General features: G+C 39.2%; 51 protein-coding genes. 24 read left to right on the forward strand and 27 right to left on the reverse strand.

The genetic code is table 11. The annotated features are described in order from the left end of the window. Positions 1–408 precede the first annotated feature (408 nt). From ACK1I8_RS04015 to ACK1I8_RS04025, 3 genes are all read right to left on the reverse strand, one after another. Entirely contained in the window at positions 409–1,275 is an 867-nt protein-coding gene (locus ACK1I8_RS04015) for a DUF5694 domain-containing protein (RefSeq protein ID WP_412468055.1), read from the reverse strand. 206 nt (positions 1,276–1,481) lie between these two features. Continuing rightward, positions 1,482–2,171, reverse strand: a complete 690-nt coding sequence (locus ACK1I8_RS04020; protein ID WP_412468056.1) for a LytR/AlgR family response regulator transcription factor — start codon at positions 2,169–2,171, stop codon at positions 1,482–1,484. Further along, positions 2,168–3,238 carry a sensor histidine kinase gene (locus ACK1I8_RS04025; RefSeq protein WP_412468057.1) on the reverse strand — a complete coding sequence of 357 codons (1,071 nt, stop codon included), beginning with the start codon at positions 3,236–3,238 and terminating at the stop codon, positions 2,168–2,170. The genes ACK1I8_RS04020 and ACK1I8_RS04025 overlap by 4 nt, the downstream gene beginning before the upstream one ends. Positions 3,239–3,392: 154 nt before the next feature. On the opposite strand from ACK1I8_RS04025, the gene ACK1I8_RS04030 reads away from it, so the two are divergent. The 9 genes from ACK1I8_RS04030 to ACK1I8_RS04070 all read left to right on the forward strand — a co-directional run bounded on the left by ACK1I8_RS04030 (position 3,393) and on the right by ACK1I8_RS04070 (position 11,908). After that, positions 3,393–5,084: a S41 family peptidase gene (locus tag ACK1I8_RS04030; protein WP_412468058.1), complete on the forward strand. Its 1,692-nt coding sequence runs from the start codon at positions 3,393–3,395 to the stop codon at positions 5,082–5,084. Positions 5,085–5,317: 233 nt separating this feature from the next. Further along, a complete protein-coding gene (locus ACK1I8_RS04035) occupies positions 5,318–5,995 on the forward strand; it encodes a response regulator transcription factor (protein ID WP_412468059.1) in 678 nt (225 codons plus the stop codon). Next, positions 5,992–7,245, forward strand: a complete 1,254-nt coding sequence (locus ACK1I8_RS04040; protein WP_412468060.1) for a sensor histidine kinase — start codon at positions 5,992–5,994, stop codon at positions 7,243–7,245. The genes ACK1I8_RS04035 and ACK1I8_RS04040 overlap by 4 nt, the downstream gene beginning before the upstream one ends. A 5-nt stretch (positions 7,246–7,250) precedes the next feature. Continuing rightward, positions 7,251–7,913: a cytochrome b/b6 domain-containing protein gene (locus tag ACK1I8_RS04045; RefSeq protein ID WP_412468061.1), complete on the forward strand. Its 663-nt coding sequence runs from the start codon at positions 7,251–7,253 to the stop codon at positions 7,911–7,913. A gap of 38 nt (positions 7,914–7,951) precedes the next feature. Beyond that, positions 7,952–8,644, forward strand: a complete 693-nt coding sequence (locus tag ACK1I8_RS04050) for a VIT1/CCC1 transporter family protein (RefSeq protein ID WP_412468062.1) — start codon at positions 7,952–7,954, stop codon at positions 8,642–8,644. A 289-nt stretch (positions 8,645–8,933) separates the two neighbouring features. Beyond that, complete coding sequence (locus tag ACK1I8_RS04055; protein WP_412468063.1) at positions 8,934–9,362, forward strand: thioredoxin family protein; 429 nt, start codon at positions 8,934–8,936, stop codon at positions 9,360–9,362. 10 nt (positions 9,363–9,372) lie between these two features. Beyond that, positions 9,373–10,308: an FAD:protein FMN transferase gene (locus ACK1I8_RS04060; protein ID WP_412468064.1), complete on the forward strand. Its 936-nt coding sequence runs from the start codon at positions 9,373–9,375 to the stop codon at positions 10,306–10,308. 144 nt (positions 10,309–10,452) lie between these two features. Next, positions 10,453–10,683 carry a DUF4266 domain-containing protein gene (locus tag ACK1I8_RS04065; RefSeq protein WP_412468065.1) on the forward strand — a complete coding sequence of 77 codons (231 nt, stop codon included), beginning with the start codon at positions 10,453–10,455 and terminating at the stop codon, positions 10,681–10,683. Positions 10,684–10,696: 13 nt separating this feature from the next. Next, positions 10,697–11,908 (forward strand): DUF3570 domain-containing protein, encoded by a 1,212-nt coding sequence (locus tag ACK1I8_RS04070; protein WP_412468066.1) that lies wholly within the window; start codon positions 10,697–10,699, stop codon positions 11,906–11,908. Positions 11,909–12,497: 589 nt separating this feature from the next. Here ACK1I8_RS04070 and ACK1I8_RS04075 read toward each other — a convergent pair. The 3 genes from ACK1I8_RS04075 to ACK1I8_RS04085 are packed head-to-tail and all read right to left on the reverse strand — an operon-like array spanning position 12,498 to position 15,181. Further along, on the reverse strand, positions 12,498–13,697 hold the full coding sequence (locus tag ACK1I8_RS04075; protein WP_412468067.1) for a winged helix-turn-helix domain-containing protein: 1,200 nt from the start codon (positions 13,695–13,697) through the stop codon (positions 12,498–12,500). 42 nt (positions 13,698–13,739) lie between these two features. Continuing rightward, the gene (locus ACK1I8_RS04080; RefSeq protein WP_412468068.1) at positions 13,740–14,642 is read right to left on the reverse strand and encodes a DMT family transporter; all 903 of its coding nucleotides are present in this window, start codon (positions 14,640–14,642) and stop codon (positions 13,740–13,742) included. Beyond that, on the reverse strand, positions 14,642–15,181 hold the full coding sequence (locus ACK1I8_RS04085; protein ID WP_412468069.1) for a GNAT family N-acetyltransferase: 540 nt from the start codon (positions 15,179–15,181) through the stop codon (positions 14,642–14,644). Before ACK1I8_RS04085 ends, ACK1I8_RS04080 begins: the two co-directional genes overlap by 1 nt. Positions 15,182–15,253: 72 nt before the next feature. On the opposite strand from ACK1I8_RS04085, the gene ACK1I8_RS04090 reads away from it, so the two are divergent. From ACK1I8_RS04090 to ACK1I8_RS04125, 8 genes are all read left to right on the forward strand, one after another. Beyond that, positions 15,254–16,120 (forward strand): LysR family transcriptional regulator, encoded by an 867-nt coding sequence (locus ACK1I8_RS04090; protein WP_412468070.1) that lies wholly within the window; start codon positions 15,254–15,256, stop codon positions 16,118–16,120. 131 nt (positions 16,121–16,251) lie between these two features. Beyond that, entirely contained in the window at positions 16,252–16,632 is a 381-nt protein-coding gene (locus ACK1I8_RS04095) for a transmembrane 220 family protein (RefSeq protein WP_412468071.1), read from the forward strand. A 36-nt stretch (positions 16,633–16,668) separates the two neighbouring features. After that, a complete protein-coding gene (locus tag ACK1I8_RS04100; RefSeq protein WP_412468072.1) occupies positions 16,669–17,511 on the forward strand; it encodes an EboA domain-containing protein in 843 nt (280 codons plus the stop codon). 24 nt (positions 17,512–17,535) lie between these two features. Continuing rightward, positions 17,536–18,516, forward strand: a complete 981-nt coding sequence (locus ACK1I8_RS04105; RefSeq protein WP_412468073.1) for a TatD family hydrolase — start codon at positions 17,536–17,538, stop codon at positions 18,514–18,516. A gap of 4 nt (positions 18,517–18,520) precedes the next feature. Further along, positions 18,521–19,405: a UbiA-like protein EboC gene (gene eboC / locus ACK1I8_RS04110; protein WP_412468074.1), complete on the forward strand. Its 885-nt coding sequence runs from the start codon at positions 18,521–18,523 to the stop codon at positions 19,403–19,405. 27 nt (positions 19,406–19,432) lie between these two features. Then, entirely contained in the window at positions 19,433–20,596 is a 1,164-nt protein-coding gene (locus tag ACK1I8_RS04115; protein WP_412468075.1) for a 3-dehydroquinate synthase, read from the forward strand. 3 nt (positions 20,597–20,599) lie between these two features. Next, positions 20,600–21,766, forward strand: a complete 1,167-nt coding sequence (eboE, locus tag ACK1I8_RS04120; protein ID WP_412468076.1) for a metabolite traffic protein EboE — start codon at positions 20,600–20,602, stop codon at positions 21,764–21,766. 12 nt (positions 21,767–21,778) lie between these two features. Then, positions 21,779–23,128 (forward strand): alkaline phosphatase family protein, encoded by a 1,350-nt coding sequence (locus ACK1I8_RS04125; protein ID WP_412468077.1) that lies wholly within the window; start codon positions 21,779–21,781, stop codon positions 23,126–23,128. A gap of 643 nt (positions 23,129–23,771) precedes the next feature. On the opposite strand, the gene ACK1I8_RS04130 is transcribed toward ACK1I8_RS04125, so the two are convergent. Next, entirely contained in the window at positions 23,772–24,068 is a 297-nt protein-coding gene (locus ACK1I8_RS04130) for a helix-turn-helix domain-containing protein (protein ID WP_412468078.1), read from the reverse strand. A 1,358-nt stretch (positions 24,069–25,426) separates the two neighbouring features. Between ACK1I8_RS04130 and ACK1I8_RS04135 the strand changes: the two genes are divergently transcribed. Genes ACK1I8_RS04135 through ACK1I8_RS04145 form a run of 3 tightly spaced genes read left to right on the forward strand, consistent with a single transcriptional unit; the run spans position 25,427 to position 31,241 of the window. Next, positions 25,427–26,680 carry a TlpA family protein disulfide reductase gene (locus ACK1I8_RS04135; protein WP_412468079.1) on the forward strand — a complete coding sequence of 418 codons (1,254 nt, stop codon included), beginning with the start codon at positions 25,427–25,429 and terminating at the stop codon, positions 26,678–26,680. A 1-nt stretch (position 26,681) separates the two neighbouring features. Further along, positions 26,682–29,870 carry a SusC/RagA family TonB-linked outer membrane protein gene (locus ACK1I8_RS04140; RefSeq protein WP_412468080.1) on the forward strand — a complete coding sequence of 1,063 codons (3,189 nt, stop codon included), beginning with the start codon at positions 26,682–26,684 and terminating at the stop codon, positions 29,868–29,870. A 15-nt stretch (positions 29,871–29,885) separates the two neighbouring features. Then, complete coding sequence (locus ACK1I8_RS04145) at positions 29,886–31,241, forward strand: RagB/SusD family nutrient uptake outer membrane protein (RefSeq protein ID WP_412468081.1); 1,356 nt, start codon at positions 29,886–29,888, stop codon at positions 31,239–31,241. Between the two features lie 37 nt (positions 31,242–31,278). Here ACK1I8_RS04145 and ACK1I8_RS04150 read toward each other — a convergent pair whose 3' ends face one another. The 3 genes from ACK1I8_RS04150 to ACK1I8_RS04160 form a co-directional block, all read right to left on the reverse strand. Continuing rightward, complete coding sequence (locus ACK1I8_RS04150; protein WP_412468082.1) at positions 31,279–31,599, reverse strand: hypothetical protein; 321 nt, start codon at positions 31,597–31,599, stop codon at positions 31,279–31,281. A 130-nt stretch (positions 31,600–31,729) separates the two neighbouring features. After that, positions 31,730–32,155 carry a MauE/DoxX family redox-associated membrane protein gene (locus tag ACK1I8_RS04155; RefSeq protein WP_412468083.1) on the reverse strand — a complete coding sequence of 142 codons (426 nt, stop codon included), beginning with the start codon at positions 32,153–32,155 and terminating at the stop codon, positions 31,730–31,732. A gap of 144 nt (positions 32,156–32,299) precedes the next feature. Then, positions 32,300–32,890 (reverse strand): hypothetical protein, encoded by a 591-nt coding sequence (locus ACK1I8_RS04160; protein ID WP_412468084.1) that lies wholly within the window; start codon positions 32,888–32,890, stop codon positions 32,300–32,302. A gap of 320 nt (positions 32,891–33,210) precedes the next feature. Between ACK1I8_RS04160 and ACK1I8_RS04165 the strand changes: the two genes are divergently transcribed. Continuing rightward, positions 33,211–33,441 (forward strand): hypothetical protein, encoded by a 231-nt coding sequence (locus ACK1I8_RS04165; RefSeq protein WP_412468085.1) that lies wholly within the window; start codon positions 33,211–33,213, stop codon positions 33,439–33,441. Here ACK1I8_RS04165 and ACK1I8_RS04170 read toward each other — a convergent pair. The 4 genes from ACK1I8_RS04170 to ACK1I8_RS04185 all read right to left on the reverse strand — a co-directional run bounded on the left by ACK1I8_RS04170 (position 33,438) and on the right by ACK1I8_RS04185 (position 36,891). Then, positions 33,438–34,604: a hypothetical protein gene (locus tag ACK1I8_RS04170; RefSeq protein ID WP_412468086.1), complete on the reverse strand. Its 1,167-nt coding sequence runs from the start codon at positions 34,602–34,604 to the stop codon at positions 33,438–33,440. The genes ACK1I8_RS04165 and ACK1I8_RS04170 overlap by 4 nt on opposite strands. Before the next feature lie 207 nt (positions 34,605–34,811). Beyond that, positions 34,812–35,084, reverse strand: coding sequence for a hypothetical protein (locus ACK1I8_RS04175; protein WP_412468087.1), 273 nt, complete (start codon positions 35,082–35,084; stop codon positions 34,812–34,814). 150 nt (positions 35,085–35,234) lie between these two features. Next, complete coding sequence (locus ACK1I8_RS04180; protein ID WP_412468088.1) at positions 35,235–36,434, reverse strand: pyridoxal phosphate-dependent aminotransferase; 1,200 nt, start codon at positions 36,432–36,434, stop codon at positions 35,235–35,237. A 64-nt stretch (positions 36,435–36,498) separates the two neighbouring features. Continuing rightward, positions 36,499–36,891 carry a DUF1573 domain-containing protein gene (locus ACK1I8_RS04185; protein ID WP_293788359.1) on the reverse strand — a complete coding sequence of 131 codons (393 nt, stop codon included), beginning with the start codon at positions 36,889–36,891 and terminating at the stop codon, positions 36,499–36,501. Between the two features lie 171 nt (positions 36,892–37,062). Between ACK1I8_RS04185 and ACK1I8_RS04190 the strand changes: the two genes are divergently transcribed. Continuing rightward, positions 37,063–39,483 carry a thiamine pyrophosphate-dependent enzyme gene (locus ACK1I8_RS04190; protein WP_412468089.1) on the forward strand — a complete coding sequence of 807 codons (2,421 nt, stop codon included), beginning with the start codon at positions 37,063–37,065 and terminating at the stop codon, positions 39,481–39,483. A gap of 302 nt (positions 39,484–39,785) precedes the next feature. Continuing rightward, entirely contained in the window at positions 39,786–42,041 is a 2,256-nt protein-coding gene (locus ACK1I8_RS04195) for a tetratricopeptide repeat protein (protein ID WP_412468090.1), read from the forward strand. Position 42,042: 1 nt separating this feature from the next. On the opposite strand, the gene ACK1I8_RS04200 is transcribed toward ACK1I8_RS04195, so the two are convergent. The 10 genes from ACK1I8_RS04200 to ACK1I8_RS04245 all read right to left on the reverse strand — a co-directional run bounded on the left by ACK1I8_RS04200 (position 42,043) and on the right by ACK1I8_RS04245 (position 51,363). Beyond that, positions 42,043–42,798: a LytR/AlgR family response regulator transcription factor gene (locus tag ACK1I8_RS04200; protein ID WP_412468091.1), complete on the reverse strand. Its 756-nt coding sequence runs from the start codon at positions 42,796–42,798 to the stop codon at positions 42,043–42,045. A gap of 117 nt (positions 42,799–42,915) precedes the next feature. Next, entirely contained in the window at positions 42,916–43,521 is a 606-nt protein-coding gene (locus tag ACK1I8_RS04205) for a DUF1684 domain-containing protein (RefSeq protein WP_412468092.1), read from the reverse strand. Between the two features lie 9 nt (positions 43,522–43,530). Then, positions 43,531–44,628 carry a chorismate synthase gene (aroC, locus tag ACK1I8_RS04210; RefSeq protein WP_412468093.1) on the reverse strand — a complete coding sequence of 366 codons (1,098 nt, stop codon included), beginning with the start codon at positions 44,626–44,628 and terminating at the stop codon, positions 43,531–43,533. A 64-nt stretch (positions 44,629–44,692) separates the two neighbouring features. Next, the gene (gene aroA / locus ACK1I8_RS04215) at positions 44,693–45,985 is read right to left on the reverse strand and encodes a 3-phosphoshikimate 1-carboxyvinyltransferase (protein WP_412468094.1); all 1,293 of its coding nucleotides are present in this window, start codon (positions 45,983–45,985) and stop codon (positions 44,693–44,695) included. Positions 45,986–46,122: 137 nt separating this feature from the next. Beyond that, complete coding sequence (locus ACK1I8_RS04220; protein WP_293788366.1) at positions 46,123–47,262, reverse strand: chorismate mutase; 1,140 nt, start codon at positions 47,260–47,262, stop codon at positions 46,123–46,125. A 127-nt stretch (positions 47,263–47,389) separates the two neighbouring features. Further along, positions 47,390–48,223, reverse strand: coding sequence for a prephenate dehydratase (locus tag ACK1I8_RS04225; RefSeq protein ID WP_412468095.1), 834 nt, complete (start codon positions 48,221–48,223; stop codon positions 47,390–47,392). A gap of 569 nt (positions 48,224–48,792) precedes the next feature. Then, positions 48,793–48,984, reverse strand: a complete 192-nt coding sequence (locus tag ACK1I8_RS04230; protein ID WP_412468096.1) for a hypothetical protein — start codon at positions 48,982–48,984, stop codon at positions 48,793–48,795. Positions 48,985–49,185: 201 nt separating this feature from the next. Then, the gene (locus ACK1I8_RS04235) at positions 49,186–50,100 is read right to left on the reverse strand and encodes a sterol desaturase family protein (RefSeq protein WP_412468097.1); all 915 of its coding nucleotides are present in this window, start codon (positions 50,098–50,100) and stop codon (positions 49,186–49,188) included. A gap of 1 nt (position 50,101) precedes the next feature. Continuing rightward, positions 50,102–51,157, reverse strand: a complete 1,056-nt coding sequence (aroB, locus tag ACK1I8_RS04240) for a 3-dehydroquinate synthase (protein ID WP_412468098.1) — start codon at positions 51,155–51,157, stop codon at positions 50,102–50,104. Beyond that, positions 51,157–51,363, reverse strand: coding sequence for an RNA-binding S4 domain-containing protein (locus ACK1I8_RS04245; RefSeq protein ID WP_412468099.1), 207 nt, complete (start codon positions 51,361–51,363; stop codon positions 51,157–51,159). The genes aroB and ACK1I8_RS04245 overlap by 1 nt, the downstream gene beginning before the upstream one ends. Positions 51,364–51,457: 94 nt before the next feature. Here ACK1I8_RS04245 and ACK1I8_RS04250 point away from each other — a divergent pair, with 94 nt between their 5' ends. Then, the gene (locus ACK1I8_RS04250) at positions 51,458–52,642 is read left to right on the forward strand and encodes a proline dehydrogenase family protein (protein ID WP_412468100.1); all 1,185 of its coding nucleotides are present in this window, start codon (positions 51,458–51,460) and stop codon (positions 52,640–52,642) included. A gap of 403 nt (positions 52,643–53,045) precedes the next feature. On the opposite strand, the gene ACK1I8_RS04255 is transcribed toward ACK1I8_RS04250, so the two are convergent. The 3 genes from ACK1I8_RS04255 to ACK1I8_RS04265 form a co-directional block, all read right to left on the reverse strand. Beyond that, the gene (locus tag ACK1I8_RS04255) at positions 53,046–53,366 is read right to left on the reverse strand and encodes an Mpo1-like protein (RefSeq protein ID WP_412468101.1); all 321 of its coding nucleotides are present in this window, start codon (positions 53,364–53,366) and stop codon (positions 53,046–53,048) included. 8 nt (positions 53,367–53,374) lie between these two features. Beyond that, positions 53,375–54,010, reverse strand: a complete 636-nt coding sequence (locus ACK1I8_RS04260; RefSeq protein ID WP_412468102.1) for an HAD family hydrolase — start codon at positions 54,008–54,010, stop codon at positions 53,375–53,377. 297 nt (positions 54,011–54,307) lie between these two features. Further along, positions 54,308–57,016 (reverse strand): PQQ-dependent sugar dehydrogenase, encoded by a 2,709-nt coding sequence (locus tag ACK1I8_RS04265; protein WP_412468103.1) that lies wholly within the window; start codon positions 57,014–57,016, stop codon positions 54,308–54,310. Positions 57,017–57,671: the final 655 nt, after the last annotated feature.

Here is a 57,671-nt window from a genome sequence, read left to right on the forward strand (position 1 = left end):
ATACAGTATTGTGGAGAGGATAACAAGCATTTTAGCAATAACTTTACCCGAAAGTAGACGAATGGAATTGAAGGATACATTTTTTTAAAATTTTCGAAAACCAAATGCTTCGGATTTCGTTTCTTCGGCATGGAAACTTTTAAGAGGCTACTTTCAATTATTTTACATGTATTTTTTATTTGTCTGGTCGTCAGCGCCATTCTTGGCATGACCTTAGCAAAGCTGGCTTAATTTTTCAGCTGATTTTCACAAACCATTACGTTTGTTATTTTTTATGGAGAGTTTAGATTCATTTGGGAAGTTGCCCGCCATATTTTTTGCCATTATGTTGTTGCTTGGCTTCAGTATCGGTACAGCCTTTTGTTTGCCTGTATAAACCCTGGCTTTTCAGAAGTTAATTCATTAGCCTTATTTCAGGCTGTCGAATTCGACGAACTCATATTCCGGCGAACTCTCCAGTAATTGTCGGAGGATAGCGCCATGACCGTTCCCGAATATGATCAGAATCCGGTCTTTCGGACTTTCGGTGATCTCCTGAAGGTTTCTAAAAATCCGCAGGTTCCGGCTGTACCAGTTTATGGCAAGGGCATCAGCACCTCTTTTATGATCCAGCTTGAAATCGCCAACCAGGTAGGCACCATGCCCGAGCTGGTGATAGCGCTTCGAGTTTGTATATTTAAAGTAGGCTAACAGGGATGTTTTAGCGCGTAAACTGTCTTCAGCTTTATACCAACGCTCATACATTTTGGAGTAAGGGTCTTCACTTTTATAATCGTAATCTTTAAACAAAGCTTTAAAATACTCCGGATCGATTTTGCTCAATGCAGAAACCATTGAATGATCATCAATCGAATAAATGGTATCGAGCTTCAGTTCAGTTGCAATCCGCATACCAAGCTGATAGCGTTCATCACGTTCCGTGTTGTAGGCTCCTTTTTTGTATGCTTTTAATTTCTGTGTCGCTTTCCATTCAGGCAAAGCCTCAATGGCAATTTTTGTAGGTCTGAATTTTTTGATATAGTTTACCAGTTCAGTAAGTTCTTTTTGCCTGGATGGTGAAAGGACATCCACTTTATCATCGTTTGCGGTTATATGTGCATCTAATCCGGGATAATGGAAATGAAAAGACCCCACAAATAACACTTTTGTGCTTTCCTGAGGGAAATATGATTTTGTTGAAGATAAAGTTTTATTTTTCTGTGCAAAAACGGTTGGAATACAAATCAGCGATAGAATGGCCAGGGCTGCCAACTGGCCGAAAATTGTTCTTTTCATATTATTGTAATGGATTTGTATATAAGACAGGTATAAGTTGTGAATGTTGCACACATAAACATGCTTAAGGGGAACTTAGGGAAATTGATGATTACTATCCGGTTTTATGCGGAATCTTCGTTTTACCTTTCTGAAAAGGGCTAAGGTGTTTCTGCTATTGATAGGGGAGATAGAGATTAATTTCTCACCTCAATAGTTAATGTAAATCAATTGATTCTTTTTAAAAAAGTTTCGCGGTAGGTGAGCCCGATGGTAAGTGCTACGCCATTTACCACGACCACGTTACCTTCAATGTATTGAATCCGATCAATATTGATGATGGTTGACCGGTGTATTCTGGCGAATTTGGAGGGTGGTAACAGGGATTCTATTTTTGCCATCGTCAGGTAAGTAACATAGGTCTTTTCCATGAGGTGTACTTTTAAATAATCGCCCATGCCCTCAATGTAAAGGACAACCGAAAAATCCACTTTTACTAAACGGCGGTCTACCTTTAAAAAAATGCTGGCGGTTTCTTTAGGGAATTCTTCAATAGGTTTTATACCAGTTGGTTTTATAATTTTATCTACCGCTTTCAGGAAACGATCAAATGTAACCGGTTTTACCAGGTAATCGGTCGCATCTATCTCGAAAGCATCGACGGCAAATGTGGTATGTGCCGAAATAAATATGATTTTAGGATGTCTCTTCAATGATTTTACAAAGTTGATTCCATTGATTCCCGGCATTTCGATATCAAGGAACATTACATCTATCAGCTGATTGTGTAGAGTTGTAAAAGCATCAGCAGCAGATTCATAACTGCCTGCAAGATGTAATTCAGGCAGCTCGTTGATATAGGAAGCAATCAGTTGCCTGGCCAAAGGTTCGTCGTCAACTATTATACAGTTTATCATGCCAAATTTATCGCTAAAGTTACCGTAAAGCTATTATCCTCTTCAAAAATGGTCAGTTCGTGCCGGTTAGGGTAAAGCAGGTTTAGCCGTTTTCTTACATTCTCCATTCCTATGCCTCCTGATTCATTAACCGTATTAATTAAAGGAGGCAGCACATTTGAGGTTTGGAAGATGAGTTCCTGCTCATCAACAGACAATACGATTTTAATCCATTTATCTGGTATATTTTGATGCAGTACATGTTTAAATGTATTTTCAATTAGCGGCATGAACAGCAGTGGCTCGATCATCACGTGCGAAAAATTCCCCTGGGTGGAAAATTCAATCAAATCTGATGGGGTGTGCCTAAAACTTTCTAACTGAATATAACTGTTGATGAAATCTACCTCTTTTTCTAAAGTAACTTTGTCCTGGTTGCTTTCATAAAGTACATACCTCATAATGGAGGAAAGGTTTTTAATCATCGTTGGCGTTTCAGGCGATTTTTGAACACTTAACGCATACATATTGTTAAGCGTATTGAAGAAAAAATGAGGCTGGATCTGTAATTTTAACTGGTTAAGTTCTAATTTGAGTTTTTCTGTTTCTACATGGATTAAATTTTCCTGGTTTTTGAAGAGCAGTTTAACTACATAAAGTGAGGTTGCCGCCAATAGTACCAGACAGGTGTAACCCAATGATTGGTTGAAGTAGCCTCTGGTAAAGTCTTCCGGATGTGCTGATATCAGATTGCTCCTGTATTTTTCAGGGATGAAAGGAAGATGGATAAGGATGATACAGCTTAGCCTGGAGTTCAGTTCATATAGCAGCAGATATACAGGAAATAGTGTGGAGGCCAGAATATATTTTCCTTTACCGATAGTGTAGGGAAGATAGGCTCTATAAAAGAGAACGATAACGGGCAATTCTAAGATATTGAGCAATACCAGGCTTAAGGTAAATGATAGGTGATTGAAAATTTGAAGACCAACCGCAAAAGGACTGACGATGCCAATAAATACAAGATAGATTATTTCCGCAAGCAGGCCTTTTTGCTTATAGGTTAGTGTTGAGAATGAAAATCGCATGGCTGAATGTAAGCAGATTAATCATTAGGAACTCAGGTTTTTAGATGAAACCTACTTTTTTCTCGGTGAAATTACCTGATTAAAGTTCATCGGGAAAAAAGCTGAGCTCAACTAACTTATTTTTCCCGTCAAATATGGTCTGCCATCTTTGGGCATGAAAAAATATTATATCCTATTGATATTGGCAACTTTTGCCATAAAATCAACGCTTGCTCAAAATAGATATAAAACGGCTCAACTGGCTGCATTGGCGAAAACCTGGGGACACCTCAAATATTATCATCCGGAGATTGCCGTTGGTAGGCACAACTGGGATAGTGTTCTGATCAGCGCTATTCAAAATATTTTGGTTTCGAAAAAAAGTGGTCAGGTAAAGGCGGAGCTAGGCCAGTTGTTTAAGATCGCCGGACAAAATACTGCTCCTGAACGCATCGCCCAAAACATGCTTCCTATATCGCTTAAAAATTATGATCATTCCTGGATCAGGCAGAGTAGAATCCTGTCTCCCCAACAAAAGCAGTTATTGATTTTTAATACAAAACATCCTTATGGAGGGCCAAATTTTTATGCCCGGGCCAATCCGGATAATGATAGTACGGTATTTACACCAAACGAAAAACCGTATAAGGAAATGTTATATCCGGATGCGAACTATCGTTTGCTTTCGTTGTTCAGGTTTTGGAATGTAATTAATTATTACTACCCTTACAAATATGCCATTGGAAAGTCATGGGGTTCTGTGTTAGAAGAGATGATCCCCGTAATGATAAATGCCACCGATACACTTTCTTATCACAAAGCACTGGCAAAAATGTCAGCCTCCATCAACTATTCACACGGAGGTTTATGGCCTTCCGTTTTTACATCATTTACCGGAAAATATTCTCCGCCATTTAATTTTACGCTGATAGATGGAAAGGCGGTAGTTACCAAAATCGTAGATAGCTTATTATGTAAAGGTTCAGGTATCCGGGTTGGCAGTGTAATTTCTTCCATTGATCAGACATCTGTTAAAAGCAGGATCAAAGCGAATTTAGATTTTGTACCAGCATCAAACTATGGGGGCAAACTTAAAACGATGTTATCCTTTATTTTGAACAGCCATGTTCCACAAGCCCTGTATGCGTTTCAAAATCCAGATGGAATAAAGGTGGTGGCAACCATTAAACAGGTGGAAAGAAACTTTCTTAAGGAGTATACGGATTTTATGAAAATGACAAGTTTGGTAACTGCTAAAGTGATGGAAGGAAATATTGGCTACATTTACTTTAGTAATATTAATGGAAAAAATTTAGACAGCGCAATGAATGCTTTACGCAATACGAGGTCGATTATTTTTGATATGCGCAATTATCCGACAAACGGGTATGGTACTTATTACTTACCCGATTATTTTTTAAGTCAACCGCAAATCTATGCCCGAAATACCTATCCGGATTTTACTTTTCCGGGTATATTTAAATATAAAGTTGCCAACGATGATACTGATGTATCAAGGGTGGGGAAAAATAATCCAAAACCTTATCAGGGTAAAATTATTTTATTGGTAGACTACAGAACCCAGAGTGCTGCTGAATGGGCTTGTATGACATTGATGACCGCACCTGATGTAACCGTTATCGGAAACCAAACGGCTGGAGCAGATGGAAATGTTACCCGCACCATACTGCCCGGAAATTATAAGATCAACTTCTCTGGATTGGGGATTTATTTTCCAAATGGAGCAGAGACACAAAGAAAGGGGATCCCGATCGATATTGAGGTGCATGATACGCTGAAAGATGTTATACATGACGATGATCCCGTGCTTAAACGCGCAATAGAATTTGTAAAGCAGCAGAAATGACAATTGGCAACTTTTTAGAACTAAATACGGACCATCTATGCATACAGACTTTTTAAAATCGCCCCATTTTTGTTTAGGCTATTGAAAGTAATGCTACGTTATCAAGCTTAACTATGTTCAGTACTTGATATATTTTGTTTTAAGATGCGTAATGCACAAGATTATTTAAGTCAACTGTTTTTTTATGCAAAACTTCAACATGTCTTCAGTATCTTATACCATATTTGCTTATCATGAAGATTCTAATTATTGAAGACGAGCCGGTTTTGCAACAAAGTATTGCGCAATACCTGATGTCGGAAGGCAATCAATGCAGTATGGCTTCAACTTATGCACAGGCACTTGAACGCTTGGGAGCATACGATTATGATTGCATCCTGCTTGATCTGGGGCTTCCCGACGCGGAGGGACTTCAATTATTAAACTATTTAAAAAGACTGAACAGAACAGAAGGGGTAATCATCATCTCAGCAAGAAATTCGATTGATCAAAAAATAGAAGGATTGCGTTTAGGTGCAGATGATTACCTGACCAAGCCTTTTCATCTTTCCGAACTCAATGCCCGGATACTTGCTGTTGTGCGGCGTAAAAGTGCAAACGGAGAACGCCATATCGAGTTCAAAGAAATCCGCATTGATTTAGATGCGAAAGAGGTTCTGGTGAAAGGTAAGTTGGTTTACCTGACCAAAAAAGAGTTTGATCTCCTGCTTTATTTTGTTGCCAATAAAGGAAAAGTAATTTCTAAATCTGCAGCGGTAGAGCATATCTGGGGCGATGATTCGGATATGGCCGATAGTTTTGATTTCATTTATACCCATATCAAAAACATCAGAAAAAAATTAACTGATGCCGGTAGTGGCGATTATTTTCAATCCGTATATGGAGTTGGATATAAATTTATGGAAATATGAAGTTGTTTACCAGGTATAATATCATATTGATGATTATTAGTCTTTTAGGGCTGCTGCTGATCGGTTCTCTTTTTTATCGGTTGCTGGGCTATTATCTCGATCAGCAGATCGATCATGATCTGGTAGAAGAGATTATGGAAGTAAAAGAATATGCTTCAGAAGGAAATTTTTACCAGCCGCATGAATTTGAAGACCTGATTGTTCAATACAAAAAAATAAAAAAAGCCAATCCTTCCAGCAGCTATGCCGATACCATTTTTTATAACCCGGTAAAGCACCGTACCGAAACGGCAAGATACCTGAAAACAGAACTTGAACTTTTAGGGCAACCCTATCAGATTCTGGTGATCGCCTCAAAAGCTGAGCGCCAGGAACAGATACAGAACATCTGCCTGATTATTCTCATCCCGGTTATGCTGCTTTTTGCCTTGGTGCTGCTGGTGAACCGGATTTTGCTTAAGAAAATCTGGACGCCTTTCGAACAGCTGCTAAAAAATATTACGGCATTTAATATTAATCATGAAGTGCCCTACCAACCGGTAGAAATGCCTGTTTCCGAATTCAGGCAACTGAATAAAGTGTTGGTGGAGCTTTCTGGTAAAGTAAAATCCGACTATAACGAGATCAGGCTGTTTACTGAAAATGCATCACATGAGATGATGACGCCCCTTGCGGTGATCAATTCAAAACTTGATAATATGCTCCAGTCAAATGTTTTGGGGAAAGAGGACGGAGAAACGCTTGTTGAATTGTACAAGGCAACCTCTCGTTTAACAAAGCTTAATCAATCTTTGCTGCTTTTGGTAAAAATTGACAATAATTTGCTGCAGGATAAAGAAAAAATAAACCTGAAGTTGCTTATTGAAGAGAAATATCTTTATTTTCAGGAACTTATCAATGCCCGGAATATACATGTTGAATTTGTGTTGACCGATGTAAGCATTTATGCGAACCATCAGCTTCTGGAGATATTAATCAACAATTTATTTAGTAATGTGATCCGGCATAATTATGATGGCGGAAAGATTGAAATCCGTTTGGATTCGGAGAAAATGATATTTGCCAATACCGGCCATCATCCGGCGCTGGATGCGGAAAAAATATTTGATCGTTTTTATAAAGACAATGCTTCTGAAGGTACGGGCTTAGGGCTTGCCATACTAAAGCAGATCTGTAACCGCCAGCATTACCTGTTAAATTATACTTATCATCACGACTTGCACACTTTCATTATAACATTTAAACATTAGTTAACATGGCTGTTATCGAACCTCTTAAACAGGAAATCGGAGAGATTAATACCGGAAAGAAATACCCCGCTACCCTGCGCTTCTGGCATTGGGTAAATTTTATAGTCCTTTTCGGCTCCCTGTTCACGGTATTTATCAACGCCACGCTTTTTGATCATGCGCAACGTAATTTTGTTAAGGCAGCACTGATAAATGCCGGCGTACCTGTAAGTGATAAGCAGGCAGGAGCGGTAACCCATGGGTTTGAGGATCAGGTCTGGGGCATCCACATTTACTTTGGCTACGCCCTTGCTGTGCTTTTTTTATTCAGGTTGATTGCTGAATTTTTTCTGCCTGCTGCCCAGAGGATTGCTCCAAAAATTAAAAAAGCTTACCTCGCTTATTTTATCTTAAAAAAAGAGCGTGAGGCAGCAAAACACGAATGCCTGGTAAAAGGGCTTTATTTGGTTTTTTATATTTTGTTGTTGATCATGGTGGTTACAGGCTTATTACTGGCCTTCGAAGATTATACCGGCATTCCCGGAAATATTAATCACAGCATAAAGGAATTCCATGGCTTTTGCATGTACCTGATCCTTGGCTTTATCTTTCTTCATTTGGCTGGCCTTTTTCTGGCCGAACGAAAGAATGGTAAAGGGATTGTTTCAGATATGATTAACGGGGGTTGAGCAACATCGCACGATGACAGACATTATTTCTTGAAAAAATGAGAAAGTTCCATAAAGAAGAGCATCTGAAAAGTTCCGCATTTATTTCCGACATCGTTATCGGGATGAGTGACGGGCTTACTGTACCCTTTGCACTTGCCGCAGGTTTAAGTGCCGCAGTAAGCAGCAATTCGATCATTATTACTGCCGGTATTGCCGAGATTATTGCAGGTTGTATTGCCATGGGACTGGGCGGGTATCTGGCAGGGAAAACAGAGCAGGAGCATTATGAAAGCGAATGGAGAAGGGAATGTCTGGAGGTGGAAAATGTACCTGAACTGGAAAAAGAGGAGGTAAAGTCGATTTTTGCGGAGTATGGGCTTGATAGCGAGACGCAAGGTCTTATTGTTGATCAGTTAAGCCAAAATAAAAAACATTGGGTGGATTTTATGATGAAATTTGAACTCGGGCTGGAAAAGCCAGATGTGAACAGGGCCCGTAACAGTGCAATAACTATAGGCTTTTCTTATTGTGTTGGCGGCATGATACCCCTTTCGGCATATTTTTTTACTTCAATGCCAAAAAATGGACTGATACTATCTGCTGTGCTGACCACCATCTGTTTATTCATATTTGGCTACTTCAAAAGTAAGCTAACCGGTCAGCCACCTCTAAAAGGAGCTGTAAAGGTTACGGCTATTGGACTTATTGCCGCTGGTGCGGCATTTCTCATTGCAAGATGCATCACTTAAGAGGTCTTCTAAAAAGGTGTTTTTAAGGTGTCATGATTAACATTTGTTTAACAAATTTTCTTTTAAAACTTCAGAATGTCTTCAGACTTGGTGAATAGTTTTGTTAAAAGATCAACCTTCTGATTTTGTTATGGTGCAGAATGGAAAGTTGGTAGTATATTTAAATCAGAAATTTTTACAGGCACAATTTTTAAAAGATTTTCGAGCTATATTGATCAGTTATAAAAGATTATTTATAACCGGATGTTTGGATCATCTTCCCGTATTGCTGACTTAACTTAAAAGAATAATGAAACTACTTTTGGTTGCCCTATTGGGGTTTTTTACTCTTCCTTCGGTATGGATGGAAAACTTTACAGAAGCACAAAAACAGGCTAAAGCTACACATAAGCAGCTGCTGATCAATTTTTCAGGCTCAGACTGGTGCGGTCCGTGTATTCGGCTGCGCAAAGAAATCCTCGAGTCAGAAAGCTTTGAACAATATGCCGCGAAGAACCTGATTTTGGTAAGGGCAGATTTTCCCCGGCAGAAGAAAAACCAGCTAACAAAAGAGCAGGTTAAGCTTAACGAAGCATTAGCAGAAGTTTATAATAAGGATGGTAAGTTTCCGTACACACTTCTCGTTAATGAAGATGGAAAGGTGCTTAAAACCTGGGATGGATTTCCTAACGAAAGTCCTGAGGCTTTTGTATCCGAATTGGATAAGCTGAAAAAATAATTTAAATGAGATGGCTAAACCTGTTTATGTAAACCGGATACTGAAACTCATGGGAAACCGCTTTGAGTTTACGGTGATTGCTACGCATGAACAGGAAGGGAATGCGGCAATAGATGCAGCCATAAAAGAAGTAAAGCGGATAGAACAGCTGCTTACTACATTCAGCGACCTCAGTCAAACGAGTCTGATCAATGCAAATGCGGGTTTAAGCCCGGTAAAGGTTGATGAAGAAGTAATCAATCTGATCGAACGCTCCATTAGGATATCGGAAATTACCGACGGCGCTTTTGACATTACCTATGGTTCTATAGATAAAAGATTGTGGAATTTTGATCAGGGAATGACCAGCCTTCCTGATGAGGAAACTGCGCTTAAATCTGTTGGACTGATTGATTATCGAAATGTAATCATTGACAAAAAACAGTCAACTGTTCTGCTCAAAAATAAAGGTATGAGGATCGGCTTTGGTGGGATTGGAAAAGGCTATGCAGCCGATAGGGCTAAATTAATGCTGCAACAATGGGGCATTAAAAGTGGAATTGTGAATGCAGCCGGCGATTTGATTACATGGGGTACGCAAATAGGTGGCCAATCATGGACAGTTGGTATTGCCGATCCGGAACAAACAAACAGGCCGTTTTCTGCACTAAATATCAGCAATATGGCCATTGCCACTTCGGGTAACTATGAAAAATATGTTACCATAAACGGGAAACGTTATTCGCACACAATCGACCCCAAAACCGGACTTCCGGTAAGCGGCGTAAAGAGTGTGAGCATCATCTGTCCGAGTGCTGAATTGGCCGACGCCCTGGCTACTCCCGTTGTGATAATGGGGGTAAAAGTTGGACTCGAACTGATCAACCAGATTAAACAAGTAGCCTGTATCGTCATTGATGACTATGATAGGGTATTTACCACAAACAATATTAATGTGATATCATGATGAAACCATCATGATTTTACCAAAACTGCAGGGGAATGAATATTTAAAATCATGATCGTTTCATCACCTTTAAACCGAGCTTGCGAGTTCATTGATCCCATAAAAAAAACATAAATTATCGTCAATAAAACAAATAGTATATAGATGAAAATTTCCAGCACAATTTTCCTTTCAATGGTAACTGCAATTTCACTAAGCTGCATGCTTAGTGCCTGCAGTAGTGTGAAGCCTTATCAAAAAAATAAGATTAACGATGGCGATATGACCCTTTCGGCCCGAAAAGTCCAGAAGTTTGAACAGAGTTTCCAGCTTTACCGGGAAGGTGCTTCGGGTGCTAACGGTGGTAAAAGTGGCGGTGGCTGCGGCTGTAATTAATTAATGATCGGAAATGAGAAAAATATATCTCCACGTGCTTTTTATGTATTTTGGTATATTAAGCACTTATGCACAAACCAGACCGGAACCAGCAAAAATAGATAGCAGCAACTACCAGTCGAGAAAGCTTAAAATTGATGAAATTAATCTGGTGTCGGCTTATTATCATCAAAATGGTAATAATTCTGCAGTAACCGGTGGTATCGGTACCGAGAAACTGAGTGATTTTGCGAATACCATTGATCTTCAAATGTCTAAGTTTAATAAAAGAGGCAAAAAAAATACTTTTCTTTTTGAGCTTGGTATTGATCATTATACTTCTGCTTCTTCGGATAAAATTGATCCAAATACTATTTCTTCCGCTTCTTCGGCAGATACCCGTATTTATCCATCATTGAACTGGACACATTCCAATGAAGAGACCGGTAATTCGTTTGGTTTTACCGGATCTTATTCTACAGAGTTTGATTATCAGTCGATGGGGGCAGCCTTTAATTTAACCCGCCTGTCAAAAGATAAAAATACCCAGTTTGATTTTAAGCTTCAGGCATTTTTAGATCAGTGGACGGTGATTCTGCCCATAGAATTGCGGACAGAAAATACAGGCAAGGGACACGAACAATATGATACTGCACCCAGAAATTCATTTAGTGCATCTTTCTCGCTATCTCAGGTTATCAGCCAAAAGTTCCAGGCATCCCTGATTTTGGAGCCGTCTTATCAGAAGGGTTTGCTGGCAACCAAATACCAGCGTGATTACTTTACGGATGGTTCACTGCGTGCAGAAACCTTGCCCGATAAGCGTTATAAACTTCCCATTGGTTTACGGATGAACTATTTTCTGGATGATCATTTTATAATCCGCACTTTCTACCGCTATTACATGGACAACTGGGGCATCAGGGCCCACACAGCCGAACTTGAGATACCGGTTAAGATCAATTCTTTCTTTTCCATCAGTCCTTTCTATCGCTATAACAACCAGTTGGGTACCAGATATTTTGCAACTTACGGCCAACATGCTCCTTCAGCACAGTATTTTACCAGTGATTATGACCTTTCTACACTAACTAGCAACTTTTACGGTGCAGGTATCCGTTTTGCTCCACCCAAAGGTGTTTTCGGATGGCAAAGACTCAATATGTTAGAATTGAGGTACGGTCATTATTCCCGGTCAACAAGTCTGGTTTCCAATATTGTCTCGCTAAACCTTAAATTTAAGTAGGATACTATCCGCAGTAAGAAGCTATCCAGGTATTTAATTCTGCTAATTGGTTAAAAGGGTTTGGTATTATACAAACTCTTTTTACTAAAGTTGACGTGAATCATTTATCTAAAAGATCGTTTGTGGTACCAAAACTGTGTTTTTATATTAATTGAGCATTCTTTTTGTCCTGACCGGACGGGCTTTTTTCTTTTTGACGTCAAAAAGAAACAAAACCGAGGCATTGCCGAGCTCATTAATGCAAATGCAAACAATGGATACCCATTAATAAAACGCCGGCCGAGAATTTATTCATTTGTTGTTATATTTTTCAGCTGCATTCATGAGGGCTACGCCGTTTTCTATTAAAGGCAGGAAGCAGGCTTTGCCTGTGCTTCCCGAAAAATTTGTTAGGCCGGTGACGCCGAGAACGAAGATGTTCTGCTTTGGCTTAGCCAAACGTTCATGCCCGTCGGCAAAATTAAGACCTATAACTCACGTTAAAGTTAACCTACATTCTTTTTTCTAAAAATAAAAACATTGTTGGCTAGCTCTTAACAAACGGTCGTTAACATTGCAAGAGTATATAACAGATGTGGATCTTTCAAACTTAATATCCATCCGAAAATGCTTTACTGATGAATTTAAGCAGGTCGTTACGGTTTGTTTTTTTAAAGATCACATCGTTACATTTATTGAACAAAATAAATTCCTTTAAATTATCGACGAGTTTACCGATCGTTATTTCATCAATTTCAATAGGCTCAAAATGGAGGTTGTGAACGACTAGTTTTTTCTTTTTCCGGTCGGCTTTAGCGTCCATCCTTGCAATAAATCGTTCTCCGGATAGGATAGGGAGGGAGAAATATCCAAATTTTCGTTTTGGAGCTGGTACAAAACACTCAATCTGATAATCAAAGTCGAAAAAATCTTTTAAACGGAAACGGAAGACATTCAAGATATCAAAAGGAGAAAGAATGAAGACTTCATCCGCTATGCTTATGTTGATATCGGTTCCGGAAAGCATATATAATGGTCCTTTCACACCGTCTACCATTACCGTTTTAACTTCTCCCGCCTGAAGCATTTTTTCCAGTTCTTTTTTTACCAGGTTACCTTTTACGCGACGGGAACGCCAGGCCATTTCTTTTACAGATGAAATCCCCAATGCGCCAAGGGTGCGCTTGACTACGTAACGTGCATAAGCTTCATCTGTAGGCATGGTTTGGTCGGTATCATGCGGTACCACATCCAAAGGGAGTTGGTAAACTTTTTGAAATGCGCTATTTCGGCTGATCATCAGTTTGCCTTCCAGGTAGAGTTTTTCTAACGCAACCTTTGCTGGCCGCCAATCCCACCATCCCGAACCGGCTTCTATTCGGTCATTCTCAAAATCGCCTACCATTACCGCTCCGTCACGCTCCACCTGATCTAAAATCTGCTTCATTAAATCCGATTCTCTTTTTGTTAAGGGGCTGCCTTGCGTTGCAAATGCCCTCTTTACCGGCAGTGAAAAGCGAAAATCGTGCATAGGCAGAAATCCTGCATCGGAGGTAAAATATTCGAAAACCTCACCGTCATCACAAAGGGCGAAAAGCCATTCCGTTTGGTAATCGGGAACGCGTGCAAACAGGGCATGGTGGTGGGCGCGTTCTACTACATAATTCGTATCTAACTGTACATAGCCCAAATGGTCAATTACCCGGTAAGCAGCTTCCATTCCGGTTCCAAACTGGGCTTTTTTGGAGAGTCCTGCCGCGTGTAAAATAATCTTTCGTGCCTGCGATCTGTTGAGTTCAATAGCTTCCATTTTACTAAGATATTGATCATTTACCAGGCATCAAATATTGGCCTAAGCCTTTTTCTGTTTGGATAAGCTTGTTATTGCCAGTTGGGCAGGCATTCTCCATTTAAGCTCCGAGATCAGTGTGGCTGTAAAAATCAGTCCGCCGCCTATCAATAAACGGGAGGTAATGGCTTCACCCAACATAAAATGCGCTGCAAAGGCACCAAAAACCGGTTCGAACAGATAAATGATCGATACCCTTTCAGCGCTAATGTATTTTTGAGCGATGTTTGATATGGTGTACATATATGCGGTAGAAAATAATGCACAGAAAATGATACCGAACCAAAAAGTTTGTGTGTCAGGAATCCAGACCGTGTCTTTTTGAAAGGAGGCCAGTAAAAAGGTCAATATTGCGCAGGTGGCAAACATGGGGACGATGGTGGGTACGATATCGCCTTCTTTCGATTTCTTTTCAACATGAATCAAATATACGGCGAAACAGAAAGCGCCGATAATCGTATACAAATCGCCAGTACCAATACTTAATCTGTTGGTAACCGATATGACGAAAAGGCCAATAAGCGCTGCGCAGGCGGCAATCCATATTTTCAATGGTGCAGCTTTTCGATAAATGATGAGTTTCATTACCGGAATAATCACCACGGTTATCCCGGCTACAAATGAGCATTGCGATGCTGAAGTATGGGTAATGCCAAGGGTTTGCAGGTAAATGCCCAATACCAGTGATACGGCCAGGCCAGTACCGGTTTTTATTGTGGTTACATTAAGTTCCTTTACATGTTTCCAAAAAATTACCGATAAAACCACCGTAGCTAAAAGGAAACGGTAGCATAAAAATAAAAGTGGCTGCCCATGGCCAATGGCCATTTTGGTAACGGGAAAAGAAATTCCCCAGAAAGCGGTACCCAAAATTAGCAAAATCAGAAAAAGGGTTCTTTTTTCCATTATGATGTCTTTAATTCGTTCGAATGAGCCAGCTCTTTTTTCATTAACAGATCAGTTTGTTCATCTTTGCCGAGCCAGAATGCATGTTTACCGAAAGCTTTAAAACCGTTTTTCTCATAAAACCTTAAAGCCCTGTGGTTTTCTTCCCATACCCCAAGCCACATGTATCTTACACCTTGTTCGCAGGCAATATCAATGGCTTTTTGATAAAGGACTTGCGCTACTTTTTTACCATGGAATGCCTTTAATACATAAATCCGTTCAATTTCGACTGCGTTGTCTATGTTTTCGTTTTGTGCTTCGCCAAGATTGATTTTCAGATAGGCCACAACATTACCATCTACCCGTGCAAAATAAAACTGCGAATCCTTATGATTCAACTCTGTTTTCAATTTCTCCTCCGAGAAACTTTTTTCCAGATAATCTTTCATATCGTCTTCCGTATTTACATTGGCAAAAGCTTCATAAAATGTGCTTCTCCCAATTTCCCGGAGTTTTTGGATGTCGTTTATCGTCACCTTATCAATACTGATCTTCATGGCACGAATCTAATCAGTTATTAAATGATTTAAAATGTTATTATTTCATTTATTAATGCATATTTTGCATCAATGGATCTCCAACGAATCAAATATTTTTTAGCGCTGGCAGAGCAGCTTCACTATTGGAAAACCGCCGAGAAGGTCAACATTACACAATCGGCACTTAGCCGCCAGATCCAATCACTCGAGAGTGAATTGGGCCTACAGCTTTTTGAGCGTAATAAGCGTAATGTGAAACTTACCCCGGCCGGTAAATTCCTGAAAAAAAAGTGGGAAATCGAATTAAATGAACTGGAATATATCCATCAGTTTGCTAAACAGCTACACCTGGGCGAGCGTGGAACCATTACCATCGCGCATCCTGATTCCATATCTGCTTCTCTCATGCCCGATGTGCTGGCTAAGATTACGCAGGCATTTCCCCAGCTTCAAATCAAATTGGTGCAGGTGTTATATGAAAATCAACTGGATTTTCTCAAAAACTACAAAATTGATCTGGCCATTACAAGAGATATCAACAGCGAAACGGGAATCAGGGCAAAACAAATATATTCCGATCATCTTGCATTGGTGGTTCCAATAGAACATCCTTTTAAAGTGTTCGAAGACCTATCTGCCGAAAGCCTGAAAAAGCAGAAATTTATATTGCCGACCAGGGATGAGGGAAGTAGTTATGGCGAGATCATCCAGGCTTTATTCAAATTTTACGATTTTGCTCCGGATGTGTTTTTACATTCTGAATTTGGTTCCACAATAATCGCGTTGGTGAGGAAGGGCTTGGGCATCGCCATTTTACCCGACTCGTATATGCACCATCAAAGTCCGGGCTTGCGTTTTATTCCGCTACCGTTTAAAACAGACCTATGGATCAACTGGCGGGCTGAAGACCACAATCCTGTGCTGGCCAATATTTTAAACCTTTTAGTTGAGGATTAGGGGTTAATCAAAAAAATATTTTACCGCAGTATATAATTTACATTTTATAAGCAAAAAAAGCATTCAGTTTAAATAACTTTGCTTTTGAATGAAAAGTCGGGAATCGATTTATTTTAAATCAAATAACTAAAATGCTTTTAATTATTCTTAACATTATTTTTTGTATCTCCTTTTTGGGCTTTGCCTATGTAAACCTTAATGATAACGACGCTTTTTTATGGGTGTCTATTTATTTAAGCGCTGCAATATGCTGCGGATTGGCTGCAGCCGGTAAATTTTACCCTTTTGCTTATCTGTTTTTAACTGCTTTTTATTTGATTTACGCGGTCATCCTGTTTTTTGCAAAAGACGGCGTACGCGATTGGATCACTAAATACAGACGTGAGAGCCTGGTGCAGAGTATGCAGGCTACCAAACCTTATATCGAGCAAACACGAGAATTTTTTGGTCTGTTGATTATTGCCGGTGCACTGTTGATTAACTATTTTGTTTCTGCGGGGCTAACTGCATAATAGCCATTTTGACATTTATTTAGGAGAGGTGAGCATATGAAAGCCGTAAACGAAATCATAGGAGCTGTTGTTAAAAATAACATCAGTGTAGAAGCCGAAAACTGGCTGGACGATTTTACACAAGCTACAGATCAATTGGCACTATTAGCCCGGGTATTCGTCATGCTGCCCCGTAAAACAGGTAAATTACCCGTTGCAGTTTCTGATGACCAACAAGAGGCGCTGAATACAGCGGGGTTCGGCTATATTCGTAACTGGACTGTTGATCGGTTGAGTCGCGTATGGTTGTTGGCAGGTTTGAATGTGAATGATAAAGAACTTTTATTTGCAGCCATTAACCGGTTGTTTTTGTCGGCAGAGGTGAACGAAGCCGTAGCTTTATATTCGGCTTTACCCTTTTTGCCTTATCCTGAAATTTGGGTAAAGCGCTGTGCCGAAGGAATTAGGAGCAATATTGGTTCCGTGCTGGAAGCCATTATGGAAAACAATCCGTATCCGGCAGCAAACCTGGACGAAGCGGCATGGAACCAGCTGGTGCTAAAGGCTTTTTTTACCGAAAAAAATATTAATCTGATAGTGGGTTTAGATCAACGTGCCAATCTAAAACTTGCTTTAACACTGGTGGATTATGCTCAGGAACGTTGGGCTGCAGGCAGGGAAGTACATCCACAGTTGTGGCGCCTGGTGGGTAAATTTATCAATCCAGAAATTTTTGAAACCCTTAAAACCGGTTTGCAGCATTACAATCAGATGGAACAACGCGCCATTGCGCTGGCCATTTCGGAGTGTGATTACCAGCCGGCGAAAGATTATATCGATACTTTTCCGGAACTTAAATTGGCCTTGGCCGATGGAAGCTTAAACTGGAATTCATTTTAACCTATAAAAATCTAAGATAAAGAGATGTGTTGTAGCAGTTCAATAGAAAGAGATAAAGCCCTGATGGGTGAGCCTGAAGCTTTCGATATCAGTGCAGTAAAAGGAATGAAGTTCTTCGACCCGCATGTGCACATGACTTCCAGAACAACAGACGATTACCAGGCCATGGCTGATGCAGGCGTTGTTGCTTTGATAGAGCCTGCATTCTGGTTAGGCCAGCCTCGTACCGGACTGGATAGTTTCAGGGACTACTATAGTAGCCTGATCGGTTGGGAGCGCTTCCGTTCTTCTCAGTTTGGCATTAAACATTATTGCACCATAGGTCTTAACTCCAGAGAGGCCAATAATGAAAGCCTGGCCGAAGAGGTAATGGAAATCCTGCCTTTGTTTATTTATAAGGAAGGTGTAGTGGGTATTGGTGAGATTGGTTTCGATGATCAGACTGCTGCGGAAGAAAAATATTACCGGTTACAGCTGGAGCTTGCTAAAGAAGCAGGGTTGCCTGTACAGGTGCATACGCCACACCGCGATAAGAAAAAAGGTACCCAGCGCAGCATGGATATCGCTTTGGAACATGGCCTTGATCCCTATAGTGTGATCATCGATCATAATAATGAAGAAACGGTAAAAGAGGTTTTAGATAGAGGTTTTTGGGCCGCTTTTACCATTTACCCATTTACCAAAATGGGCAACGAGCGTATGGTAGAAATTGTAAAGCAATATGGTGCAGCGCGTATTATGGTAAATTCCGCTGCCGATTGGGGTATCAGCGATCCATTGGCGGTACCAAAAACCGCCGCACTGATGAAAATGCGTGGTTTAAGCAATCAGGATATTGAACTGGTTACCTATAATAATGCAATTACGGCGTTTGCACAGAGCGGACAGCTTGATGAAGCCGATTTTAATACACCGATAGACCTTACTGAGAAATTTGAAGGAAATACCATCTTAAGGGGCGGACAGCAGCCCAGAACAGACAAATCTTCTATCATTATTAGTTAAAGTATTGAAAAAAATAATTGTCTATCTGCGCATGATGCGCCCAGCCAATATCGTTACTTCAGTAGCTGATATTCTGGCAGGAATTGCCATTTCCGGGATTTTAAGCAGTGGCTTTTCTATTCCATGGTCGTCCATTGTATTATTGGCTACTTCAACAGCCTGTTTATATGGTGGCGGAATTGTTTTTAACGATGTTTTTGACGCTGATCTTGATAAAATCGAACGTCCGGAACGTGCTATTCCAAGTGGCATGATCAGTTTACGGCATGCAACCATATTAGGAAGTCTATTACTTTTTACGGGAATTGCTTTAGCTGCTTTAAATAGTCTTACTTCAGGATTATTGGCACTTTTGGTGGCTGTTTTTGCTTTGCTTTATAATAAAATTGGCAAACATCATGCTTTTTTCGGCCCATTGAATATGGGTTTATGCCGTGGCTTTAACCTGTTGTTGGGCTTAAGTATCGTACCGGAAATGCTTTGTAGTCATTATTATCTGGCCATTATCCCGGTAATCTATATTTTTTCCATTACCATGACCAGCCGTGGCGAAGTTCATGGAGGCCATGTTAAAAACCTCTATTTAGCTGCCTTATTGTATGCCATAGTGATTTGTGCAATCGGCTACTTTGCTTTTATAAATGATAGGTTGGCATGGTCACTGCTATTGTTGGTTCCTTTCGCCTTTATGATTTTCAGGCCACTTTTAAAAGCTATAAAAGAACCTATCGGTAAAAATATTGGTGGTGCAGTAAAAGCAGGGGTCATTTCGCTTATCTTAATGGATGCCGCCTGGGCCGTAACGTTCGATGCCTTGTTTTTAGCCTTTATCATTGCAGCCTTATTGCCTTTATCCATGTGGCTCTCTAAATTATTTGCCGTTACTTAACCATCAAACACAACTTTATCAATTGTTATGGAACATTTACATCAATCTTTTACTGTACAATATCAATATAACGTTTTCTTTACTTCTTCGCTTTTTTCACCTGAAAACGAATTGTTGAACAGTTTTTTGGTTAACTTAAATCCGGCTGTTGCAATTAAGAAAATTTTATTTGTAATTGATAAGGGCGTAGCAGATGCACACCAGGAGCTTGTTGCTCAAATTAAAGCCTATTTTTTGCAGCATAATAAAACACAACTGGTTCATGATATTCTTGTCATCCCTGGCGGAGAACTGGTGAAAAATAATACAGCATATTTCGATCAGGTATTGGAAGCCATTAATATTAATGGTATAGACAGGCATTCTTTTGTTGCAGCAATTGGTGGCGGGGCAATACTGGATATGGTGGGTTATGCGGCTACCGTTGCACACCGCGGGATTAAACACATCAGGATTCCGAGTACCGTGCTTTCACAGAACGACTCGGGCGTTGGAGTTAAAAACGGGATCAATTATTTTAATAAGAAAAATTTCCTGGGCACTTTTTCGCCACCTGTTGCCGTTTTTAACGATGAAATATTGTTAAGCACATTATCCGATCGCGATTGGCGTTCTGGAATTGCCGAAGCGATTAAAGTGGCACTGATTAAAGATGCTGAATTTTTTGAATGGCTGGAAGATAACGCAGTTGCACTCGCACATCGCGATACCACGGCCATGAACTACCAGATCTGGAAATGTGCCAAGCTCCATATGGAGCATATCCGCAGTGCCGATCCTTTTGAACAAGGTTCTGCCCGGCCCTTGGATTTTGGCCATTGGAGCGCGCATAAATTAGAATATCTCACCAATTTCGAAGTGAAACATGGGGAGGCTGTAGCTATGGGCATTGCTTTGGATACCCTATATTCCCATTTATCAGGCAGGATCAGCGCAGAAGATGCTCAAAGGGTCATCAACCTGATCCAACAACTTGGTTTTGAATTAACGCATCCGTTATTGCAGGTTACCGAAGGCAATAGTCCGATTCTGGATGGCCTGGAAGAATTCCGCGAACATCTTGGAGGTCAACTCACCATCACTTTGCTTAACGCTTTAGGTATTGGAGAGGAAGTTCATGAAATTGATGCCGAAATTTTAAAACAGGCTGCAGAAATTTTAAATAAACAGGCCGCTATTATTCAACATTAAGCTATGAAATTAAATTCTGGGCATTTAACTTTCTGTACCAATATTTATGCCGGGGAAAACTGGATGGCACATTTTGACGTGTTAAAATCTAGTTTCCCGATACTGAAGGCACAACTATCGCCAGATGCACCAATGGGCATCGGCTTGCGCCTTTCCAATCTGGCCAGTATAGAACTATTGCAGGAAAATCATCTTGAAATATTTATACAATGGCTGGCAAAGGAAGGCGGCTATGTTTTTACCATGAACGGATTTCCGTACGGCGGTTTCCACCACACCAGGGTGAAAGACCAGGTACATGCACCCGATTGGACCACGGTAGAGCGGGTTGAATATACACTTCGTTTGGCTGAAATCCTTTCGCAATTGCTTCCTGATGATACGGATGGCGGCATTTCGACCTCACCATTGAGTTATAAACCCTGGTTTAATGATGCCGAAGCCAAAGAAAGTGCCACAGCCAGCGCAACGGCCAATATTATAAAAGTGGCGGAAGGTTTACATCAGCTCTACAGCCAAAGCGGAAAGGTGATCCATCTGGATATTGAGCCTGAACCAGACGGATTTCTCGAATCTGGTCCTGAATTTATCGATTGGTATGAAAATGTACTCTTACCTGCCGCAAACGATGAAAAGCTGATCAAAAACCACGTTTGTTTATGTTATGATGTTTGCCATTTTGCCATCGGTTATGAGCCACATACCGCCATTATCAATGAATTGCAGCAAAAAGGCATCAAAATCGGGAAAATCCAGATCAGTGCAGCACTAAAGGCGGAATTGCCGGTATCTGTTGCAGAAAGAAGTGAGGTGCTGGGTCAGCTTGGCCGCTTTGATGAACCTGTTTATCTTCACCAGGTAATTGCCAGAAAAAATGATGGCAGTTTAATCCGTTACCCTGACCTTAAAGAAGCATTGGCAGAAGGCGAAAATCCTTCTGTAGCGGAATGGCGGGCGCATTTTCATGTGCCTATTTTTGTAGAGGACATGGGTTTGATCAAATCTACGCAGTCAGATATTACAGCAGTATTGAATCTGCAAAAACATAATCCCTTTACCAATCATTTAGAAGTAGAAACCTATACATGGGAAGTTTTACCCACGGCATTAAAAGTACCCCTTAATGATTCTATCATCAGGGAACTGGCCTGGGTTAAAAATTTATTATAAGTTAAGAAGCATATGCATAAAACCGTTGTTATCGATATCGTAGCCCTATCCACTTCTGTAATAGGAAAACATACGCCTTTTCTTCAGAAGTATATCGCCGAACAGCATCTTACCACTATTGAACCTTTGTTACCTGCAGTTACCACAGCTGTGCAATCAAGTTATCTGACGGGTAAATTCCCTTCAGAAAATGGTATCGTAGGTAACGGCTGGTACGACCATGAAGATGCGGAAATTAAATTCTGGAAACAGTCGAACAAACTGGTCAATGCCCAAAAAATATGGGATCAGGCTAAAAAAGAAGATCCTGATTTTACCTGTGCCAACATGTTTTGGTGGTACAATATGTATTCGACAGCCGATTTTTCGGTAACACCACGCCCTAATTACCTTGCCGATGGACGTAAATTGCCTGATTGTTATTCACAACCGGCCGAATTGCGCGACCATTTACAGGCTAAACTGGGGCAGTTTCCCTTGTTTCAGTTCTGGGGACCCGGTGCCAATATCAAATCGACAAGATGGATTGCAGATGCCTCGATGGAAACCGAGAAGCTGCATCATCCAACCCTTACCTTAATTTATCTGCCTCATTTAGATTATTGTTTACAAAAATTTGGTCCGGAGCTGGATAAAATCAGTGCCGAACTGAAAGAAATTGACCAGGTGGTGGAAGAACTCGTGCATTTTTATGAAAGCAGGGGGGCGCGCATCATTTTACTTTCTGAATATGGTATTGCACCTGTAAATCAGCCAATTCATCTGAATCGTTTGTTCAGAGAGAACGGCCTGATCCAGATCCGCGAAGAAAGGGGTCTGGAGTTGCTTGACGCAGGTGCTTCGAAAGCCTTTGTCGTAGCCGATCATCAGGTTGCTCATGTTTATATTAATGATAAAAGCGTAACTGAACAAGTTAAAGCATTATTGAAAAATGTAGCTGGTATCGACTTGATACTTAATAAAACAGAGCAGGAACAATACCATATTAACCATAAACGCTCTGGAGATCTGGTATTGGTTGCAAAAGAAAACAGCTGGTTTACCTATTATTTCTGGTTAGATGATGCTAAGGCACCAGATTATGCCAGGGTAGTGGATATCCATAAAAAACCTGGATACGATCCGGTAGAGATGTTTATGACCTCTAAGTTGAGGGCTGGTTATAAACTTTTAAGAAAAAAGGCCGGCTTCCGTTATGTGATGGATGTCATTCCGCTTGATGCTACTTTAGTTAAGGGATCGCATGGTAGCATCAATGTAGCTGATCAGTATAAACCCGTTCTGATTACTTCAAAAGCGGTTGATAAAACCTTAGAGGCACCAGATGTTTATCACGTAATTTGGGATAGTTTAACGGTTTAAATATGATATTTTCTGCTGATCTGATTGCAAACGGATCAGTATGTTGTACGGTATAAACCCCTAAACTGCGAATAAAATAATAAAGCATTTTCACTGAACCTGTTCAGAATAATTTTTTTGTTTTGACTAGCAAAGTTCTTCAATAGTATCGTTGACAGAATCCGCCAGTGAGGGCGTCATCCGATAGTTATCGGATCCCGCGCATGCGGGAACCACGAAGTGCTCAGCGAAACTAATCTTAAAGCGCTTTGATTACTATTATTCATAAGTGTTTGTTTTTTAGTCAATGGCATTCATGAACACTTTGTGGTTCCCATCCGATAGCAATCGGATCAAGTTGGGAATGACGATCGCCCGGAGGACGATTAGAAAAAATTGTAACGCATATTAAATTTTATCCAATAAATAATTACTCAGACTTACCTTATATACCCAAAACTTAATCACCAAGTGATCGCATTAGAAAAGATTTTTTCAATTTCAGGTTTAAAAATTACTTTCTAGTTAAATTTCGGCTGAAAATTTTGGAGCCTAATCTGATATATGATTTTAAATTATTTCTCAAAATCAGGATACATTTTTCAATGTATCAATAGCTGCTACTGCCCATTTTTAATAGCGTAATTTGTAAATGAGTCATTTACTATTCCAATCCGGCACTAAAATCTACTCCGAAATCGAAATCAAGCAGTGCTGTCGGGTGGATTTTTAAACCGATGGCCAGTCTCATAATGGTAATAAAATTTGGACTGGTTTCTCCATTCTCATATTTGATGATATCGCCGGTGTTAACCCCACTTCTTTTGTAAAATTCGCGATAAGAAAGTTCCTGTTTTTCTTTTAAGGATTTTAAATGCTCACCAAAGCTTTTCAGAATTTTTTTTTCTTTCTCACTGATCATTTCATTGCAAATAAAAATATGATTGGCAATGTCTTTCATATTTTATTTAAAAATGTCATGTAATTACTTGACATTTGTCTTTTTTTTATTTAGGTTTACGTTACAGAAAAAAATAGACTACTAAAAGATAAAATTAAGAGTCTTGCAACCTCAAATCTCACGCCGTTGGAGCAAGACAGCAGATTTTATCCCATTTCTTATAGCGGAATTGCTATCTTTAGCTTTCTAAAATAAGAGTGGGCTTCTGCTGTAATTCCATTTCAACGTAAGGCGTGAGAAACATTATGAGGTTATGGTTTGGGAAGCCCACTTTTCTCTTCTCTCCGGCAAGACTCATAACATAAAGTTATGGGCAGGCAAAAAATAAATAGGATAAATGAGCAAATACTTACCAAAGTAAGTAAATATCAGTGTGCCATTTTATTTACCTGCTTTTTTCAGATATTTCTATACCATTCTCTATTCAGTTGTCCATTCGACAGGCTTTACGCCTTAAAACCCAAAAATCCGGAATGATTTTTTGATAAGGCAGGCTAGCCTTAAAGGTTAATGAAAATTTAGGTTTTTTAATGATGATGGCCTGCCTTATTCCTATTTGCAGAGATTATTTGATACGCCGATAGCCTTTATGTGCTAACGGAATATCTTATAAAAAATAAGTGGCTTATGCTGCAATGGGATTGTTATGTCTAAATTTTTCGCCTAACACTTGCTTTTCCCGCCAGACAGATTTCTCCATAAACTATTTTTAAGTTCAAATCAACCGATTACGTCATCAAAAAAATGAGATTCAATAATGCTTATTTGCCGCTTTTTTTCTTTTGCTGGGCTTTGTTGTACAGTCCGCTGGTGATATGGTATGCTTTTGAACAAAATGAAAATTTGAAATCCGTTGATCTGAAGGTTAAGCATCATCATGAGAGGAGTGAGAGAAGGAATTTTGATTGTTATACTTTTACTGATACATCATTTAGGTTTACAATTGGGCATGATAATAAAGCTTGCAATTTAAGAGATGAAAACATTCCATTTGTTTTTTATAAAGCTGATCAATGTGGAGCGCATAGGAAAAATTAGATGGTTTATGCTTGATTGCTGCATGCTAGAAGGTTTAAACCAAACGAAAATTGTGGTCTTGCTTTTCACGTTTTAAAAAAAAATATTTTTTTAGAATTGGGTCTGATGGCAGGACTTTCTTATTTACATATCAACTAACCAAAACAAACCATTAGCAACGATTTCGGTGTAGCATACTTATCCTTAAAATGTTAAGCGGATTAACAAATTATCTGATGCCGGCACTCCTGATCCGCAAAACAGGTACGGCAAGCTTTAGTGCAGTTTTATAACTGCCTAAAGCTATTAAAACTCCGATTTAAGCTAATTAACTCAATTTTATGAAACTAACTATTTCAACAGGCCTGATGCTTGTTTTTTCTCTTTTTTTATATGCCCAGTCGCCTGTTAAGGCTTTGCAAGTGGGCGATCGGGTGCCAGATACTTTCTGGACGACGCCTAGAAATTTTTTGATTGGTGGTAAGGTAGTGCAGCGGAATATGGAGCAGTTTAGGGGTAAGCCACTGATCATCGATTTTTGGGCTACCTTCTGTATTCCATGTATTAAAGGGATGCCAGAACAAGAAAGGCTTTCCAGGTTGTTCCGGGGAAAGATCAATATCGTTAGCGTAACGACGGATAACGAAAAACTGGTTTCCACTTTTTATTCTTCTGAAAGAAATCCACTTGGTAAAGATTTTACCTCAATTGTAGATGATAAAGAGTTAAACCGTCTTTTTCTGCACAACAAAATTCCGCATCTGGTTTGGATCGATAACCAGGGAATAGTGAGAAATACCACCGAGGGAGATGCACTATCAGAAGCAAATATTAAGGCAGCCCTATCTGGAAATTTATGTGTATCCCCCTTAAATTACATTTACCCAAATACGGTTTTAATGATGAACCGGAATCCAGAGGGCATGCAATCGTTTAACCTGTTAATTAAAGGCAGAATACCAGGTATTTCGAGCTCCACGTTTCGCTCAAACGGGGCAAATACTGGAATGATCATTTTCAATCATCCGCTACGGTGGATATACAGTGTGCTGGCAAGAGGAGAATTCAGTTGGTTCTCTGATCAGCGGTTTAAGCTTGATTTCGAGGATACAGACGGTTTTAATAATCCATCTTTGAAGCCAGACGGTCTTTGGACGGTAGACGTATGGGTACCAGAGGAAAAATCTGCTTTATTAAAAAAACTGACGATGAAGTACCTGAACGAAAATTCAGGATACTCGGCTGCGGTAAAAGTAACCAACACCGCAGTGTATAAGTTAGTGTATTTACCATCAAAGGCTACCCGCCAGCTGAAAACAAAGGGTGGACAACCCGCTAATCTGGGTTTTCATAAAGGATCGAAATTCATCAATCAACCCATAGCCAACCTGATAAATGATATTCAAGACTGTGCCTTTATAAAATATCCGGTTTTAAATGATGCTAATCTTGATTTTTTGATCGATCTGGAGCTTTCGGAGGTAAAGGATATGGTAGGATTAAATGCGTTGCTCAATCCTTATGGCTTATCGATGGTAGAAGATCATCAGGAACTTGAAATGCTTGTAGTTAGTAAAACCGATAAAACAAACTAATATGAGATACATCTTATTTTTAACTGCTTTCCTCATTGCATTAAACACAGTTGCCCAGGATAGGTTAGCTGAAGTACGGGTTTTTAATGCAGAAACAAAAACACCTTTGGAAGGAGTGATCTTAAAATTTACAACGATTAATAAAACTTTACTTAGTGATAGCACGGGTAAGGTTTCAATACCTAAATATACCGGAGAATATACGATTGAACTTGGCCATATGGGGTATGAAAAAACTCTGGTTAAGCTAAGCTTGCCCTTAAAAGCTGATCTTAACATTTACTTACAGCCTGCGGTAAGGCTTTTGGAAGATGTTGAGGTGCATACAGGTTACCAGACTTTGCCAAAAGAGCGCTCTACAGGCTCATTTACCACTTTAGATAATAAGCTATTGGCGCAACAGGTAGGACCTAACATTATCTCCAGACTGGAGGCAGTTTCATCTGGTTTGATTGTTGATCGGTCTACCAATAGTGGTGGAAGGTTGATGATCAGGGGATTAAGTTCGATACAGGGTCCCAAAGAACCACTGATTGTACTGGATAATTTCCCTTATGAGGGCGATATCAACAATATAAACCCTAACGATGTGGAAAGTATCACGATTTTGAAAGATGCTGCTGCTTCAAGTATATGGGGCGCACGTGCTGGAAACGGAGTGGTGGTTATCACATCAAAAAATGGGCGGTTTAATTCGAAAATAAAAATCGATGCAAACATCAATACCAGTTTTATTCAAAGTCCTGATCTTTCACGGTTAAAGCTGATCACCTCGGCTGATTACATAGATAACGAAATCTTTCTTTTTTCAAAAGGTTTTTATCAGTCTCAAGTCAACAATGCTCAACAGCCGGCCTTAAGCCCCATTGTAGAACTGTTGCTGAAAAAAGAGAAAGGAACGATATCGGGTGATGACGCGCAGGCAGAGATTGACCGGTTAAAATCGCTGGATGTAAGGGATCAGTATAAGCAGTATTTTTATTCAGCAGGATTAAATAATCAGGCTTCTGTTAATATTTCCGGTGGGCAGGAATTAGTTAAATGGTACTCTTCTGTTGCCGTTGATGACAACACATCAGTAACAGATGCCGTTTTTAGGAAGTTGAATTCAAAAATGAGCATGACTTACAAGCCCTATAAAAGCCTGGAGCTTAGCACCGGATTTTACTATACCAATAGTACTGCGCGCACAGGAAAGCCAGATTATGGCAGCATCAGTTCCATATCAGGCAATCTTTATCCTTATGCAGAATTTGCAGATGCCGGTGGCAATGCCCTTGCTATTCCAAAGGAAAGGCGTGCATCTTATCTGAGTGGGTTGGCGGGTGGCCTTTTGGGCGATTGGAAATATTATCCTTTAACGGATTACCAGCATGTTAACAACCAGACCAAGGTGGGAGACCTTCTTCTTGATGCCGCTTTAATACAAAAATTACCTTATGGATTTTCTGTGACGTTAAAATACCAATATGAAAATCAGGAACGGAAAAATACGGTGCTTAGCGATGAGCAAAGTTATTTTGCCCGTAACCTGGTTAATGATTTTGCTCAATATGCCAACAACATTTTAACCTATAGGATTCCGAAGGGAGGAATTCTGGATAATTCTTTCAATTCTTTACAGGTACATAATCTGCGGGGGCAGCTCAACTATGGCTTAAATACACCGGCCCATGTTTTAGCAGGATTTATTGGTGCAGAAACAAGGCAGGCATCTGCCAACGGACTGTCTTCCAGGTTATATGGTTTTAGGGATGATATCATTTCTGCCGGGGTGGTTGACTATACGACCGCATATCCTTCGCTAGTCACCGGAAATAATTCGTTTATACCAGATAGAAATGGGATAATAGCTACCAACACGAGATTCGTTTCCGTTTTTTCCAATTTATCTTATTCCTATAAATCCAGATATACCATTACGCTGAGCGGTAGAAGGGATGCCTCAAATCTTTTTGGGGTTAATACAAATGATAAATGGAACTTACTTTGGTCAGCAGGGCTATTATGGAACTTATCAAATGAGCATTTTTTTGATAAAGACCTGTTTAGTTCGCTAAAGATCAGGGCAACTTATGGGCTTACCGGTAATATTGATCCTAGTATGACGTCAGTTTCAACTATCGTTTATGTAGGAAATTCTACCAATACCGGACTGCCATATGCCAGATTCAATACCTATTCCAATCCTTCTTTAAAATGGGAAACATCCGCAATGACAAATCTGGGTGTAGATTTTTCGATGTGGAAAGACCGCTTGTCTGGTTCTCTGGAATATTTCCATAAAAAAGGAAAAGATTTGTTTGGTAGGGCAAGTTTAGATTATTCGGGTGGTGTAGGACAATTTATTGTTAAAAACGTGGCTGAAATGAGTGGTGATGGCTGGGAGATTCAGCTTAATTCCATCAATACGGAAGGTAGGTTAAGCTGGAAAAGTAGTTTTAACATAAGCGGTTATAGGGATAAGATCGATAAATATTTATTGTCAAATTACCAGGGAAGCAATTTTTTGGGCATTGCAGGGGGACCTTCAATTTCGGGCATCATTGGAAGTCCGGTTTACTCCATATACGGATACAGGTGGGGCGGCTTAGATCCTGCTAACGGCGATCCCATCGGATACCTCAATGGCAATGCCAGCAAAGATTATAACCTGATTACAGGACCGGGTACACAGCTTTCTGACCTGGTTTATTATGGTTCTGCTGTGCCGAGGGTATTTGGTGGCTTAGGCAACGGTTTTCACTATGGTAACCTCGAACTTAATGTTCAGTTTAGCTTTAAGCTTGATTATTTTTTTAGAAGAAATTCCATTCAGTATGCTAATCTGAATATTGCCGGACAAGGCCATGCTGATTATAGCCTGCGCTGGAAGCAGCCAGGCGATGAACTTAACACGGATATACCTTCGCAAATATACCCCGCGGTTAGTGCCAGGGATAATTTTTACCGGGGTTCTGAAGTGCTGGTCACAAAAGGCGATCATATCCGGCTGCAATATATCAATCTGGGTTATAGCCCAAAAATTCACTCGAAGGTATTTAGAAGTTTTACAGTTTATGCTACCATTTCGAATTTGGGCCTGATATGGGCGGCAAATAAACAGGGTTTAGATCCTGATTATGAAATCGGTTTAAATGGGCTAATTCCTCCAAAAACAGTTTCAGTTGGCTTAAGGACCAGCTTTTAATCTTAAATGAATTATATGAGAATATTATATCTAGTAGCTATTGTGCTGACCATGTCATTACTTGGCTGTAAAAAGTTTTTGGATGAAAAATCTGATATGAAGTTGGCCGTACCAGAACGGCTTGACGATTTGCAGGCACTGCTGAATAACGAAAATTTAAACAATGCGGTAGATCCGGGCGCCGCTGAAGTTAGTGCTGATGATTATTTTGTGACTGATGCAGACCTGAACAGTCTATCAAATGAGCAAAATAGAAGGCTATATACATGGGAAAAGGATAATTTATTTACCAGCGCAAACTTCCCCAATGACTGGGAGTACCTGTATACGTTAATCTATACCGCTAATACCATTTTAGAGAACCTGGAGAAAATCGAGCGGACTTCGTCAAACGCTGCCCAATATGATAATATAAAAGGGCAGGCATATTTTAATCGCGCACGTGCTTACTACAATGTGTTACAACTTTGGTCTGTGGGTTATAATAGCAGTACAGCAGCGACCGATTTAGGCCCGGTAATAAGAGAATCTACTGATTTTAACAAAACTTCGGTCAGATCATCGGTAGCCAAGGGCTACAACTATGTTCTTGCTGATCTGTTTGAAGCCAAACGCTTGCTGCCAAATGTATCGGTACACCCGCTTCGCCCTGGTAGGCAGGCATCTTTTGGCTTGCTTGCCCGTGTTTATTTGAGCATGAGGGATTATGGAAAAGCCGCGCTATACGCAGATTCATGCCTTAAAATTAAAGCTGTTTTATTGGATTATAATCAGATCAGCACTACACCAACATTTCCTTTTGCCAGGTTCAATGCTGAGGTTATTTATGAATCTGCTGCTTCTATCCCGCAGATTCTGAATAATTCAAGGGCAAAGATTGTTCCTGAACTGATTGCCCAATATACTGATAACGACCTGAGGAAAGTGCTTTATTTTAAAAATAACAATAACGGAACCTTTGGCTGGAGAGGAAGTTATAGGGCAGGGCAAGGTGTATTTCCGGGTATTACGGTTGATGAGCAATACCTCATCCGGGCGGAGTGTAGTGCCCGTTTAGGAAATTTCCAAGCTGCGGTAGATGATCTGAATGCGCTATTGATCAAACGTTATAAAAGTGGTACTTACATTCCTTATACGGTCAATTCGCCGGATATTTTAGGTTTGATTTTAAAAGAGCGGAGAAAGGAGTTGGTAATGAGAGGCTTGCGCTGGACTGATTTAAAGCGGTGTAATCTTGAGGGTGCGAACATTACGTTGAGAAGAACCGCCAATGGCATTAACTATGAACTTAAACCCAATGATAAGAGGTATGCCCTGGAAATTCCGCAAGATGTGATTGCAATAAGTGGTATTGAGCAAAATCCTAGATAAAAATTAGTGGGGAAGAATTTCCCCACTAATTTTATAATTATTGTTCTGGTGTACGTTGAGCCGATAAGGCAAGAATCTCACTGTCAGTTTTTCCCGCCAAAAAAGCTTGAAGATCTGATTGGGAGGTAACTGTTTCCGGAACTTCGATCACACATGGCAATGGCTCATTATCTTCAGTGCATTGTGCAGAAGGCTCCGAGGTGTGCATATACTTTGTATGGTCTCTCAAATTATTGTCTGGATTTGGCTGGTAAGCCCAGAAAGTAGTTGCTCTGGTGGTCGTAAAAGCACTTTGTGTTGCGATAAGGCCGAACCCCAATAAGAGGGCTGCAAAGCCTAAATTGATTTTTTTTAACATGTTTTTTTGAGTTTAATATCCTGCTTATCAGATAGAGCTTAAGCAGCTAGCCCGGCTGTTGATTTTTATTGGCCATCAATACAGCTTGTGGTTTCTTGTCTGTCGGTTTGGCCAGAACCATTGTAGAGTTTTAATCTTTGTCACGTACCTCCGGCTTTAGTGTAATAAATAGTGAGAGAATTGCAGCGCTAAGAAAAAAAATGTTGAAAATGAGGTGAGCTTTCCAGCCCATGGCTTTAATGAGGCCACCACAACTGCACGGTTTTTTGGGGAAATAACCAGAAATAATAAGGATAATATAACCCGTAAAAACCAGCATGAGTAAGAGTGATAAGACTAAGCCCAGCTTATTGGTTTTTTTAATTAATAGCAATGTTGCAGCAAGGATTTCTAATAATGGAATTGCATATAAAAGCACACCTGCCACACCTGGACTGAAAACTTGTAGACTCATTTCTTGTTTGTAAGACTGAAAGCTGGTCAATTTGCTTCCAGCTGTATATATCCAGAGCAAAATGAATGCTGCCGAAATAACCTGTACAATTGTTGTTTTCATATCCGATTTGCTATGTTATTTCGAAATTGAGGTATTGGCAGCTAAATCACCTCACATCTAGATGGGAAAAACCTGTATATTATAGCAAATCGGTAGCATCTGGATGGGTTATTAAGCTATTATTTTGTTGACAGGAGGCTTAAATTATAGTGTATGCTTTTTATTTGTGTTTCTCATAGCACTTAGCGTACTGCTATGGATACCCAGGTATGAAGCCACATCTTTGACTGCGGTTTGGCTAAAAACTGTCGGAAAATTTTCAAGTAGTTTATTCAGCCTGTAGTCGGCATTTCGGGTTTTCAATCCGATCATGATCATGATCATTTTTGCCAGTATTTCGGCATTTATTTCAGTACTTAAAATGGCTGTTTCCCGGAATATCTTGCTCAGGTTATCGCTGTGCTTTATGGGGATGCCTAAGACAGTTGTATTTTCTAAAAATTGTATAAAAAGCTGCCCTTGCATATACCTAAAGGTGGATTTAAAATCTGGCAACATATCCTGTGACTGGAAGAACAGGATGGTAATTTCCTGCTCATTCTCGGTGTCATAAGTATATAATCTTCCACTGCCTTTAGCCAGGTAACAAAAGTGACCGAGTTCTAAATTGTCGAGCGAAATTTTTTCCATTTTCCTGAAATCGGTTTGGTACGTCGAGTACCTGAGGTAGGCCCTGAAGCCAACCGTAATTTTATGGTAGGAGGATAATTTTGAGAGGTATTGCTTTTTTTCCATAACCTGTTTTGAGGGTAAAGAAAGGCATATTTTAAAGTTCGTCAAGTTGCTGTTCCAGCAACCGCCGGCAACCCCTTTATTTTTTTGTTTTAAGGAAAAAATGGCTCAGATCTGTTATATTTGAGCTATGAAATAAAAAAAGTAATTTACATATTGATATTGTAGCAATAGCTATTTTACTGTTTTAGAAAACCGCAAAACTTCAAAAAGACACAGGAAAAATAGATGGTTGCCTACGCTATGCGTGGGTGCCTGTTTATCTTGTGTCTGGGCATTTTGCGGTGCCTCTAAAGCGGATATCAGGTTAACCCACGCTTTTTATGGACAGTTCCTCACAGTCAAATTATTTTCTCCTCAACCTGCCAATTGCAGAACTTCCACTATCCGAGAATTTTAAGCTTAGAAGTAAATTAATGGGTTTTTTTACGCTTCAGGATATCATTGGAGTAAAACAGAAAGAGCTATCTGCGCTGGAGGATTATTCAGAGCACTGGTATTTTGAATTTGTAAATTTCTTACATAAAAAAGAATTATTAAATCTTCTCGGTTAGTGTTTGTTCTGGGCAATGCTTAACATGGCAACGATTTTTTCGATCACCTTCTCAATATCTTTATCCAAATTTCCATAGTATGCGTTTTTGAAGCTTTTTTCCGATATCACTTCTTTTTCTGCAGTACTATAATGTTTCGTTATGTATTGATGCAGCAGTTTCGGGCTCTGTGTTGTAATAATGCCTGCCTCAACCTGTAGATTGATAAAGAGCGCAAGCTGCCTAACGGTAAAGGTTACTTTAAAATGGCGCTCCAAAATACCTCCGCTACTCAGGTCTTCGGCTATGGTATCTATTGATCGAAGATAGCTGATTTCGCCTTCAATATACCTCAACAAAGCTTCATCAATATCGGGCAAATTTCTATTGTATGGTGTGCTGATGGTTTTAAAGACCTGCCCAATCAGTTTTTTAAAAAAATGGGTTAATCTATATTGCTCGCTAATATTTTCACAGTTCTGAAGCTCATGATTAAGATGGCTGCAGCAGGAATGATAAAAAGAGGGATGATTAAAATTTAACGACACGAGTAGGGAAATCATATCGGAAAAATCTAAAGGCGGCACAAATGTATTTAATGCCGTCTTTAGTGAATCAAAAAAGTCGTACAAATACTTGGCCTGTTCAAAAGTGAAACGCCCTTGATAGTCATTCAGGTTTTTGAAGATTTGTTTAAATAAGCTTATGGTTTCATGGTCGGCATGCAGTTCTTCAACTTTTTTTAGAATCTTGCCGGAATTTCCTGAAATAGTTAACAAGAGTTGTTGCTGGCTAAATACTGAGATGGGACAATCAAAGTCAAAATAATAGGGGAAATGTTGCTGTAGATCAATAATCATCTGATTGAGCAGGGTGACTATGTTACTGATCGTGTCGTTTCTGTTTTGTTGATCAGCGTTATGTACATTCTCCTTAATCAAAGTTGCTAACTCCTCTATTAATTGCATTAACCCTCTTTGGTGTTGTCTCACGTAAGACTTTGATCTATCAGGATCTACCTGTATAACATGATGCAGAATGGAGCTGAATATCCGTTTGCTTTCCTCTACAATTTTATCTTGAAATTCTTTATCCGCGCATTTACAAACCGCTTTGATTTTAGTAGCATCCAAAATCAACTCCCTGAAGCTTATAAGTTCATACATCATTTGCTCGATAGCCAATTGCTTAATTCTAGCTTTTTTATTTTCAACTTTCGAATTAACGTGGTAAAAAGCAGCGTTAGCGTGGTGAAACTAAAAGTTAACGATTTTTGACTGGTGTGAGCAGGATATTTGATGCTAAAAAGCGGAACAGGTATTAAATGAGGATGGAAAAGGACATGGAGTGGCACCTAAATTTTATTCAGGCCATTTACATCTGGAATGCCATTACTTTAAATGGTTTTCGATTGCACCAGAAATCTGATTGATTTCGGCCACGCCAAGGGTAGGATGATGATTGTTTTCAGCCAATTTATAATCAGCCGCTAGTATCTCAGGATCGATCTCTTCTGCTTTAAGCAAAATCCAGTCAGATTCCTGTTTTTTTAAAATGCCTAAAATCTCCCCTGAATAAACGATTTTAAAATAATCGTCTTTTGGAATAACGGTCAGCGTTATCGCCAGATCGCTGTGATTAATTTCAATGTTAAATGCAGTCATGATCTCAAAACCTTTGCATGCCGCTTATTGTTTCGGTAAAATGTGATAGCTTACCAGATTAATCAATAACCAGGTATGAGTATTGACTGTTTAAACCGATTAATTGTTTGAACTGCTGCTCAACAATTAACCGGCTTAAACAATAATGTTTTAATCTACTCTTCCCGGATATTGCTTTAATGCTATTTCCAGACAGTCCATAGCTGTATTTAAATCGTCGGTATTTAATACATAGGCCATACGGACCTCATTTTTACCAGAACCAGTAGTGGAGTAAAAGCCGGTAGCTGGTGCCATCATTACCGTTTGGTTGTTATGGTTAAAATCTTCTAGAATCCACTGACAGAATTTATCGGCATCATCAATTGGGAATTTGGCCACTACATAAAATGCACCCCCCGGATTTGGACAGAAAACACCTTCAATATTATTTAAACGATTAACCAAAGTATCTCTGCGTAAAGTATATTCGGTATTTACTTTTTCGAAATAACTGTCTGGTGTATCTACAGCCGCTGCACCAGCAATCTGTTCAACCATGCCCGGACTTAATCTTGCCTGTGCAAATTTTAATCCTGAAGCGATAACATCTTTATTTTTGGTAATTAAACAGCCTAGCCGTGCACCACAGGCGCTATAACGTTTAGAAACAGTATCCATAACCACCACGTTTTCATCTAAACCATCTAAATGCATCGGCGAGATAAATTCTCTTCCATCGTAACAGAATTCGCGATAGGCTTCATCAGAAAATAAAAACAGATCGTATTTAACACAAAGTGTTTTTAAAGCCTCTAATTCTGCTTTCGAATACAAATAACCGGTAGGGTTATTGGGATTGCAGATAATAATCGCTTTGGTTTTTTCGGTAATCAATTTCTCGAATTCGGCAATCGGTGGTAACGCAAAACCATTTTCAATGTACGAAAGGATCGGTTTCACCACCACATTGCTCATACAGGCAAAACCATTGTAATTGGCATAAAAAGGCTCTGGAATGATAATTTCATCTCCTTCGTTTACGCAGGTTTGCATAGCAATGGTGATGGCCTCAGAACCACCAACGGTTACCAGAATATTTTCTGGTGTAATATTGTAGCCCAGTTTATTATAATATTCGGTAAGTTTTAAACGATAGGCAAGCGTACCTTCTGACGGGGTGTAGGCCCAAACATTAAAATCAATGTTTTTGATGGCGTTTAACATTCCTTCAGGTGTTTCGATATCTGGTTGACCGATATTTAAATGGAAAACTTTTTTACCATCTTTTTTAGCTTGATCTGCAAATGGAGTTAGCTTTCTGATTGGTGATGCAGGCATCTGCACACCTTTTTGTGAAATTTTTGGCATGGCACAAAAATAAAAAAGTCCGGATGAAAATCCGGACTTTTTAAATATTATCGTTTAAAAAAAATTATTTTGAAGATGCGGCAACTGTTTCGCCTTTAATGTAAAGCACTTTAATTGGTGTTTTAGCATTTGAAGTAATGGTTACAGCTTTAGAAAAAGTTGATGGACCAGCAGCAGCATTAAAAGTTACCGAAATTACACCTGTCTCACCTTTTTTGATTGGTGTAGAAGTATATTTAGGTACGGTACAGCCACAGCTTGCTTCAGCTTTGGTGATGATTAACGGTGCCTCGCCAATATTGGTATATTTGAAATCGTATGTTACTGGTTTGTTTAAAACAATTTTACCAAAATCATGCGTTTCTGATTCAAATTTAAACTCTGCAGGCTTGGTTTGTGCATTCACTGCAAGCCCAAAACCTAAAACAAAAGCGAATAATACTAAGATCTTTTTCATGTTATGCGGTTGTAATTTATTTTTTAAAATTCTAAAACAAATTTAATGTTTTCCTGATAAAACAAAAACTATTCCAACTATATTTTGCAAATCCATATATAATTTTACAATAGAGGATAAAGGCAAGCTTTTAATTTTGCCTATATTTGCCGCAACCAATCTTTGATTACTATGCCGAATGAAAAATTGATGACCAAAACTATTGATGCTTCCGAACTTAGTTTTAACGAATTTAAATCAATCGTTATAAACGACTATAGAATTGCCTTCGAAAGTAGGCAGGCCAGTATTTTAGGCCGTCGGGAAGTATTAACAGGGAAGGCTAAATTTGGTATTTTCGGCGATGGTAAAGAGGTTCCGCAACTGGCGATGGCGAAAGCATTTAAAAATGGCGATTGGCGCTCGGGTTATTACCGCGATCAAACTTTTGCCTTTGCAACAGGGATTTCTACCATTAAAGAATTTTTTGCACAGCTCTATGCCAATCCAACCGATGGAGCCGATCCATTTTCGGGCGGAAGACAGATGAACTGTCATTTTGCAACAAAATCTGTTAACGAAGATGGCAGTTGGAACGATTTAACACAAATTAAGAACTGCTCATCTGATATTTCGCCAACGGGTGGCCAGATGGCCCGGTTGGTCGGTTTAGCTTATGCTTCTAAATTATTCAGGCAAAATAAAGAACTGGATTATCTAAAACATTTTTCTGTAAACGGAAATGAAGTGGCCTTTGGTACCATTGGTAATGCATCAACTTCGGAAGGGGTATTTTTCGAAGCCATTAATGCTGCTGGTGTTTTACAGATACCAATGGCCATTTCTATCTGGGATGATGACTATGGTATTTCAGTTCCGGCAAAATATCAAACGACTAAAGAAGATATTTCCGAAGTTTTGAAAGGTTTCCAACGTAATGCTGATCAACCAGGATATGAAATTTATAAAGTAAAAGGCTGGGATTATCCGGCTTTATGTGAGGTATATGAAAAGGCAATACAGGTTTGCAGAGACGAACATGTACCCGTTTTAATTCATGTTACCGAGCTTACCCAACCTCAGGGACACTCTACCTCCGGTTCGCACGAAAGGTATAAATCAAAAGACCGTTTATCCTGGGAAACTGAATATGATTGTATTCAGAAAATGCGTACCTGGATGCTCGAATCGGCGCTGGCAACCGAAGAGGAAATTACAACACTCGAAAAAAACGCAAAGGTTTTTGTACGCAACGCACAAAAAGAAGCCTGGAATGAATTTCTGGATAGCATTAAACCAGAGCAAAAACAAGTGGTTGATTTAGTTAGAGCCATAGCTAAACATCAATCCGAACTGGCAAAAATTGCAGCAAATTTAGCTTCAATTGCCGATGCACAACGCAGGGAAGTATTTGCTGCTGCACGAAAAGCCATACGCTTATCAGCTGGTTTGAACAGTCCTGAACGTGATGAGCTATTAGCGTGGTATAAACAACAGGATCATTTAAATTATGACCGTTACAATTCCAAGTTGCATACCAACGGTAAAGAAAGTCCGGATACGATTGCATTGGTTGAAGCCATATATGATGAACAACCAAAAATGGTTGACGGTAGGGAAGTACTCAATGCCTGCTTTAATGAAAACTTTGCACGCGATCCACGTTTAGTTGCTTTTGGAGAAGATTTAGGGAACATTGGAGACGTAAACCAGGGATTTGCAGGGTTGCAGGCCAAATATGGGGAATTAAGGATTACCGATACCGGAATTAGGGAAATGACTATTATGGGACAAGGTATCGGTCTGGCAATGAGGGGGTTAAAGCCTATTGCCGAAATACAATACCTGGATTATTTAATTTTTGCACTAAATGTACTGAGCGACGATCTGGCATCGCTTTCTTATCGTACCAAAGGAATTCAAAAAGCACCGGTTATAGTACGTACCCGTGGCCATCGTCTGGAAGGAATCTGGCATTCTGGTTCGCCAATCAGTATGATTTTAAGTACTTTAAGGGGAATGCATGTATGTGTGCCAAGAAATATGACGCAGGCTGCCGGTATGTATAATACTCTTTTTAGGGCTGATGAACCAGCAATTGTAATCGAATGTTTAAATGGTTACAGACTTAAAGAAAAACTACCAAGTAATGCTGGAGAATTTACCGTACCATTGGGCAGAGCAGAGGTGTTGGAAGAAGGAACCGATGTTACGGTTATTTCATATGGTTCCTGCTTAAGAATAGTACAGGAGGCGGCAGAAGAGCTGAGCTTATTAGGTATCTCTGTCGAGATTATAGATCCTCAAACGCTTTTACCGTTTGATACCACGCAGGTTTGTGTAAAGTCGCTTGCCAAAACCAGTAAATTACTGGTCGTAGATGAGGATGTTCCCGGAGGGGCTTCAGCTTATATCCTGCAACAGGTGCTTGAAGAACAAAAAGGCTATTTCTACTTAGATGGTCAGCCAAAAACATTATCGGCTAAAGCACATCGTCCGCCATTTGGGTCAGACGGTGATTATTTCAGCAAGCCATCTGTAGATGATGTTATCGAAGCCGTTTATCAAATGATGCATGAAGCAAATCCCAATAAGTACCCCTCACTATTTTAACTAAGGGTCTAGTACAGATAATTTTAACGTTTTACAGCCAAATTTCTTGTTTATGTTACAAATGATTGTAATTTTGAAGTAATGGTAAAAAAATTGTGACTCGTCCGCCTTTTTTACCTTTATAAGCCAAATTTACTTTTGTAATTTTCAGAATGTCTTATCTCATCCCGGATATAAACGCTGTAATTTCAAGATTTTTAATGAATTTTTCAGATCAGATAATTAATTAGTTCGATCTGAAAATGAGGTCCTGTCTTGGAAATATCCAGTTAGTAAATAAAGTATGTTTTCTAAAAAAAGGCATGCTGTTTCTTTTTTTTTCATTCCTATGTACGGTAGGCTTCAGCCAGATCGCTGCACCACAGAAAAAACTGGATAGTCTGTTGGTTTTAAATCAAAAGAATTCGAAATCAGACTCTACTAAAATTAAAATATTGACGGAGGTTTACCGCCAATACATGAGGATGAAAGAGGTAGAAAAGGCGGAGGAATATGTGGATAAAACCATTAAGCTTGCTCATGAGAAGAATCTGAAAAAATTTTCTGCAATGGCTTATTACCGTAGAGGTTTAATGTACCACGGGAGGTCTGAATACCAAAAAGCAGAAGAAAACTATCAAAAGGCAGTTGCTGAATTTGCTTCGGTGGGAAATTTGGATATGGTAGCTGGTACTTACCTTAACCTGGGAGCCTTGTATAGCAGTATTCCTGATTATGTTAAATCATTGGATGTAAACCAGAAAGCTATTGCTATTTACGAAAAAATGGGCAATGAAGTTGATCTGGCAAGTTGTTATACCAATGTTTCAACTATTTATCAGCGTCTGGGCAATCAAAGTCAGGCCCTGGTTTACATGAACAGGGCCTTAAAAATATTTATTAAAGATGGCGAAAATACAAGAGGGGCAGCAGTTGTTTATGGGTTGATCGGAAACAATTATTTCGAGGCTTCAGATCGTGAATTAATGGAGATGAATGTAATGCCCAGCCAAAAGGTAAAACTGGCATTAACCTATTATAACAAATCGTTAAAGGTATCAGAGGCTATTGGAGATTTAGGTATAATCGCTACGGTTAAAAGAGAATTGGCTGATTTGTATACTTCAATAGGACAAAAGGATATAGCATTAAAATCATATCAAAAATCTGTTGAGCTGAATAAATCGGAAGAAGATAAAGAGGCCTATGCTGCAAGTTTATATGCTCTAGGTAACTTTTACCAAAATGAAAATGATTTTGAAAATGCAATTAACCTGCTCAATAATAGTCTAAAAATTGCAGAAGAAAATAGACTGCTTGAAATTGAAAAACAATCTACCTTAGGTTTGAGTGTGGTATATGAAAAATTAAAAGATTACAACAAATCTTTAGCATACTATAGGCGATATATTGCGGTTAGAGATAAAATTTTTGATCAGGAAAAGGAAAAGGAAATTACCAGAAGGCAAATGCAGCTTGATTTTGGCATTAAGGAGCGTGATTATTTATTAAAACAAAAACTTACCGAAGGCGAGTTAAAGAGGCAGCAGCAGGAACTTGAACTGAAGAGGCAACAATTGATCTTGATTGATAAAGAAAAAGCATTGGATCTGTTGACTTTTCAAAAAGCAAAAGCTGATCTTGATATTCAGCGCCTGGCTCAGGAGAGTAAATTTGCTAAAGCTAAATTCGAGGCCCAGCTAGCCAGCGGCATAAAGGATAGGCAGATTAGTAAGCAGGTACAGCAGATTAAATTTGATAGTCGTGTGAAATTATTCCTCACCATAGCCACTACGCTGATTCTGATTATTGCCATGGTGATCTTTTACAATCAGCGAAAAACAAAGCGCTTGAATATCATTATCAATAAACAAAAACGGGAATTGGAGCAGCTAAGTAAGGTTAAAGACCGTATTTTTAGCGTGGTGAGTCACGATATGCGTACCCCCGTAAACTCTTTAATCTCCTTTATGCAATTGCTTGAGGACGGTAATATTGAACAGGAGAAGTTGAAACGGTATGCGGTTTCACTAAGAAATAACCTTACGTACACTTCCACAATGATGGAAAACCTCCTGAATTGGGCAGCCAGCCAGATGCAGGGGTTTAATCCATATTTAGAACCGTTGGATATTTACGAACTGATTGATGAAGTTATTCTTTCTTTGCAACATCATGCCCATGAAAAAAGTCTGACTATTCAAAATTTGGTGCCAACCCAGGCATTTTGCAGGGCAGATTCGAATATGTTCATACTTGTTATAAGAAATATCGTCAGCAATGCCATTAAATTTACTCCGGATGGTGGCACCATTACCATCAGTATGCTTACAACTGAAAGTACGCTTGAGATTAAAATTTCTGATACAGGCATCGGTTTAACATCCGCACAGATCGGACATTTTAATCAGACAGGTTATTCTGGCGTGGTGGTGAGTACTTTGGGTACCAATAAAGAAAAAGGTACAGGCTTAGGTTTATTACTCTCCAGAACCTTTATAAGCCTGATGAATGGTAAAATTAGCGCAGGTACCAACCCTGGGGGAGGAAGTTATTTTAAAATAACGTTGAACAAATAATTTATTTTAAAAATCTCGACAAAATTTTCTTGTCGATTGATTTTTCCAGCAGTTCTTGCCTGTTAGCAGCGCTTATGGGAACCAAAAAGTTATGTTCTAGATGAATCTCATGATTAGTTAAGGTTACAATATGGTTTACATTAATAATGTACTGCTTATGTACCCTGGAGAAAATTTTCGAAGGCAATTGTTTTTCTAAATTTTTTAGGCTTACTAAAATAATATGTTTATTGTTACGGGTAAACAGTTTTGAAAAATCACCCATACTTTCTATGTAAATCACATCATTATATTTCAGCTTCGTTATGCCTTTAGTTTCCCTGAAAAAGAAATAATCCTCATCTGTTTTATCGTCAGTGTTTAAGTTCTCTTCAGGTAGTTTATCTACCTGTTTCCTTAACTCAATATACTCGATCGCTTTATTGGTTGCTTTTAATATCCGTTCGAAAGTTGCGGGCTTAACAATAAAATCCAATGCATCCAGGTTAAAACTTTCTGCAGCGTACTCGCTAAACGAGGTGATGAAGATAAATAGCGGTTGTTTTTTTAAGCTCTTTAATAAATCCATACCAGAAAGTTCTGGCATATCGATATCAGAAAAAACGATATCTGCTGAAGTGGTTGATAAAATTTGCGAAGCTTCTATACCATTGGTGCAAACAGCAATAATATCTAATGATGGGATTTTTTTAAGATGCATTTCTATGGCATCCCTTTCAATTTCATTATCATCAACAATTAAACAGCTGTATTTCATTTCGATATCAGGATGTAATTAATTTAGAAAACTGTTCTTATTTTAAAGAATGTAATTTACATTAAAATGTCAATTATTATGCATTTATCATATCGTTTATTAATAAAGTCAAATTTATTACTGGTGTTTCTTTTTACCGGTGTATAATTTCTCTCCAGCTTTTACGGCCAATGATAAATCATTTTCTGCCGGTGGCACAGGACAGCGATATCCGTCACTATACGCACAGTAAGGATTATATGCTTTATTAAAATCGATTTCGATATGATTATCTGCAATTTCTTTTGCATTCAGATCAATGTACCTGCCACCACCATAAGTTTCTTTATTGTTGGTTTCATCTGTGAAAGGCAAAAAGAGGTGATCTTTATACAATGGATTGCTTGATAAAGAAACACTTTTATACAAAGTCATTTGGACTTTTTTGTTATGGATAACGAAGTTTACATGTGCATATTTATAATAATCACTGCTGGAGCCATTAAAAGCAGGCATTTTGAAAACTTTTTCGTTCTTTAGCAATTCTACGACGGCTAAAATTTTATATGTACTATCCGCGTCGTAAAAGTGCAGGTTTTGCAAGTCACTTTTTTTAAGTGGCGATCGCTCGTCCTTTATGAAATCCTCTTTATAAGCCTCACGATGTTTTGCAATCTGTTCAGCATAACTTTGAGCATAGCTATTCATGCTGATCAGGAGCAGGAAAAAGGTAATGATTCTCATTGACGGAAATTAAATAATACTGGCTTTGTTTCTTAAAAACTGATCGGCTAAAACCAGTGCGGCCATGGCTTCAACAATCACTACTGCTCTCGGTACTACACAAGGGTCGTGCCTGCCTTTGCCTTTAATCTCCGAAGCTTCACCTGCGGCATTTATGGTTTGTTGGTTATGCATGATGGTTGCAACAGGCTTAAATGCCACTTTGAACGTAATATCCATTCCATTAGAAATGCCCCCTAAAATGCCCCCTGCATAATTGGTAGTGGTTTTAAATACTTTCGAATCTGCAGCTTTTGGTTGGGGAATATCGTTATGCTCAGATCCCCGTAATTCGCTTCCGGCAAAACCGGAGCCATATTCGAAACCATGAACAGCATTAATACTAAGCATGGCTTTACCTAAATCAGCATGTAATTTATCAAAAACAGGTTCGCCTAAACCTGCCGGGCAACCTTTTATTACGCAACTTATTTTCCCCCCAACGGTGTCGCCATCTTTTCTAACTGAATCTATAAATTCAATCATTTCGTGTGCAGTTGCAGGATCGGCGCAGCGCACAATATTTTCTTCTCTGATTTGCAATAGGGCAGATAGGTCATTGCTTTCCAGATTCGGTGCTTCAATTGTGCCTACTGAAGTTACATGGGCGAAAATCTCGATCCCCTGTTGCTTTAGAAACAGCTTTGCAATTGCTCCTGCTGCTACGCGGGCAGCGGTTTCGCGGGCAGAAGAACGGCCGCCGCCACGGTGATCGCGGATCCCATATTTAGCATCGTAAACATAATCGGCATGGCTCGGACGGTAAACATCAACATTATGTCCATAATCTTTTGATCGCTGATCCTCATTCGGGATTAAAAGTGCAATTGGTGTACCGGTACTTTTTCCTTCAAATACACCCGATAGGATCTGAACCGAATCACTTTCTTTCCTTTGAGTGGTAATTTTAGACTGTCCAGGTTTACGTTTATCCAGTTCCGACTGGATAAAATCCATGTCAATATCCAGTTGTGCCGGACAGCCATCGATAATTACACCAATAGCCACACCATGGGATTCACCAAATGTTGTGATGCGAAAAAGTTGTCCGAATGAGTTACCTGCCATATTTTAATAAGTGAATGATTGATTTTTGAATGATAGAATGGTGTTAAATTCCCAATCTTGCTACTTAATTCTTGATACTAATATTAAATCCCGCTTTTTTCAGATCTTCCCAGTAGTAGGGATATGATTTTTCTACCACCTGCATGTCTTCAATTTCAACTTCTTTGATCAGCAATGCAAGGGGTGCAAAAGCCATGGCCATGCGATGGTCCTCATAGGTTGCAATGGTAATCTGATCTGGAAAGTGAAGATTATCGGTATTTAGCGTATATACCAGGTTACTTTCCGTCAATGTAACGCCGATTTTAGCTAATTCGTTCTGAAGGGCTGCAATACGGTCTGTTTCTTTAATTTTTAATGTCTCCAGGCCTGTAAAAGACATGTTTTTACCTAAAGCTGCGGCAATAACGATAATCGTTTGTGCTAAATCCGGGCAGGTTTTTAGGTTTAAAACTTCTTTTGTATCTAAAGAAAGGCCCAGGTTGCTAATGGCAATTCCATTATCAGTTTTGCTGGTCGCAATGCCAAAAATCTTCATGATATTTTTGATCTGGCTATCACCCTGTAAACTTTTCGCTTTTAAGGCTGGCAAAGTAATTTCTGCTTCATCAGCTAAGGCGGCAATACTATACCAATATGATGCAGCACTCCAATCGGGTTCTACAATCAGCGTGCCTGGTTTAAACGCCTGTGGTTTAATGGAAATGGAATTCCCATTCCAGCTGTGTTCGATACCAACTTCCGCAAGCATATCCAAAGTCATATCTACATAGGGTTTAGAGGTAAGCTCACCTTCAATTTCTAAAGTCAGGCCCTGAGGCAGGATAGGTGCAATCATCAGCAAGGCCGAGATATACTGACTGCTGATATCACCCTTAATTTTCACCTGGTTTGTCTTTTGATCCAGTGGACCGTTGATATTCAGCGGTGGAAAACCTTCGGCCTCCGCATAAGAAATATCAGCACCAATAGTTTTTAAGGCTTCTGCCAAAATACCGATAGGGCGTTGTTTCATGCGCTCGGTACCGGTAAGTAGGAAATTGCCATTTTTAGCTGAAAGATATGCAGACAAGAAACGCATAGCAGTTCCTGCAGGACCAACGTCTACCAGTTCGGAGTTCGCAGTTTTCAGTTTGGAGTCTCCTCGCAACTCACTGCCCTCAACTCCCAACTTGTTTAGGATACCATTTAAGGTTACCGTATCGGCAGCGTTGGAAAGATTTTCTACTTTAACCAGTTTTTTACTTAAAGCGCTAATGATCAAAGCCCTGTTGCATTCGCTTTTTGAGCCCGTTAATTGGATTTCCGCATTAATATTCTTGGTTCCTTTAAAAGAAACTAAGGCATTTTTAGACATTTTTATTCTATTTTATACTTAAATGTAAGTGTCAGGTGGTTAGATCTGACACCACATCAATAAATGTTATTTGTAGAGGATTCCTTTTTAAGGTTAAGTTTCATCCTCTACCTTAAACCTGCTGGCCTTCTACCTTTTTAGGCTTTAACCTCGTTATGTTGTTCCGCAGCGATGCCTTTTTCAGCTTTACCGGCATTCATAATTTCAGTTTGCTTACGGATGGATTCTCCGTGCATTAATTCAAGGAATTTCTCTGTAAAGTTTAAGTCTAATTTCAAGGCTTTGGCAAAAGCATGGCCTTTTTTAATGATAGCATCCCAACGGTTAACCTGTAAAATCGTTACCTGGTTATCGCGCTTAAATTCACCGATTTTCTCTACAATAGCCATGCGCTCACCTAATTTCTGTAATAAGATATCATCAATTTTATCGATTGATTTACGTAATTCAGCTAATTTATCAGCAGAGGCTTCGTTTGGTACCTCAGGTTCACGTACGGTTAAACGGTCTACCAAATCAGCTAAAGCTGCTGGTGTAACTTGTTGTTTGGCATCTGTCCAGGCAACAGAAGGATCTACGTGAGATTCGATCATTAAACCTTGCATATCTAAATCCAGCGCTTTTTGAGAAACGTAAGGGATTAACTCGCGGTTACCACAGATATGGCTTGGATCGTTGATGATCGGAAGTTCAGGACATAAAGTTTTTAACTGGATAGCCATTTCCCACATTGGTTCATTACGGAAAGAACTTTTTTCGAATGACGAGAAACCACGGTGAATAGCACCGATTTTAGTAATTCCTGCACCATTGATACGCTCAATTGCGCCGATCCATAATTGTAAATCAGGGTTGACCGGATTTTTGATCAATACCGGAACATCATGACCTTTTAAAGCATCAGCAATTTCCTGCACGGTGAAAGGATTTACCGTAGAACGTGCTCCGATCCAAAGGATATCCACACCGGCTGCCAAAGCCTCTTCAACGTGTTTTGCATTTGCAACCTCTACGGCCGTAGGTAAACCCGTTTCTGCTTTGGCGCGTTTTAACCATTCTAAACCGATACTTCCGATACCTTCAAACTCTCCCGGACGGGTACGTGGTTTCCAGATACCTGCACGCAATACCGATACTTTACCGGTAGCGGCCAATAAGTGTGCTGTAGTTAATAATTGTTCTTCAGTTTCTGCACTGCAAGGACCAGAAATAATTAGTGGTTCGTTGTTTACGTTTAACCAGGTGTTTAAAGGTTGAATGTTTAAATTAAGTTTCATGATGATGGGGTTGTTTAAAGTCCAGCGTCCGTAGTCGGAAGTCCGGAGTTATATTTTAGTTATTTTATTACAAGTTTTAATGTGCTGCGATCTGTCTGCGGACTCCTGACTTCGGACTCCCGACTTGCTATACTTTATCGTTCTTCTGGTATTCTCCCAGGATATTAAAGTTCGAAGTGTATTTTAATGCCTTTCTAATGGCCTTATCATATTTTTCGGTGCTGGGCCATTCCAGATCCACGTAAAAGTAATACTCATTTCTTTTACCTAAAACCGGCATAGATTGTATTTTTGTTAAGCTTACCTCTTGTTCTGCAAATATATTTAACACAGTGGCCAATGAGCCGGCTTTGTGTCCAACCTGAAAACATATGGATGCTTTGTTTATTTTCTTGCCTTCGTCTGTTTTGTCTTTTTTCAGGATCAGGAAACGCGTGTAATTTTTTTTGTTTGATTCTACACGGCGTTCTAAAATATTCAGGTTATAAAGTTCTGCCGCTAAACTGTTTGCAATAGCCATGGTATCGGTTAATTGCTCTTCCTGAATCCGTTTAGCACAGGCAGCAGTATCATTGCTTTCAACAATTTTAATGTGTGGATAATCGTAAAAGAAATCGATACACTGGCGGATGGCAATAGGGTGAGAGGTAACCACTTTAATATCTTCAAACTTTACACCTGGTAGCGCCATTAAATGCAACTGAATAGGTAAGTAAACTTCGCCCACAACTGAAAAACCAAAATCTCTGATCAGTGTATAGTTTGGCAATAAACTGCCAGCGATAGAGTTTTCTATAGCCATTACTACGAAGTCTGCCTCGTTTTTTTCTAGTTTATCGCAGGTCTCTTTAAAAGAGTTACACTCAACAGTTTCAATATCTTTACCAAAGAATTTGTATGCGGCTTCTTCGTGGAAAGATGCTTTAATACCCTGAATTGCTACACGTTTTGTCGTTTCCATTTTTGCGTTAAAACAAAAAAGTCCCGGCTGTTTACCGGGACTTTCTTATACATTTTAATATTTTTATCTATCTTTTTGCATATTAGCCCCGGCTCTCACTAAAATAGTAAAAGTAACCAAAGTAATATGTGTTAGTATTTTGCATTTCTTTTTTTGTTGAGCCAAATGTAGTAACAAAATTTAATTTGTCAATAGGAAATTGAAAATATTTTTAATAAAATTTAGTTTTGTTAAATTTATACTGTTTTTGATATAGGTATGAACAGGTTTGAACTAACGATCTGAGGATGTTGGTAAAGCGTTCAACACACATTTACAAGCCAGCAATTGTTTTCTGTATATCTTTTTTCGTAATCGTTGCTTCTTCCGACTTGTCGTAAATATAAATCATATTGATTTCATTTTCAATTTGTAGATAATATCGTTCTCCAAATAGATACCTGTTCTCGGATTTTTGAGTAGAGTTACCCTTAAATTGAGATAAATCGTTAATTAATGATAAATGTTCCTTTTTTTAATGCTTCGCTTTTTTGTAAAACTAGGGGAAGATATAATTTTAAATTCTTCAGTCATATATCATTGAGGGATAGCGGTGCAGTTTTTCCGGCTTTAATGTCTTTAGCCTCTTTTATCCCTTGTTTTATTTTATCTAGCAAAAGTTGCTTTTTAGAAGTTTGAATTATCTTGGCATTAATTCTTTTTAATACCTCTAAAAGAAATTCAGTGTCGATATCTTTAACTTGTATGGTTAATGTGGCCATATAGTAAACTTTATACCAAAAATACGAATCATATCTAAGTATAAGAGATATTAAAAAGTTCCAAAACGGTGTCTGATGGAGCATAATCAGTGGCAAAATTAGATCGGACATATCACAAAAAAGGTCTGTGAAGACACAGACCTTGGCTCATTTTTATCCTGCAGAACTTAGCTCGCCACGGTCGTTAAGTGCTTTTATTTTTTACCGTTGCTGTTCCTCATACTTTTTCTTTTCCTCTTCACGCAATTCCTGTTGCATGATTTTGGCAATTTTTGTACTTCCATCGTGGCTCCATCCGGGTGGATTAAAAATGTATTTCACTTTATCCATAAAGGTGGGAGCCTTTTTTACGTCTGCCGTTAAAGCAATAAACTCATGGAAAATAATGTTTACAGGTCCGGTATCGGTAGGCTGGGTAGTTAAGCCATACTTAACTTTATCTTCTGGTAATTCGGCCTGGAATGTTCCAAACCATCTGTCCCAGAGGATTAATACCATGCCCATGTTTTTGTCCAGATAACGTACATTGCTGGCATGGTGTACGCGGTGATGAGATGGTGTTACAAAAATATACTCGTACCATTTCGGGAATTTGATGTTGTATTGGGTATGAACCAGGTTGCCATAAATTTGGGTAACCAGATAGGCAAAAAGAATATCAACCGCCGTAAAGCCCATAAAAGCCAGTGGCAGGTAAAAGAAAACACGGTACAATGGCTCAAAAACAGTTGAACGGAAACCAGTAGTTAAGTTAAAGTGTTCAGATGAATGGTGTGTAACATGCATGGCCCAGAAAAAGCGGACGTAATGACCCACGGTGTGCAAAAACCAGTACAAAAAGTCCTGCGCTAAAATCAGCACAATCCAATAGGCCCAAACATTGTTAATCTGGAACAAGCGGAACTGGTAGCAATAGGCCAATAAGAAAAATGTAAAGGTTTTGGTGCCTAAATTAATCACAACGGCAGCCGTCATCAGGTAGATGTTTGTCCAGGTATCGCGTTTGGTATATAATTTTCTGTCATGCTGATAGCTGAAATACATTTCAACCAGGGTTAAAACGATTACAAAGCTGAATAGTCCGATCACGGAAATATCACTTCCGGTATATTTCATTTTATAAACTGTTATAATAATCTAAACTGCTTAAAATATCGGTTGTACTTACACGGCAGTTAAACGTGCATTTACCTATGCTTTCCAAAAGAGAAAAAAGGATATTTCCATCTTCGTTCTTTTTATCACTTTTCATTAAATCCAAAAGTGTAGGGTAACTTTCTTTTTTAATGTGATATTTAGGATATAAGGATAAGATGTATCTGCTGATATCTTCCAATTCTTCTGTACTCAGTGTACTGTTATTAATTGAAAGTGCGGCCTCGCATACAAAACCAATCGCAATGGCCTCGCCATGTGTTAAGGGGTTTTCGTCGTTTGCCAGAGAATAACCTTCAATGGCATGACCGATGGTATGTCCGAAGTTTAAAATCTTGCGCAGGTTTTTCTCATGCGGATCAATGGTTACCACCTCATTTTTAATTTCGACTGAGCGGTAAATATCTTCTGCCGCTGGCGTTAAATAGTTGCCTGCCTTTAATTTCTCGTAATAAGGTTTGTCGTAAATTAAACCATGTTTAATCATTTCGGCAAAACCCGACAAAAGTTCGCGTGCGGGCAGTGTTTTTAAAAACGCAGTTTCAATAAAAACCATTTGTGGAAGGGTAAAGGTGCCTACCATGTTTTTTACGTTGTCGATATCAATTCCCGTTTTACCGCCCACTGAGGCATCAACCTGAGAAAGGAGGGTGGTAGGGATGTTAATGAAATCTATTCCGCGCTTGTAGGTAGAGGCAATAAAGCCACCCATATCAGTGATTACACCTCCGCCAAGGTTGATCATCAGGCTTTTACGGTCGGCTTCAAAATCCAGTAAAGTTTTCCAGATGCCAATGCAAAAATCGATGTTTTTATTTTCTTCACCTGCCGAAGTTTCGATCAGGTCGAATTCAGAAAAATCTAAGATGGATTGAAAAAGGGGTAAGCATATTTCACTCGTATGTTCATCAGCCAGTACAAAAACTTTGCTGTATTTGTTGCTTGCTAAAAGTGCTTTCAGAGCGTCTAAATTGCTTTCAAAATAAAGCGTATGGCCTGCGCTGGTAAGTGGTTCCATTAAATAATTTCTATTTTATTTTCGCCAAAAGTAATCATATCGCCAACTCTAACCTTATAACGTTTGCGGAATTCGACCTCACCGTTGGTTTTTACCAAACCCTCTTCAACAACGGTTTGGGCATCACCGCCACTACCAACTAATCCACTTGCTTTTAACAGTTGGATCAATGGAATAAATTCGCCCTCTAATTTAAATTGTATCATTTTGTGCAAAAATACGATTATTTAAAGGTTTTTAGTTTTAACAACCAATGCTTTTTATAATTTTGCACCAATCTGACTTATTATATCGTAACAAATGGATTTATCCACCAAGAAACTGCCAAATTTCGATAATACGGAAATTGCTTTCCGCCAAAAATCTAACCACGAGCTTAAAAAAGCATACTGGCTTTTTAAAATGATCGGAAACAATTTCCTGACCAAAGTTGGTCCGGCTATTACCAACTTCTTTTTAAATATCGGCCTGCCGATTCAGGGTGCGATCAAAGCAACCATTTTTCAGCAGTTCTGCGGCGGTGAAACCATTGCAGAATGTGACAAAGCCATTGCGCAATTGGACAAAGGTGGGGTGGGTACCATTTTAGATTATTCGGTAGAGGGGGAGGAAGAAGAGCAGGTTTTTGACGAAACCTGTGCCGAAATTATCCGTACCATTGTGCGTGCCGATGGTGATGCCAAAATTCCGATTACGGTTTTCAAAATAACAGGTATCGGCCGTTTTGCGCTATTGCAGAAACTGGATGCCAAAGAAACTTTAACTGCTGCAGAACAGGCAGAATACGAAAAAGTGAAACTGCGTTGCGAAATGATCTGTAAAACCGCTTATGATAGAGGTGTGCCCATCATGATTGATGCAGAAGAAACCTGGATCCAGGATACTATTGATGAACTGGCGTTGGATATGATGCGTAAATTTAACCGCGAGCGCATTATTGTGTACAACACTTACCAGATGTATCGTCATGATAAATTGGCCGATATGAAAGCCGATCATTTAATTGCCAAAGCGGATGGTTTTATTCTGGGCGTAAAAATGGTGCGTGGTGCTTACATGGAAAAGGAGCGTAAGCGCGCTGCAGAAATGGGATACCCTTCACCAATTCAGCCTGATAAAGCAGCCTCAGACCACGATTATAACGAATCGTTACGTTATTGTGTTGATCATATTGATGATATTGCCATTGTTGCCGGAACGCATAATGAAGATAGCAGCCGTTTATTAACTTACCTTTTGGAGGAAAAAAATATCACGCACAATCATCCTCATATATACTTTGCCCAATTGTTAGGGATGAGCGATAATTTAAGTTTTAATCTGGCTGATTCGAATTATAATGTAGCAAAATATGTTCCTTACGGACCGATCAAAGCGGTAATGCCTTATTTATTCAGAAGGGCGCAGGAAAATACTTCAGTGGCCGGGCAAACAGGCCGTGAGTTAGGTTTGATTGAAAGAGAATTGAAAAGAAGGAGACTGTAGTTCAGTTTTCAGTTAGCTGTATTCAGTTGGCGGTTTTCAGTTTTTGACGGTAAGAAGTACTGTGAATTGAAAATTGCCAACTGTTTCTATGATTCCGTCATACTGAACTTCCGCCCGGCCGGTCGGACGGGTGTTTCAGTATCTATTAAATCTATTAAGTTAAAAGACCCTGAAATAAATTACCTTCGGTGAGCTCGCTCAGGCTCGGTTCAGGGTGACGACCCCTTGCGTTAATCACTTGTTTTTTTGGAAATGAGCGTGCCGTAGTTCTTCGGGAGGTGCAGCCTCGCTTTCCGCTGTATCTTTTGGCTGCCCTTCGTCTACGTTTAGGGTGACAGCCAAAAAGGATGCCGCTTCAATCGAGTTTAGATTGAAAGGACAATGCGCTGAAAATATCTCCAAATTAATTCTTCACGACAAAAGATTGTTTGCCCGTTAGCAAATCATAAAATAGAATAAAATCACCCGCAAGACTATAAACCGGATACTGAAAAGTTGCAGGTTTGTTTTTCTCAAAAAAGAAATGTCCAATCCAGGCAAATCCATAACCCAGTACAGGTATGGCCAAAAAGAAATGCCAATTGTGAAAAAGAAATCCGGTAAAGAAAGCCAGGCAAACTAAACCGGTACCGATAAAATGCAAAACACGCGAGGTAGTATTGCGATGTTCTGATAGATAAAACGGGTAGAACTCTTTAAGCGACTTAAATTTTTTATCTGACATCTACTTATTTATAAAATTCCGTTTGCTTTTAAAAATGAGCCCAGTTTTGCTGGTTTTTCAGTCATTAATAATGCGTTTAATCCTACTTTTCTGGCACCTTCGATATGCTGTGGGCTATCATCAATAAACAGGGTTTCGGCCGGATTGAGGTCATTTTCTTTTAAAACCTGTTCAAAAATATTGGTATTGGGTTTACGCAGTTTCATGTGCTGAGAGAAATAGGCTTTCTCAAAATAAGCATCATAATTATTAATCTGGAAAGTGGTTTTCAGATAGTTGATAATCCAATCGTAGTGGATTTCGTTGTTGTTGCTCAATAGGAAAGTACGGTATTTTTCTTTTACTTTCAGTAGTAAATCGTGGTTTTCTTGTATGGTACCAATTAACAGGCTGTTCCATGCCTCGTCAATCTGCTGGTCGGTTAATGCCGGATTGCCTGCTGCATTTCTAATTCCTGTTCTAAACTGGGCCGGAGAAATGGCACCGGTTTCAAAATCATCAAATAATTGGTTGTGCGCTTTGTGCGCAAAAAAGTTTTCGATATCTGTAATGCCCAATTTTTGAAAGGAAGCCTGGGCAATGCTGAAATCGATATCAAATATTACATTCCCGTAATCGAAAATAATGTTTTTAATGTTTTGCATGTAGCTATCCTGATTTGCTGCAAAGATATAGATGATGGATCTTAAATCATGTTTTTTTATCAAATGATGTTAACAACAAGCTCAGATTCACTTTTAAATGATAAGTTGTGCTCGTCGAAACAGCTGATAAGGTGTTTAAAAGCTTCTCTCACAGGCCAGCATTAGGCATACTCCGATAGAACGGTCGTCATTCCCGCGCAGGCGGGAATCTTAACACGTGCAAATAACCTTATTGTGCATGGAGATTCCCACCCTATAGCTATCGGGTGGGAATGACGAAAAATTTTATCTCCAGGCCTATTTAGGCTCTACCGTAACCGACTGGATTATGGTCCGGTTCTTTTTACCGCCCGTTTTTAATGTTTTAAATACAAAATAGATATCATGAGATTTTCCGTCTGAAATCATTTGGATCGGTACACTTTTTCTAAAATTAGATTTCCCGATCATGATTCCTTTACTATCGTCCAATCTGATTTCAATTTCTCCTTCCGAATCAGGATCAAGGTTCAGGAATGAATAGCTAAAACCTGAAATGCCGGTTAAATCGACATTTTTAATAGCTATCCAACCATTAGCCCTGGTGAGAACGAGTTTTTCGCCGCCATAAATATCTTTACGTTCAAAACCTTCAAAGTTTTTAATGTCGTCTGCATCAATGATATTGCTTTTGAGGTTGATCACTTTTGTTGTGGTTAAAGGTTTTAAACCTGCACCACCGGCATCGGTATAGGTTGCTTTTAAAGTAAATACCGTTTTCTTTTTATCTTTAGCTGCTGTAGGAACAATTTTTCCTGAAGTTGGTAATGAGGCTTTAACGGCTTCTTTGTTGCTTAAAGACATAATCCACTCTGTAATTTTTTTCACTTCAGCTTCTTTCATGGCTGGGTGTGCAGGCATTGGTACTTCTCCCCACACGCCGTGGCTGCCACCAATTACTTTTGAAGCCAGGTAATCAACGGCTTTATTGTCGTTTTTATATTTTGCTGCAATTTTGTTAAAAGCAGGGCCGATAGAAACAGCTGATTCTTTATGGCAGGTACTGCAATCCGATTTCAGCATCAGTGATTTGCCGATTAGTGTTTGTGCGGCCTGTTGGTGTCCTAATTCTGCCCCAGCTAAATCAATTCCTTCGGTATAGGTGTTTGAGATATAAATACGGTCAGTATTTACCTTCGCACCTTTATCACTTACTAAAACTTTATAATCAATGGTTTTATCGGGAAAATAAAAGCTCTTGTTTCCAGCCAGGTTAATGGTTACAGTTGGATGTTCGTTGCCTGCATAAACAGTTATCACCTGGCTTTTTGCCGAAGCTTTACTGTTGTCTATCACGGTAACACTTACAGGATATTCGCCTTTTTTAGTAAAAGTATAAGTTACTGTTGGCGTATTGGTGGTTTTGGTTATTCCCTTTCCGAAGTTCCATACATATTTTAAGGGATCGCCATCAGGATCTTTAGCCGTAACAGTTGCTGTCATTTTATAAGGTAATAAACCACTGGGTTTGGCAATACTAAGGCGTTCAATAGCCGGTGGACGGTTGCCTTTCAGGTAATCAATTCTGGTAATTGCAGCATCAGGGTTTTTGGAAAACCAGCCTTTGCCATACTCCAAAATATATAATTTTCCATCAGGCCCCAACTCCATATCAATAGGTGCGGCTAAAGAAACATTAGACATCAACGGCTCCATACTCAGGTAATCGCCCTGTGCATTCATGGTTACCGCTTTAACCCATCCACGTACCCATTCGTAAATAATCAGCTTTCCATTATAATAAGTTGGGTAAGGTGAGTTGGCGTTGGCATAATATACCGGACCAGCCATTGCAGTACGGCCACCTGCACCCACCTGCGGAAACTCTTTGGATTCGCCATAAGGATACCAGATATAGGCTGGTTGAGCAGGCGGAAGTTGTTCCAGACCCGTATTGTTTGGCGAGTTATTTATCGGCGATGCAGGATCGAATGCATTCCCGTTTGCTCCATTGGTATAATCATAAGCCCGATATGGATAGTTGTTGCCTATAAATAGGGGCCAGCCAAAATTACCTGCTTTACGTGCCTGGTTTACCTCATCGTAACCCCTTGGCCCCCTAAGCGGATCATCGTTGGTGGCATCGGGGCCAACCTCGCCCCAGTACAAAAAGTTGGTTTTCTGATCAACAGAAATGCGGTAAGGATTTCTGTTGCCCATTACATAAATCTCGGGTCTGGTTTTTGGATTGTCTTTAGGGAAAAGGTTACCATCAGGAATACTATAGGTTCCATCTTCATTTACTTTAATCCTCAATATTTTGCCCCTTAAATCGTTGGTATTACCTGCCGATCTTCTGGAGTCGTATTGTTCAAATCCTTTCCTGTTATCAAGGGGGGCATAACCTTTATTTACATATTGCTGTTTTGGTGCATCAAATGGGGTAGAGTTATCACCTGTTGATACGTAAAGCAGGTTGTCTGATCCAAAGGCAATAGAGCCGCCGGTATGACAGCATATTTCGCGTTGAGAATAGAATTCCAGCACAATTTTTTCTGATTCTTTAACGATCTGATCGTTAACCAACTTAAATCTCGACAGACGGTTTACAGATTTGTCAAATGGACTATAAAAAAGATAAATGTATTGATTTACCGCAAATTTTGGGTCTGCAGCCATACCCAATAAACCTTCCTCTGCATTTACATTTGGGGTATTGGTTTTGAAATAGACATCGAGCTTGCCAGCTTCTTTTATTTTTTTGGTCTGGTTTTTATAAATCAATACCTCACCTCTGCGCTGGGCAACTAAAATATCCAGATTGGGAAGTATTGTCATTTCGGTAGGTTCTGTAAACTCGCCCTGCGCCAGGGTAACTTTCACAAAGCGATCCTGGTCTGGTGTATCTATATGCTGTTTAGGAAAGAAATCGAAAGTCTTGTTCTGGTAAACGTTTTTGTTTAATGTTGTTGCCGATATAAAAATAAGTGCAATAGCAGATATTAAGAAGGTAAATGTTGTTTTCATCTATTTGGTTAAAGGATTTTCAATAAATATAGGATATAGTTTTATAGCCTAACGTATTGTATCAAAATTTATGCGAAAGGTATTAATATAGATATGGATAAATAACTTGATGATCGATATAGTTATCGCTGTTTGAAAACTAAAAGTCTATTGATTATCAGTTTATTCCATCTCATGATTTCTTAAAAGCTGCAGGAAGAATCCGCTAAATTTAAAAATCGAACAACCAAAGGTTGTTTTTTGAGTTTATTTTATGTCAGTCTATTGTCATTGTAATTTAAATCTGTAAATTACGGTATGAACGATAAAGTTAATTTTATTCTTGGGGTAGTTTTCCTCTTAGGTGGTTTTAGTGTTTTCTTTGTGATTTTTAGTGGTAAAAAGAGTTAGTCGATTCTAAAGAAAAATTGGAGCATATTATTGCTCCTTTTGGCAGTTCGCTAAATTCCATATCCAAATAGAATTGATCTTATTTTCTGGCATTATCAATAAGGTAAAATGCGGAATTGCTGAATTATGCCGAATTGAATGCAGACAATATTTTGATGTGCCAATAGATGTTTCGACATTGGTTAATATGCTTATTTATCAGTTTAATTCCACTAAGCTTCTGCTAATTATTTTTCGAAGGGAATTTTATATGTCTTTTTATTCG

The organism is Pedobacter sp. KLB.chiD (assembly GCF_047040275.1).
In the GTDB taxonomy this organism is placed as follows: domain Bacteria; phylum Bacteroidota; class Bacteroidia; order Sphingobacteriales; family Sphingobacteriaceae; genus Pedobacter.

What these genes read in the sequence shown, in the direction of transcription:
- ACK1I8_RS04025 (WP_412468057.1), bottom strand. Translation starts at nt 3,238, where the DNA reads ATGCGATTTTCATTCTCAACACTAACCTATAAGCAAAAAGGCCTGCTT.
- ACK1I8_RS04220 (WP_293788366.1), bottom strand. Translation starts at nt 47,262, where the DNA reads ATGAAACTTAATTTAAACATTCAACCTTTAAACACCTGGTTAAACGTA.
- ACK1I8_RS04075 (WP_412468067.1), bottom strand. Translation starts at nt 13,697, where the DNA reads ATGGAAGCTATTGAACTCAACAGATCGCAGGCACGAAAGATTATTTTA.
- ACK1I8_RS04060 (WP_412468064.1), top strand. Translation starts at nt 9,373, where the DNA reads ATGGCTAAACCTGTTTATGTAAACCGGATACTGAAACTCATGGGAAAC.
- aroC (WP_412468093.1), bottom strand. Translation starts at nt 44,628, where the DNA reads ATGGCAGGTAACTCATTCGGACAACTTTTTCGCATCACAACATTTGGT.
- ACK1I8_RS04260 (WP_412468102.1), bottom strand. Translation starts at nt 54,010, where the DNA reads ATGCAAAACATTAAAAACATTATTTTCGATTACGGGAATGTAATATTT.
- ACK1I8_RS04230 (WP_412468096.1), bottom strand. Translation starts at nt 48,984, where the DNA reads ATGGCCACATTAACCATACAAGTTAAAGATATCGACACTGAATTTCTT.
- eboE (WP_412468076.1), top strand. Translation starts at nt 20,600, where the DNA reads ATGAAATTAAATTCTGGGCATTTAACTTTCTGTACCAATATTTATGCC.
- ACK1I8_RS04265 (WP_412468103.1), bottom strand. Translation starts at nt 57,016, where the DNA reads ATGAAAACAACATTTACCTTCTTAATATCTGCTATTGCACTTATTTTT.
- ACK1I8_RS04085 (WP_412468069.1), bottom strand. Translation starts at nt 15,181, where the DNA reads ATGAAGATCAGTATTGATAAGGTGACGATAAACGACATCCAAAAACTC.
- ACK1I8_RS04160 (WP_412468084.1), bottom strand. Translation starts at nt 32,890, where the DNA reads ATGGAAAAAAAGCAATACCTCTCAAAATTATCCTCCTACCATAAAATT.
- ACK1I8_RS04140 (WP_412468080.1), top strand. Translation starts at nt 26,682, where the DNA reads ATGAGATACATCTTATTTTTAACTGCTTTCCTCATTGCATTAAACACA.
- ACK1I8_RS04245 (WP_412468099.1), bottom strand. Translation starts at nt 51,363, where the DNA reads ATGATACAATTTAAATTAGAGGGCGAATTTATTCCATTGATCCAACTG.
- ACK1I8_RS04235 (WP_412468097.1), bottom strand. Translation starts at nt 50,100, where the DNA reads ATGAAATATACCGGAAGTGATATTTCCGTGATCGGACTATTCAGCTTT.
- ACK1I8_RS04190 (WP_412468089.1), top strand. Translation starts at nt 37,063, where the DNA reads ATGCCGAATGAAAAATTGATGACCAAAACTATTGATGCTTCCGAACTT.
- ACK1I8_RS04070 (WP_412468066.1), top strand. Translation starts at nt 10,697, where the DNA reads ATGAGAAAAATATATCTCCACGTGCTTTTTATGTATTTTGGTATATTA.
- ACK1I8_RS04050 (WP_412468062.1), top strand. Translation starts at nt 7,952, where the DNA reads ATGAGAAAGTTCCATAAAGAAGAGCATCTGAAAAGTTCCGCATTTATT.
- ACK1I8_RS04055 (WP_412468063.1), top strand. Translation starts at nt 8,934, where the DNA reads ATGAAACTACTTTTGGTTGCCCTATTGGGGTTTTTTACTCTTCCTTCG.
- ACK1I8_RS04225 (WP_412468095.1), bottom strand. Translation starts at nt 48,223, where the DNA reads ATGGAAACGACAAAACGTGTAGCAATTCAGGGTATTAAAGCATCTTTC.
- ACK1I8_RS04155 (WP_412468083.1), bottom strand. Translation starts at nt 32,155, where the DNA reads ATGAAAACAACAATTGTACAGGTTATTTCGGCAGCATTCATTTTGCTC.
- ACK1I8_RS04250 (WP_412468100.1), top strand. Translation starts at nt 51,458, where the DNA reads ATGGATTTATCCACCAAGAAACTGCCAAATTTCGATAATACGGAAATT.
- ACK1I8_RS04030 (WP_412468058.1), top strand. Translation starts at nt 3,393, where the DNA reads ATGAAAAAATATTATATCCTATTGATATTGGCAACTTTTGCCATAAAA.
- ACK1I8_RS04130 (WP_412468078.1), bottom strand. Translation starts at nt 24,068, where the DNA reads ATGAAAGACATTGCCAATCATATTTTTATTTGCAATGAAATGATCAGT.
- ACK1I8_RS04040 (WP_412468060.1), top strand. Translation starts at nt 5,992, where the DNA reads ATGAAGTTGTTTACCAGGTATAATATCATATTGATGATTATTAGTCTT.
- ACK1I8_RS04175 (WP_412468087.1), bottom strand. Translation starts at nt 35,084, where the DNA reads ATGACTGCATTTAACATTGAAATTAATCACAGCGATCTGGCGATAACG.
- ACK1I8_RS04180 (WP_412468088.1), bottom strand. Translation starts at nt 36,434, where the DNA reads ATGCCAAAAATTTCACAAAAAGGTGTGCAGATGCCTGCATCACCAATC.
- ACK1I8_RS04200 (WP_412468091.1), bottom strand. Translation starts at nt 42,798, where the DNA reads ATGAAATACAGCTGTTTAATTGTTGATGATAATGAAATTGAAAGGGAT.
- ACK1I8_RS04090 (WP_412468070.1), top strand. Translation starts at nt 15,254, where the DNA reads ATGGATCTCCAACGAATCAAATATTTTTTAGCGCTGGCAGAGCAGCTT.
- aroA (WP_412468094.1), bottom strand. Translation starts at nt 45,985, where the DNA reads ATGTCTAAAAATGCCTTAGTTTCTTTTAAAGGAACCAAGAATATTAAT.
- ACK1I8_RS04080 (WP_412468068.1), bottom strand. Translation starts at nt 14,642, where the DNA reads ATGGAAAAAAGAACCCTTTTTCTGATTTTGCTAATTTTGGGTACCGCT.
- ACK1I8_RS04150 (WP_412468082.1), bottom strand. Translation starts at nt 31,599, where the DNA reads ATGTTAAAAAAAATCAATTTAGGCTTTGCAGCCCTCTTATTGGGGTTC.
- ACK1I8_RS04095 (WP_412468071.1), top strand. Translation starts at nt 16,252, where the DNA reads ATGCTTTTAATTATTCTTAACATTATTTTTTGTATCTCCTTTTTGGGC.
- ACK1I8_RS04065 (WP_412468065.1), top strand. Translation starts at nt 10,453, where the DNA reads ATGAAAATTTCCAGCACAATTTTCCTTTCAATGGTAACTGCAATTTCA.
- ACK1I8_RS04205 (WP_412468092.1), bottom strand. Translation starts at nt 43,521, where the DNA reads ATGAGAATCATTACCTTTTTCCTGCTCCTGATCAGCATGAATAGCTAT.
- ACK1I8_RS04035 (WP_412468059.1), top strand. Translation starts at nt 5,318, where the DNA reads ATGAAGATTCTAATTATTGAAGACGAGCCGGTTTTGCAACAAAGTATT.
- ACK1I8_RS04165 (WP_412468085.1), top strand. Translation starts at nt 33,211, where the DNA reads ATGGACAGTTCCTCACAGTCAAATTATTTTCTCCTCAACCTGCCAATT.
- ACK1I8_RS04185 (WP_293788359.1), bottom strand. Translation starts at nt 36,891, where the DNA reads ATGAAAAAGATCTTAGTATTATTCGCTTTTGTTTTAGGTTTTGGGCTT.
- ACK1I8_RS04115 (WP_412468075.1), top strand. Translation starts at nt 19,433, where the DNA reads ATGGAACATTTACATCAATCTTTTACTGTACAATATCAATATAACGTT.
- ACK1I8_RS04255 (WP_412468101.1), bottom strand. Translation starts at nt 53,366, where the DNA reads ATGTCAGATAAAAAATTTAAGTCGCTTAAAGAGTTCTACCCGTTTTAT.
- ACK1I8_RS04135 (WP_412468079.1), top strand. Translation starts at nt 25,427, where the DNA reads ATGAAACTAACTATTTCAACAGGCCTGATGCTTGTTTTTTCTCTTTTT.
- ACK1I8_RS04100 (WP_412468072.1), top strand. Translation starts at nt 16,669, where the DNA reads ATGAAAGCCGTAAACGAAATCATAGGAGCTGTTGTTAAAAATAACATC.
- ACK1I8_RS04145 (WP_412468081.1), top strand. Translation starts at nt 29,886, where the DNA reads ATGAGAATATTATATCTAGTAGCTATTGTGCTGACCATGTCATTACTT.
- ACK1I8_RS04015 (WP_412468055.1), bottom strand. Translation starts at nt 1,275, where the DNA reads ATGAAAAGAACAATTTTCGGCCAGTTGGCAGCCCTGGCCATTCTATCG.
- ACK1I8_RS04105 (WP_412468073.1), top strand. Translation starts at nt 17,536, where the DNA reads ATGTGTTGTAGCAGTTCAATAGAAAGAGATAAAGCCCTGATGGGTGAG.
- ACK1I8_RS04020 (WP_412468056.1), bottom strand. Translation starts at nt 2,171, where the DNA reads ATGATAAACTGTATAATAGTTGACGACGAACCTTTGGCCAGGCAACTG.
- aroB (WP_412468098.1), bottom strand. Translation starts at nt 51,157, where the DNA reads ATGGAACCACTTACCAGCGCAGGCCATACGCTTTATTTTGAAAGCAAT.
- ACK1I8_RS04045 (WP_412468061.1), top strand. Translation starts at nt 7,251, where the DNA reads ATGGCTGTTATCGAACCTCTTAAACAGGAAATCGGAGAGATTAATACC.
- ACK1I8_RS04195 (WP_412468090.1), top strand. Translation starts at nt 39,786, where the DNA reads ATGCTGTTTCTTTTTTTTTCATTCCTATGTACGGTAGGCTTCAGCCAG.
- ACK1I8_RS04125 (WP_412468077.1), top strand. Translation starts at nt 21,779, where the DNA reads ATGCATAAAACCGTTGTTATCGATATCGTAGCCCTATCCACTTCTGTA.